General features: G+C 63.9%; 45 protein-coding genes and 1 pseudogene (1 of these 46 running past the window's edge). 27 read left to right on the top strand and 19 right to left on the bottom strand.

All coding sequences use genetic code 11. From position 1 onward, the window contains the following. The first annotated feature begins 206 nt into the window (after positions 1 to 206). Together Q7T45_RS18910 and Q7T45_RS18915 are read left to right on the top strand one after the other, a co-directional pair. Positions 207 to 1463, top strand: a complete 1257-nt coding sequence (locus Q7T45_RS18910; RefSeq protein ID WP_304872632.1) for an aminopeptidase — start codon at positions 207 to 209, stop codon at positions 1461 to 1463. Positions 1464 to 1740: 277 nt separating this feature from the next. Further along, positions 1741 to 3720, top strand: coding sequence for a DEAD/DEAH box helicase (locus Q7T45_RS18915; RefSeq protein ID WP_304872633.1), 1980 nt, complete (start codon positions 1741 to 1743; stop codon positions 3718 to 3720). Between the two features lie 13 nt (positions 3721 to 3733). Here Q7T45_RS18915 and Q7T45_RS18920 read toward each other — a convergent pair whose 3' ends face one another. Then, a complete protein-coding gene (locus Q7T45_RS18920; protein WP_304872634.1) occupies positions 3734 to 4003 on the bottom strand; it encodes a hypothetical protein in 270 nt (89 codons plus the stop codon). On the opposite strand from Q7T45_RS18920, the gene Q7T45_RS18925 reads away from it, so the two are divergent. Both Q7T45_RS18925 and Q7T45_RS18930 read left to right on the top strand, forming a co-directional pair. Next, on the top strand, positions 3993 to 4166 hold the full coding sequence (locus tag Q7T45_RS18925; RefSeq protein WP_370691317.1) for a hypothetical protein: 174 nt from the start codon (positions 3993 to 3995) through the stop codon (positions 4164 to 4166). The genes Q7T45_RS18920 and Q7T45_RS18925 overlap by 11 nt on opposite strands. Before the next feature lie 76 nt (positions 4167 to 4242). Further along, complete coding sequence (locus Q7T45_RS18930; RefSeq protein ID WP_304872635.1) at positions 4243 to 5412, top strand: acyl-CoA dehydrogenase family protein; 1170 nt, start codon at positions 4243 to 4245, stop codon at positions 5410 to 5412. 12 nt (positions 5413 to 5424) lie between these two features. Here the strand turns inward: Q7T45_RS18930 and Q7T45_RS18935 are convergent, their stop codons facing one another. Continuing rightward, positions 5425 to 6477, bottom strand: coding sequence for an amidohydrolase (locus Q7T45_RS18935; RefSeq protein WP_304872636.1), 1053 nt, complete (start codon positions 6475 to 6477; stop codon positions 5425 to 5427). A gap of 52 nt (positions 6478 to 6529) precedes the next feature. Then, positions 6530 to 7351: an MBL fold metallo-hydrolase gene (locus Q7T45_RS18940; protein WP_304872637.1), complete on the bottom strand. Its 822-nt coding sequence runs from the start codon at positions 7349 to 7351 to the stop codon at positions 6530 to 6532. Positions 7352 to 7642: 291 nt separating this feature from the next. Here Q7T45_RS18940 and Q7T45_RS18945 point away from each other — a divergent pair, with 291 nt between their 5' ends. Both Q7T45_RS18945 and Q7T45_RS18950 read left to right on the top strand, forming a co-directional pair. Further along, positions 7643 to 8560, top strand: coding sequence for an alpha/beta fold hydrolase (locus Q7T45_RS18945; protein ID WP_304872638.1), 918 nt, complete (start codon positions 7643 to 7645; stop codon positions 8558 to 8560). Between the two features lie 113 nt (positions 8561 to 8673). Further along, positions 8674 to 9645 (top strand): tripartite tricarboxylate transporter substrate binding protein, encoded by a 972-nt coding sequence (locus Q7T45_RS18950; protein WP_304872639.1) that lies wholly within the window; start codon positions 8674 to 8676, stop codon positions 9643 to 9645. A 12-nt stretch (positions 9646 to 9657) separates the two neighbouring features. Here Q7T45_RS18950 and Q7T45_RS18955 read toward each other — a convergent pair whose 3' ends face one another. Both Q7T45_RS18955 and Q7T45_RS18960 read right to left on the bottom strand, forming a co-directional pair. After that, positions 9658 to 11184 (bottom strand): permease, encoded by a 1527-nt coding sequence (locus Q7T45_RS18955; protein WP_304872640.1) that lies wholly within the window; start codon positions 11182 to 11184, stop codon positions 9658 to 9660. Further along, on the bottom strand, positions 11181 to 11933 hold the full coding sequence (locus tag Q7T45_RS18960; protein WP_304872641.1) for an ABC transporter ATP-binding protein: 753 nt from the start codon (positions 11931 to 11933) through the stop codon (positions 11181 to 11183). The genes Q7T45_RS18955 and Q7T45_RS18960 overlap by 4 nt, the downstream gene beginning before the upstream one ends. A gap of 322 nt (positions 11934 to 12255) precedes the next feature. Here Q7T45_RS18960 and Q7T45_RS18965 point away from each other — a divergent pair, with 322 nt between their 5' ends. From Q7T45_RS18965 to Q7T45_RS18990, 6 genes are all read left to right on the top strand, one after another. Then, a complete protein-coding gene (locus Q7T45_RS18965) occupies positions 12256 to 13131 on the top strand; it encodes a branched-chain amino acid ABC transporter permease (RefSeq protein WP_304872642.1) in 876 nt (291 codons plus the stop codon). Between the two features lie 10 nt (positions 13132 to 13141). Then, a complete protein-coding gene (locus Q7T45_RS18970) occupies positions 13142 to 14293 on the top strand; it encodes a branched-chain amino acid ABC transporter permease (protein WP_304872643.1) in 1152 nt (383 codons plus the stop codon). Beyond that, positions 14290 to 15048, top strand: a complete 759-nt coding sequence (locus Q7T45_RS18975; protein WP_304872644.1) for an ABC transporter ATP-binding protein — start codon at positions 14290 to 14292, stop codon at positions 15046 to 15048. Before Q7T45_RS18970 ends, Q7T45_RS18975 begins: the two co-directional genes overlap by 4 nt. A gap of 13 nt (positions 15049 to 15061) precedes the next feature. Continuing rightward, a complete protein-coding gene (locus Q7T45_RS18980) occupies positions 15062 to 15841 on the top strand; it encodes an ABC transporter ATP-binding protein (protein ID WP_304872645.1) in 780 nt (259 codons plus the stop codon). 115 nt (positions 15842 to 15956) lie between these two features. Continuing rightward, positions 15957 to 17795, top strand: coding sequence for a long-chain fatty acid--CoA ligase (locus tag Q7T45_RS18985; RefSeq protein ID WP_304872647.1), 1839 nt, complete (start codon positions 15957 to 15959; stop codon positions 17793 to 17795). An 88-nt stretch (positions 17796 to 17883) separates the two neighbouring features. After that, entirely contained in the window at positions 17884 to 19083 is a 1200-nt protein-coding gene (locus Q7T45_RS18990) for an ABC transporter substrate-binding protein (protein WP_304872649.1), read from the top strand. 266 nt (positions 19084 to 19349) lie between these two features. Here the strand turns inward: Q7T45_RS18990 and Q7T45_RS18995 are convergent, their stop codons facing one another. The 4 genes from Q7T45_RS18995 to Q7T45_RS19010 all read right to left on the bottom strand — a co-directional run bounded on the left by Q7T45_RS18995 (position 19350) and on the right by Q7T45_RS19010 (position 23400). Continuing rightward, positions 19350 to 20279, bottom strand: coding sequence for an ABC transporter substrate-binding protein (locus Q7T45_RS18995; RefSeq protein WP_304872651.1), 930 nt, complete (start codon positions 20277 to 20279; stop codon positions 19350 to 19352). Further along, the gene (locus tag Q7T45_RS19000; protein WP_304872653.1) at positions 20276 to 20632 is read right to left on the bottom strand and encodes a cytochrome c; all 357 of its coding nucleotides are present in this window, start codon (positions 20630 to 20632) and stop codon (positions 20276 to 20278) included. Before Q7T45_RS19000 ends, Q7T45_RS18995 begins: the two co-directional genes overlap by 4 nt. A gap of 8 nt (positions 20633 to 20640) precedes the next feature. Then, positions 20641 to 22311 carry a methanol/ethanol family PQQ-dependent dehydrogenase gene (locus Q7T45_RS19005; RefSeq protein ID WP_304872719.1) on the bottom strand — a complete coding sequence of 557 codons (1671 nt, stop codon included), beginning with the start codon at positions 22309 to 22311 and terminating at the stop codon, positions 20641 to 20643. Positions 22312 to 22608: 297 nt separating this feature from the next. Beyond that, positions 22609 to 23400, bottom strand: coding sequence for a transglutaminase-like cysteine peptidase (locus tag Q7T45_RS19010; RefSeq protein ID WP_304872721.1), 792 nt, complete (start codon positions 23398 to 23400; stop codon positions 22609 to 22611). A 545-nt stretch (positions 23401 to 23945) separates the two neighbouring features. Here Q7T45_RS19010 and Q7T45_RS19015 point away from each other — a divergent pair. The 4 genes and pseudogenes from Q7T45_RS19015 (at position 23946) to Q7T45_RS19030 (ending at position 34856) form a co-directional block, all read left to right on the top strand. Further along, a complete protein-coding gene (locus Q7T45_RS19015; RefSeq protein ID WP_304872655.1) occupies positions 23946 to 28220 on the top strand; it encodes a FecR domain-containing protein in 4275 nt (1424 codons plus the stop codon). A gap of 164 nt (positions 28221 to 28384) precedes the next feature. Beyond that, positions 28385 to 30580 (top strand): annotated as a pseudogene (locus Q7T45_RS19020) (LamG-like jellyroll fold domain-containing protein); the annotation flags it as partial. Between the two features lie 605 nt (positions 30581 to 31185). Continuing rightward, positions 31186 to 32409, top strand: a complete 1224-nt coding sequence (locus Q7T45_RS19025) for a hypothetical protein (RefSeq protein WP_304872656.1) — start codon at positions 31186 to 31188, stop codon at positions 32407 to 32409. A gap of 218 nt (positions 32410 to 32627) precedes the next feature. Beyond that, the gene (locus tag Q7T45_RS19030) at positions 32628 to 34856 is read left to right on the top strand and encodes a CHASE2 domain-containing protein (protein ID WP_304872658.1); all 2229 of its coding nucleotides are present in this window, start codon (positions 32628 to 32630) and stop codon (positions 34854 to 34856) included. A 148-nt stretch (positions 34857 to 35004) separates the two neighbouring features. On the opposite strand, the gene Q7T45_RS19035 is transcribed toward Q7T45_RS19030, so the two are convergent. Continuing rightward, positions 35005 to 36612, bottom strand: coding sequence for an ABC transporter substrate-binding protein (locus Q7T45_RS19035; RefSeq protein ID WP_304872659.1), 1608 nt, complete (start codon positions 36610 to 36612; stop codon positions 35005 to 35007). 199 nt (positions 36613 to 36811) lie between these two features. Here Q7T45_RS19035 and Q7T45_RS19040 point away from each other — a divergent pair, with 199 nt between their 5' ends. The 7 genes from Q7T45_RS19040 to Q7T45_RS19070 all read left to right on the top strand — a co-directional run bounded on the left by Q7T45_RS19040 (position 36812) and on the right by Q7T45_RS19070 (position 44603). Further along, positions 36812 to 38476: an ABC transporter substrate-binding protein gene (locus Q7T45_RS19040; protein ID WP_304872661.1), complete on the top strand. Its 1665-nt coding sequence runs from the start codon at positions 36812 to 36814 to the stop codon at positions 38474 to 38476. 178 nt (positions 38477 to 38654) lie between these two features. Continuing rightward, positions 38655 to 39608 (top strand): ABC transporter permease, encoded by a 954-nt coding sequence (locus Q7T45_RS19045; RefSeq protein ID WP_304872663.1) that lies wholly within the window; start codon positions 38655 to 38657, stop codon positions 39606 to 39608. A 198-nt stretch (positions 39609 to 39806) separates the two neighbouring features. After that, on the top strand, positions 39807 to 40694 hold the full coding sequence (locus tag Q7T45_RS19050) for an ABC transporter permease (protein WP_304872665.1): 888 nt from the start codon (positions 39807 to 39809) through the stop codon (positions 40692 to 40694). 237 nt (positions 40695 to 40931) lie between these two features. Then, entirely contained in the window at positions 40932 to 41987 is a 1056-nt protein-coding gene (locus Q7T45_RS19055; protein ID WP_304872666.1) for an ABC transporter ATP-binding protein, read from the top strand. Between the two features lie 34 nt (positions 41988 to 42021). After that, positions 42022 to 42219 (top strand): hypothetical protein, encoded by a 198-nt coding sequence (locus Q7T45_RS19060; RefSeq protein ID WP_304872668.1) that lies wholly within the window; start codon positions 42022 to 42024, stop codon positions 42217 to 42219. Further along, positions 42216 to 43622, top strand: coding sequence for an amidase (locus tag Q7T45_RS19065; RefSeq protein ID WP_304872669.1), 1407 nt, complete (start codon positions 42216 to 42218; stop codon positions 43620 to 43622). The genes Q7T45_RS19060 and Q7T45_RS19065 overlap by 4 nt, the downstream gene beginning before the upstream one ends. Before the next feature lie 3 nt (positions 43623 to 43625). After that, positions 43626 to 44603: an ABC transporter ATP-binding protein gene (locus Q7T45_RS19070; RefSeq protein WP_304872671.1), complete on the top strand. Its 978-nt coding sequence runs from the start codon at positions 43626 to 43628 to the stop codon at positions 44601 to 44603. Between the two features lie 323 nt (positions 44604 to 44926). On the opposite strand, the gene Q7T45_RS19075 is transcribed toward Q7T45_RS19070, so the two are convergent. Continuing rightward, entirely contained in the window at positions 44927 to 45175 is a 249-nt protein-coding gene (locus Q7T45_RS19075; protein WP_304872672.1) for a hypothetical protein, read from the bottom strand. 120 nt (positions 45176 to 45295) lie between these two features. Continuing rightward, the gene (locus tag Q7T45_RS19080; protein WP_304872674.1) at positions 45296 to 45712 is read right to left on the bottom strand and encodes a DUF1236 domain-containing protein; all 417 of its coding nucleotides are present in this window, start codon (positions 45710 to 45712) and stop codon (positions 45296 to 45298) included. Positions 45713 to 45988: 276 nt separating this feature from the next. Here Q7T45_RS19080 and Q7T45_RS19085 point away from each other — a divergent pair, with 276 nt between their 5' ends. Together Q7T45_RS19085 and Q7T45_RS19090 are read left to right on the top strand one after the other, a co-directional pair. Then, complete coding sequence (locus tag Q7T45_RS19085; RefSeq protein ID WP_304872675.1) at positions 45989 to 47737, top strand: type I secretion system permease/ATPase; 1749 nt, start codon at positions 45989 to 45991, stop codon at positions 47735 to 47737. Next, entirely contained in the window at positions 47734 to 49044 is a 1311-nt protein-coding gene (locus Q7T45_RS19090; RefSeq protein WP_304872677.1) for an HlyD family type I secretion periplasmic adaptor subunit, read from the top strand. Before Q7T45_RS19085 ends, Q7T45_RS19090 begins: the two co-directional genes overlap by 4 nt. Positions 49045 to 49168: 124 nt before the next feature. Here the strand turns inward: Q7T45_RS19090 and aat are convergent, their stop codons facing one another. The 4 genes from aat to Q7T45_RS19110 all read right to left on the bottom strand — a co-directional run bounded on the left by aat (position 49169) and on the right by Q7T45_RS19110 (position 52309). After that, positions 49169 to 49849 carry a leucyl/phenylalanyl-tRNA--protein transferase gene (aat, locus tag Q7T45_RS19095; protein ID WP_304872679.1) on the bottom strand — a complete coding sequence of 227 codons (681 nt, stop codon included), beginning with the start codon at positions 49847 to 49849 and terminating at the stop codon, positions 49169 to 49171. A 34-nt stretch (positions 49850 to 49883) separates the two neighbouring features. Next, positions 49884 to 51146 carry a histidine kinase dimerization/phosphoacceptor domain -containing protein gene (locus Q7T45_RS19100; RefSeq protein WP_304872680.1) on the bottom strand — a complete coding sequence of 421 codons (1263 nt, stop codon included), beginning with the start codon at positions 51144 to 51146 and terminating at the stop codon, positions 49884 to 49886. Continuing rightward, positions 51143 to 51580, bottom strand: a complete 438-nt coding sequence (locus Q7T45_RS19105; protein ID WP_304872682.1) for a response regulator — start codon at positions 51578 to 51580, stop codon at positions 51143 to 51145. Before Q7T45_RS19105 ends, Q7T45_RS19100 begins: the two co-directional genes overlap by 4 nt. A gap of 537 nt (positions 51581 to 52117) precedes the next feature. Next, positions 52118 to 52309, bottom strand: coding sequence for a hypothetical protein (locus Q7T45_RS19110; RefSeq protein WP_304872683.1), 192 nt, complete (start codon positions 52307 to 52309; stop codon positions 52118 to 52120). A gap of 642 nt (positions 52310 to 52951) precedes the next feature. On the opposite strand from Q7T45_RS19110, the gene Q7T45_RS19115 reads away from it, so the two are divergent. Together Q7T45_RS19115 and Q7T45_RS19120 are read left to right on the top strand one after the other, a co-directional pair. Next, positions 52952 to 53200 (top strand): DUF3606 domain-containing protein, encoded by a 249-nt coding sequence (locus Q7T45_RS19115; protein WP_304872685.1) that lies wholly within the window; start codon positions 52952 to 52954, stop codon positions 53198 to 53200. A 1346-nt stretch (positions 53201 to 54546) separates the two neighbouring features. Then, on the top strand, positions 54547 to 54768 hold the full coding sequence (locus Q7T45_RS19120; RefSeq protein ID WP_304872687.1) for a hypothetical protein: 222 nt from the start codon (positions 54547 to 54549) through the stop codon (positions 54766 to 54768). 120 nt (positions 54769 to 54888) lie between these two features. On the opposite strand, the gene Q7T45_RS19125 is transcribed toward Q7T45_RS19120, so the two are convergent. The 3 genes in view from Q7T45_RS19125 to Q7T45_RS19135 are tightly spaced (each overlapping or abutting the next) and all read right to left on the bottom strand, a layout consistent with a single transcriptional unit that may run on beyond the window. Next, on the bottom strand, positions 54889 to 55980 hold the full coding sequence (locus tag Q7T45_RS19125) for a sensor histidine kinase (protein WP_304872689.1): 1092 nt from the start codon (positions 55978 to 55980) through the stop codon (positions 54889 to 54891). Then, positions 55977 to 56417, bottom strand: a complete 441-nt coding sequence (locus tag Q7T45_RS19130) for a response regulator (RefSeq protein ID WP_304872691.1) — start codon at positions 56415 to 56417, stop codon at positions 55977 to 55979. Before Q7T45_RS19130 ends, Q7T45_RS19125 begins: the two co-directional genes overlap by 4 nt. Next, positions 56414 to 57671, bottom strand: the 3' portion of a protein-coding gene (locus tag Q7T45_RS19135; protein ID WP_304872692.1) for a CHASE3 domain-containing protein. The gene runs 275 nt beyond the window's last position; 1258 of the gene's 1533 nt are visible here — the last part of the coding sequence; its start codon lies beyond the right edge, outside the window; its stop codon occupies positions 56414 to 56416. Before Q7T45_RS19135 ends, Q7T45_RS19130 begins: the two co-directional genes overlap by 4 nt.

The raw sequence follows: 57671 nt of genomic DNA on the forward strand, positions 1-57671 counted from the left end.
CGAGACGGGGTGGGGTGATCTCTCAACTCGGGCATCGTTCGAGATGAGAGACTGTCACCCCACCCCGCCGCACTCCGGACGATGCTTCGCATCGCCGGGTTCGCGTCGACCCTCCCCCTCCAGGGGAGGGTGAAGGCCGTCCGTCAGCTATTGCACCCCACCAAGACAGAGTTAGATAGAGTCTCTCACCCGCACGAGGCCCAGCCATGACCGTCCACGAACGCAACATCTCGGCATCGATCGATCCGATAAAACTCGACCGGCTCGCCGAGGTCGCCATCCGGATCGGGCTGAACCTGCAGCCGGGGCAGGACCTGCTGCTGACGGCGCCGAGCGTGGCGCTGCCTTTGGTGCGCAAGGTTGCCGAGCATGCCTACAAGGCCGGCGCCGGCCTGGTGACGCCGATCCTGTCGGACGAAGAGATCACGCTGGCGCGCTACCGGTTCGCTCAGGACGACAGTTTCGATCGCGCCGCCGGCTGGCTTTACGACGGGATGTCGAAGGCATTCTCCGCCAACACCGCGCGGCTCGCCATTGTCGGCGACAATCCGATGCTGCTGGCGGGCGAGGATCCCGCCAAGGTCTCGCGCGCCAGCAAGGCCAATTCGATGGCCTATCAGCCCGCGCTGGAGAAAATCGTCGGCTTCGACGTCAACTGGAACATCATCGCTTATCCGAGCCCGGCCTGGGCGAAGCAGATGTTTCCGGGCGACGAGGAAGATGTCGCGGTGGCGAAACTGGCCGACGCCATCTTCGCGGCCTCGCGCGTCGACAATGACGACGCGGTCGCGTCATGGAAGAAGCACAACGCGGTGCTGCGCGAGCGCACTGAATGGCTGAACGGCCAGCGCTTCAGCGCGCTGAAATATTCCGGACCGGGCACCGATCTCACGATTGGTCTCGCCGACGGCCATGAATGGCAGGGCGGCGCTTCCACCGCGAAGAACGGCATCATCTGCAACCCCAATATTCCGACCGAGGAAGTGTTCACCACCCCGCATGCGCGGCGGGTCAGCGGCCATGTTGTCAGCTCCAAGCCGCTGTCCTATCAGGGCTCGCTGATCGACAACATCTCGGTGCGGTTCGAGGACGGCCGCATCGTCGATGCCAAGGCCTCGCGCGGCGCCGAAGTGCTGAACAAGGTGCTCGACACCGACGAGGGCGCGCGCCAGCTCGGCGAAGTGGCGCTGGTGCCGCATTCCTCGCCGATCTCGAAAAGCGGGCTGTTGTTCTTCAACACCCTGTTCGACGAGAACGCCGCCTGCCACATCGCGCTCGGCCAGTGCTACTCGAAATGCTTCGTCGACGGCGGCAACCTGACGCCGGAGCAGATCGCGGCCCAGGGCGGCAACAAGAGCCTGATCCACATCGACTGGATGATCGGCTCCGACAAGACCGACATCGACGGCGTTCATGCCGACGGCCGGCTTGTGCCGGTGTTCCGCAAGGGCGAGTGGGCCTGAGATAGTTAACGGGCGGCGCGAGCCGCCGCCCGATGCCAAAGCGGGCGTATTTGGCCTCTAATGCCTTCGATTGCGGCAGGCGGCCCGCAATGCGGCCGGTCTTGCATGCAACCTTGGCCATGGCGTTTTGGCCGCTATTGGCCTAAAGCACGCCCAACTCAATCAAATCAATCATCCACGCGGCTGTGCATCTGCCAGGCACGCGAGCTTCAACCGATCCGGTTCGAAGCCGTATTCGGCTTTTCAGCGCTAGCGCCAACCAAGGTTTTCCCCTCCCGTGACATTCTCAACCACCAGCCCGCCGCTCGCCCGGGCCCTCGCCGAGCGCAACTACGATTCCGCGACCGCGGTGCAGACCGCCGTGCTCGCTGACGCCGCTGTCGGCCGCGACCTGCTGGTCTCGGCGCAAACCGGCTCCGGCAAGACCGTCGCCTATGGGCTCGCCATCGCCAAGGACCTGCTCGGCGACGCCGAGCGGTTCGAGCGGGCCACCGCGCCCCTGGCGCTGATCGTGGCCCCCACCCGCGAACTGGCCTTGCAGGTGCAGCGCGAACTCGCCTGGCTCTATCAATACGCCGATGCGCGCGTGGTCTCCTGCGTCGGCGGCATGGATCCGCGCGCCGAGCAGCGCCAGCTGGCGGCGGGCGCCCACATCGTGGTCGGCACGCCCGGCCGTCTCTGCGACCATTTGCGGCGCGGCCGCCTCGACGTCTCGCAGTTGAAGGCCGTGGTGCTCGACGAGGCTGACGAGATGCTCGATCTCGGCTTTCGCGAGGACATGGAGTTCATCCTCAAGACCACCCCGGCCACCCGCCGCACGCTGCTGTTCTCGGCGACGCTGCCGCGCGGCATCGTGGCCATTGCCAAGACCTATCAGCAGCAGGCGTTTCGCGTCGAAGTCGAGGGCGACGAAGGCGGTCATGCCGATATCGAGTATCGCGCCATCCGGATCGCGGCGGCCGATGTCGAACACGCGGTCGTCAACGTGCTGCGCTTCTTCGAATCGCCGGGCGCGCTGGTGTTCTGCAACACGCGTAACGCGGTGCGGCACCTGCAGACGACGCTGTCGGAACGCGGCTTCTCCGTGGTCGCGCTGTCGGGCGAACTGACCCAGAACGAGCGGACCACGGCGCTGCAGTCGCTGCGCGATGGCCGCGCCCGGGTCTGCGTCGCTACCGACGTCGCGGCGCGCGGCATCGACCTGCCGAACCTCGACCTCGTCATTCACTCCGATCTGCCGAACGATGCGGAGGTGATGCAGCATCGCTCCGGCCGCACCGGCCGTGCCGGCCGCAAGGGTGTCAGCGTTCTGCTGGTGCCGCCGGCGCGCAAGCGGCGCGCGGAATTGCTGCTGAATCTCGGCGGCATCGACGCCGTCTGGGGCACCGCGCCCACCTCGGAAGAAATTCGCAAGCTCGATCAGGAGCGGATGCTGAAGGACACGCTGTTCGCGGAAGAGCCGACGCCGGAGGATCTGGTACTGGCGCAGGCCATGCTGGCCGAGCGCTCGCCCGAGGAAATCGCGGCAGCCCTGGCGCGGCTCTACCGCGCGCGGCTGCCGTCGCCGGAAGACATTCTCGATCCCGGCCAGGGCGCCGGCCGGTCTCGTGACACCAATAGCCGGGACACCAATAGCCGGGACAAAGGCGCGCGTCCGCCGCGTGGTGAGGATCGCGATTACGCGCCGCGTTCAAAACCCGGCAAATCATCGCCGCGTCACGGCGGCATGGCGGAGGGGAGCGTGTGGTTTCGCGCCGCCATCGGCCGCAAGAAGAACGCCGAAGCGCGCTGGCTGTTGCCGATGATCTGCCGCCGCGGCGGCATCGACAAGCATGACATCGGCGCCATCCGCATCATGGACACCACCACCGAGTTCGAGATTTCCAAGGGGGCCGCGGAATCCTTTGCCGCCATGATCCGGCGTCCCGACAAGGAAGACAACATCCGCATCGAGGCGATGACTGAGGCGCCGCAGAGCCAGCCGCCGCAGGAGAAGCGTTCCTATCCGCCGCGGCGCGAAGCCGGCGCCGCGGAGCGCGGCGATCGCCCGAACGATCGTTTTCGCGACGAGCGCGGGCCGAAGCCGCACGGCAAGCCTGCTGGCGGAAGCGGGCCGGGCTTTGCCCGGGAGCCGGGCTTCGACAAGAAAAAGAAATATGCGCACAAACCCGCTTACGCGGGAAAGCCGGCGCATGCCGGCGCGGGCGATGCGAAGCCCGCGTTCGGAAAGAAGAAAAAGAAGAATCGCGCCGGCTGAGGCGGCGCGCGGTCTAGCGTGTTCCGTCCGCCGGCAGACCGCCGAGCGTTCGCGCCGACGGCGGACAGGTGATGGTCGCCTCCAGCGTATTCAGAATGTTTTCCGTGGTGAAACGCTGGTCCCACAGCCGGTTGCTCCGGGTCCTCGGCGTTTCCTGCGCGGCCTCGCGCGCGGACAGGATGGCGTTGGCATAGGAACATCGACAGTCGCTGCTCGAGCAATGCCGCCGGCAGCGGCAAAGCCGGGAAAGTGGCGCGCTGCTCGCCGACGTGATGCGGCGCATTCATTGCGGCGCCGATCCGGAAAAAGTCGCGGCATCCGCGTTTCTGGTGTGGCAGCTCGGCGAAGCCACCATGCGGCTGGCGATCTCGCTGCCCCGCAGGGAAGGCGACGCGATCGTGGAGGCTTACAAGCGGATGACCCTGCGCGAGATTGCGGAAGTCTGACGCGGCCGTTGTTGGCGAGGCGAAATATGGTATGGCCTGCCTTCGACTGCCAATCGATGTCCGACCGGATTTTGCAATGACCGATACGCTTGACGGCTTCGCGCCGCTCGTCGCCATCCAGCCGCTGCTCGCCGAACTCGCCGCGCGCGCGGCCGAGATGGAAGAGGCGCGGCGGCTTCCGGCGGATCTGGCGCGCAAGATGGCGGAGACCGGTGTGTTTCGCATGGTGACGCCAAAACGCTATGGTGGCTTTGAGGCCAGTCCGCGCCAGATCGTCGGGACCATCGAGGCCATTTCGGCAGTCAATGCCAGCGCCGGCTGGTGCACGATGATCGCGGCCACGACCGCGCTCAACGCCGCCTATATGGCGCCGGACGCGGCGGCCGAAATCTATGCCGATCCCCTGACGATTACCGGCGGCGTGTTCGCCCCGATGGGCAAGGCGATCGTCGAGGGTGACGGCTACCGGGTTTCCGGACGCTGGCAGTGGGGCTCGGGCTCGGCGAATTGCAGCTGGCTCTGCGGCGGATGCACGGTCTGGGAAAATGGCGAGATGAAGCGCCTCGCCAGCGGCGCGCCAGAGATGCGGATGATGGTGTTTCCCGCCAGCGACGCTAGTTTGCACGATACCTGGCACGTGATGGGCCTCAAGGGTACCGGCTCCGGCGACTTCGAGGTCAGGGATATGTTCGTGCCGCGGGGAAGGTCGGTGTCGCTGATCAGCGATGCGCCGCGCGAGCAGGGGCGGCTGTTCAAGTTTCCGTCGTTCGGATTGCTGGCGCTGGGCGTCAGCGCGGTCGCACTCGGCAATTGCCGCGGTGCGCTCGATGCCTTTGTGGCGCTGGCGACCGTCAAGAAGAGCCAGGGCTCGGCCAAAACGCTGGCCGAGCGCCAGACGGTGCAGGCGGCCTATGCGGATGGCGAGGCGAAATGGCGCGCCGCGCGTGCCTACCTGATGGCCGAGATCGACCGGGTCTGGGAGATCGCCGGCCGGCCGAAGCCAATTCCGGTTGAAGCGCGCACCGATCTGCGCCTCGCCTGCACCCACATGACGCGCACCGGCGCCGACATCTGCCGCACGCTGTACGACCTCGGCGGCGGCAGCGCGCTGTTCGAGAGCAGCGACCTGCAGCGCCGCTTCCGCGACGCCCACGCCATCACCCAGCACATCGTCACCGCGCCCGCGACCTACGAGTTGATCGGCCGTATCCGGTTCGGCCTGCCGACCGATGCGGGCATGCTCTAGGACGCCGTTTGATCAGCCGAGCTTCAGCCGGTAGAAATCGGTCGCTGTGTTAGAGAACAGCGCCGTCCTCTCGGCTTCGCTGTATTGCGCGGCGATGCGCTTGAAGGCGTTGAAGATAACCTGATAGCTGCACTGGCCCTTGTCGGGTGGAAAATTGCTTTCGAACATCGCGCGGTTGGGGCCGAAGGCCTCGATGCAGGTTTCGATATACGGACGCCACGCCGCCGCGGCCTGTTCCGACGATGGCGGCATCGCCCGCTCGTGAAAATCATAACCGAGCAGCCGCATCGCGAGTCCGCCGAGTTTCACCGAGACATTGGGGTACTTGGCGATTTCCTCGATCGAGGCCTTCCACGTCACAAACGTCTCCTCGCGCTTGCCGGCGAAACGGCCGATGCCGACCGGGCCGCCGCAATGGTCGAGCACGATCCTGGTGTCCGGAAAGGCGCGGGCGAGATCGACCAATTCCCCGATCTGCGGATGAAACAGCCAGGCATCGAAACTCAGGTTCAATGGTGCGAGACAGGCAAAACCCTCGCGGAAGGCAGCATCGAGCAGCAGGCCTTTCGGTCGCTTGGCATACATGCCGGCGACCTCGAACTCGGCATCCCATGCCGAGGAGTGCCGGATGCCGCGGAAGCGGCCGCCTCCGGCAGCGATTTCCGCTTCCAGCACCGGTTTTGCGCCATCGCCGAGCAACAGATTGACGTGGCTGACGATGCCGGCATTGATCTGCGCCGGACCATAGCCGCCGCTGGCGCTCATCGCCGCGACGCCGTTGGCGAACTCGACTTCGCCGACCGGGCGGAGCGCTTCGGGTCCTGACGCACGGTACATCGATCGGCAATCGACATAGACGGTCGCGACAATATTGTGGCCGGAGGCGATATCGGCAGCCATCTCCTCGAGCATGTAGCGCTGGCCGCCGCGATCCCAGAGATGATGATGCGGATCGACGATCGGACGGGCGGGATCGATCACTTCCTCGGTGTACTGCGCCAGCCAGTCTTCGCGTGGATCGGCATACAATCCGCTGCTCGATGCCGCGGCAGTGCTGGTGGTCATCATTTCACTCCCTGTCTTTCTTGTTATTGTTGAAGCCTCGCGGCCCAGTGACTCAAACCCCGTCCAGAATAATCACCGTCGGCGTTGTCGGCAGCGTCTCCCGCGATATTTTGAGGCTCCGCTCGCCGCGGCGGTCGATCTCGAACTGCTGGCCGATCTTCTGCATGAAATCGTCGAGCGGGGTCATGAAGCGATGCATCGGCAGCACCACCGAGGAACGCAGCCGCCGCGTGATCTCGGAAATGCCGTCGAGCGACATCGTATAGGTGCCGTCGATCGGCACCATCAGGATGTCGATGCGGCCGATCTGGGCGAAATGGCTGTCGTCGAGCTTGTGGTGCAAATGGCCGAGATGGCCGATGCAGAGGCCGGCGACCTCGAAGATGAAGATCGAGTTGCCGTCCCGGACCAGCGCGTTGTGTGAATCGTCCATGGTGTAGGGGCGGATGTCGGTGGTGACGTTGCGGATATAGACGTCGCCGATGCGCTTGTTGATATAGGCGGGCTTACCGTCATCGCCCCAGCCATGCAGCACATGCGCGATGCCGCGGTCCGGGGACAGCGAGTAATGCGTGGAATGGGCGCGGTTCATGGTGACGACATCGGGCAATCGGCCGGTCTGGTAGGCGCCGCTGTAGTCGGTCGCGATCCGCACGCCGTCGCGCGACTCGATGTAATAGGTCGAATGGCCGGCATAGGTGATCGTGACTTCCTCGCCCTTCGCGGCTGCAAGCCGCAGGCTGACCGGCGTGGCGCGCGGCGGCGCATTCGCCATCGCCAGGCACTCGCTGCGCAGCGGTTGTTGTTGCTGGGCGGCGGCCGGCGCCATCAGCGGACACAGCATGGCAATGACGACAGGCAAGGATCGCAGCATGGCAGGCCCCGTGTTCCGATGACCGGAGCGGCACTGTATCGCCGAATCCGGCAGCCGTCATGGCGACATCGATGCTGGCCAGTCATCTGGAGGCGGCAGACTGGAACAAGATGTCGCGGTTTGAATTGCCGTCCGCCGGAATTCCGGCGGGTGTTTCGGCATTTTCCGCTTGGCTGCGACGCCCGTTAAGCGATTAAGCTGGGCGCTGTGGCCAAGCCTGGACAGGTCGAGCGCAAGCATCGTCTCGATCCGGGCACGCCACGCGGGAGTTGCATCCGGGGGTCCAGTTTGATGCGTGCATCCTCATCCCATCGGCTGGAGCCGTTGCGCCATGTCGATGCCGGCGCTCTCAATGTCGCCTATCACGAGGCGGGTCCCGTCCACGGTCCGGTCGTGATGCTGCTGCACGGCTTCCCCTACGACGTCCATTCCTATGTCGACGTTGCCCCCATGCTGGCGGCGCAAGGCTGCCGCGTCATCGTTCCCTATTTGCGCGGTTATGGCGCAACCCGATTCCGCGACAAGGCGACGCCGCGCTCGGGAGAGCAGGCCGCGTTGGGCGCCGACCTGATCGCGCTGATCGATGCGCTTCGCATCCAGCGTGCGGTGTTCGCCGGCTATGACTGGGGTGGCCGCGCCGCCTGCGTCGGCGCCGCGCTATGGCCGGCGCGTTGCGCTGGCCTGGTGTCGCTCAACAGCTATAATATTCAGGATATCGCGCGAGCCATGGTGCCGGCCAGCGCCGAGCGCGAGGTCGCGCTCTGGTACCAGTATTATTTTCAGCTCGAGCGCGGCCGCGCCGGTCTCGCCGCCAACCGGCGCGAGATCGCGAAAATTCTTTGGCAACAATGGTCGCCGAACTGGGCCTTCGACGACGCCACCTTCGATCGAACGGCCGCAGCCTTCGACAATCCTGACTACGTCGACGTCGTGATCCACAGTTACCGTCATCGTTACGGGCTGGCCGAAGGCGATCCGCAATATGCCGGTCTGCAGCAACGGTTGGCGGCGCAGCCTGCGATTTCGGTGCCCGCCATCACGCTGGACGGCGCCGGCGACGGCGTGTTCCCCGCCAATGACGGCAGCGCGACCGCGGCGAAATTTACCGGCCCGCGCAGCCATCGGGTGATCCCGCGTGCGGGGCATAACCTGCCGCAGGAAGAACCCGAAGCGTTCGCGGCGGCGGTGATGGAGTTAGTGAAGGCATAAGTCCCGAATCCCGTCATTGCGAGCGCAGCGAAGCAATCCATCTACCACCCCGCGCAGTTCATGGATTGCTTCGCTGCGCTCGCAATGACGATTTTTCAGTAAAGGCAATTCAGATGTTGAAGCGCTACGCCGTTTTGTTGACCTTCCTCGCCGCGTTCGGCGTTGCCTCGCCCGCTGCGGCCGAAGAGTTTCCCAACCGCCCGATCACCTGGATCGTGCCGTTCGCGCCAGGCGGCATCACCGACACCACCTCGCGGCTGGTGGCTGATGAAATGTCGAAGTCGCTGGGCCAGACCGTGCTGATCGACAACAGGGGCGGGGCGGGCGGAACCGTCGGCACCGAGCAGGCGGCCCGTTCCAGGCCCGACGGCTATACGATCCTCTACGGAACGCAGGGCACCATGGCGGCCAATGTCACGCTGCGCAAGAACCTGTCCTACGACCCGCTGACCAGTTTTCTCCCCGTCCATATGATGGCGGAGTCGCCGAACATTTTTGTGGCCTTCGAGGGCGCGCCATTCAATTCGGTGCCCGAGTTGATTGCCTATGCCAAAGAGCATCCGGGCAAGGTGACCTTCAGCTCGGCCGGTGTCGGCACCGGAACACATCTGGTCGCCGAACTGTTCAAGACCGTCGCCGGCATCGACATGCTGCACGTGCCCTACAAGGGCAGTGCGCCCGCGCTCAACGACCTGATCGCGGGGCGAATCGACGTGATGTTCGATTATCCTGTTTCGGTCGGCCCGCATATCGAGGCGCGCAAACTGAAGGTGCTGGCGACCACCGCTCCGACGCGGCTGAAGAACATGCCGAACGCGCCGACCATGGCCGAACTCGGATTGCCTGATATGACCACCGAGAGCTGGTCCAGCATCATGGTGCCGGCGGGCACGCCGACCGGGATCGTCGACCGGCTGGCGGCCGCCGCGCATACCGCGCTGACCTCGGAGCGCGTCCGCACCCATTTCGAAAAATTCGGCACCAGGGCGATGATGCAGCAGAAAAGCGAGGCCACGCCGTTCATCCAGAAGGAGATCAAGCGCTGGGCGGACGTGATCGAAAAGGCAGGGCTGGAGAAGCAGTAGGCGTCGCCGAACTCAATCCCGCCGCGGGCTGATCTTCCATGTCACCGCGATAATCGCCGCAGTCATCAGGCCGCTGATCAATCCTGCGACCGGAAGCGCCAGCGCCAGCACGGCGGTGGCGGCCCAGCCGATCGAGGAGAAGGCTTCGGCGAAGGTGGCAAAGCGCGACGAGGTCTGGCGGCGGCGGAACTGGCTGCGCCGGGCCTGCACCCGGAACCAGTGCTGGATCGCGGTGGCCGATGCCGCCGCGATGATGATGCCTGATGCGGTGACTGCCGCCTGCAGCGGCGCGGCCCAGGCCAGCGCCATCAGCAGCGGCGCGAAGATGACGGCGATCGCGATCAGTACTACCTCGATCTTGGCGCGGGTCACGCGTGACGCCGGCAACGGCGCGGTCGCCACCAGATCGGGGGCGTCTTCGCCCGAAATCGTCAGCCAGGCGAGGCCGCCCGCGAGCTGGCCGGCGGCCATCACGATCACAGGTGTGATCAGCACGAGCGCGGCGTCGCTATCCGCAAAACTCTTCCATAGCAACAGCGCCGGCGGCACCAGGTAGAGCAGCTGCATCAGGCTCTGCGACAGCAGCCAGGGATCGCGCTTCAGCAGCACGAATTCCTTCCAGCGCAATGCCTGCTGCCGCGAGCCGGCGCGAAACGCTTTCGTGCGAAGACCTTGCTGCGCCGTCGCGGGGTTGGCCGAAGCGCTGACGACGGTGTCGGCGAAACGCGGCGAGAAGATCGCCATGACCGCGCCGAGCAGGACGAGGCCGCCGGCCAGCAGGCCCAGCAGCGCCTCGCCGTCGCCAAGGGCCGCGCGCGCCGGCCACCAGACGATGCTGTCGAGCGCGGGCGCGAAGGCCGCCGCGGCATCCGACGTCAGCACCGCGAACCGGGACAACGTGCCGTAGGACAGGATCGCGGCAATTTGCAACGCAATGACAAAACCGGCGCCGATCACGGCGGCAAGGATTTGCGCCACCAGCCGGGTGCGGCTCGGGCCGATCAGACGAAACAGCACGACCGTGATCGCGATTGCGACCGCCGCGGCCGAAAGGCCGATGGCGACGACCACGCCGAACGCGGCAAGCCAGCGCCAGCCGCCGCCGATGACGAGAACATCGACGAACGGCGTCGACAGCAGCAGCGCCATCGCGATCACTTGCAGCGCGATCGCCGCGATGCGCACCGAAAACACGTTGGCCAGGGCGACCGGCGACGACATGATCAGATCGAGGTCGGCGCGGGCGTAAAACACCCGCGTCACCGATTCGATGGCCTGCGACAGCATCAGCGCCCATGCCAGAAGAATGGTCGCGGTGATGACGATCAGGGTGGATTTATCCAGCGGTTCCTGCAGGTCGGCGAACCGGCCGATCACGGCGTAGGCCGGCAGATGCATGATCGCGGCAAAGACAATCAGCCCGATGATGGCGGTGCGCTTGCGTCCCTTGCGGCCGGCGGTGAGCATCGCCAGCCCCTCGCGCCATGCCAGCCGGATTTCGTGCCGGGCAAACCAGGTCAGATCCGCGGACGAACTCATGCCGCGGCGGCCTCGGTATCGACCAGCGCGATGAACATGTCCTCCAGACTGGTGTCGTTGCGCCCGTTCTGCTGGCGCAACTCGCTCAGCGTGCCCTCGGCGATCAGCCGTCCCGATGCGATGACCCCGATCCGGTCGGCCATCCGTTCCGCGACTTCCAGAATATGCGTGGTCATGATCACGGTGCAGCCTGATCGCACCCGGTCGCCGAGCAGGCCCTTGACGTGGCGCGCCGACACGGCGTCGAGGCCGGTGAGCGGTTCGTCGAGAATGATCAGGCGCGGGTCGTGCACCAGGGCGCCTGCCAGCGCCACTTTCTGGCGCATGCCCTTGGAAAATCCCTCGCAGCGTTCGTGCAGATGCGGCTCGAGGCCGAGCGAGACCAGCAAATCATGGGCCGATGGTTCGGAAATCTCGGGGTCGATGCCCCACAGCCCGGCGACGAAGGCGAGATATTCCAGCGGCGTCAGCTTGTCGTAGATCATCGGCTCGTCCGACACCCACGCCGTGATCTGCTTGGCGGCGACCGGATCGGCCAGGGCGTCGATACCCAGCACCGAGACCGAGCCGGCATCGGGCCGCAGCAGGCCGGCCACCATGCGCAGCGTCGTGGTCTTGCCGGCGCCGTTGGGCCCGAGCAGCGCATAGAACTCGCCGGTTCGGACGGTCAGGTCGAGCGCGTCGACCGCGAGGCGGTCAAAACGCTTCGTTAACCCTCGTAGCGCCAGCGCGGATTTATTGGGCTTCATGTCGGGGCGATCCAGCATTTGCATGGGATACGCAGCATGGACCGAAGAACTTTCGGCGCGGTGAATCGAGGGCGGCAAATCCCGCCGATGCGCTGTCCTGCCCGGGACCGCCCAAGACATTGCACAAGACTGCGGCATTTGTCCGCAACCGGCCGCCGGGACGGCAACCAGCGTTAAGTTGACAGGGATCAGTGCTTTGGGCTGTATACCGGCCAGCTGTTCGCGAGTGCTTCGACACCGGCGATGCGGGCAGCGACTAGACACAAGATGCGGCAAAGGCGGTCAATAGAATCGCCGCGCATCCGGGGGAGGGAAATCTGCAATGCTGGACTTTGTTCAGCAGTTGGTGAGCGGTATTGCGCTCGGCTGCGTCTACGGCCTAATCGCGCTCGGCTTCGTCCTGGTATACAAGGCGACCGAAGTCGTGAACTTTGCGCAGGGCGACCTGATGATGCTGGGCGGGTTCTTCGCCTTCACCTTCATCGGTGTTCTCGGCCTCAATTACTGGATCGGATTCGCCGGCGCCGTGGTGGCGATGGCGCTGTTCGGCATGCTGGCAGAGCGGGTCGTGGTGCGCCCGATCCTCGGTTATCCGCAATTCTCCATCATCATGGCGACGATCGGGCTCGGATACTTCCTGCGCTCCATCGCCGGCATCATCTGGGGCACCGACGACCTCAAGATCGAGACGCCGTTCAGCCAGGGCGTGCTGCGGATCGGCAGCCTGGTGCTGGCCTATGACAAGCTCTCCGTGATCGCGGCGACCATCATCCTCTGCGCGATGCTCTATCTGTTCTTCAACCGGACCACGCTCGGCACCGCGATGCGGGCGAGTTCGGAGAATATGCTGGCGGCCTATTATATGGGCATTCCGGTCAAGCGCGTGGTGTCGATCGTGTGGGCGATCTCCGCGGCGGTGGCGACCGCGGCCGGCGTGCTGCTGGCGCCGATCACCTTCATTCATTCCACTGTCGGCCTGGTGCTGGGGCTGAAGGCGTTTCCGGCGGCGGTGCTCGGCGGCTTCGGCTCGATCCCCGGCGCGGTGGTGGGGGGCGTGCTGATCGGGGTGATCGAGAGCATGGCCGGCTTCTATCTGCCGCAGGGATGGAAGGACGTCGCGCCCTACGTCGTTCTCCTGATGGTGCTGCTGCTCAAGCCCGAAGGCCTGTTCGGCCATCACGCGCGCAAGAAGGTTTGAGGGCCCAGCCATGCGTTTCATGTTCAAGACCGATTATGAAGACGACATCAAGCTGTTTCCGCACGGCGGCTACATCGTCACCTACGGTGTTCTGCTGGCGTTCCTGGTGGTCGCACCCTTCATTCTCTCCAGTTATCTCGTCAGCCAGCTGGTCTTCGTCTTCATCTACGCCACCGTCGGCGTCGGGCTGATGATCCTGACCGGTTTTACGGGGCAGGCGTCGCTCGGCCATGCCGCCTTTCTCGCCATCGGCGCCTATACCGCGGCGTACCTGCAGCAATACAACGTCCCGTTCCCGGTGTATTTTCTCGTCGCCGGCGTGCTGACCGGCGCGGTCGGTGCCATGGTCGGGTTCCCGGCGCTGCGGCTGCAGGGCATCTATCTGGTGATCGCGACGATTTCCTTCGCCTTCATCATCGAGGAAATCCTGGCACGCTGGGAAAGCGTGACCCATGGCAACGAGGGCATGCGGGTCAAGGCCCTGCAATTCCTCGGCACCACGGTGTCGCGCGACAGCCCCTCGTTCTATTTCCTCTGCCTTGCGGTGCTGACGCTGACCATCGTCGGCACGCTCAATCTGTTGCGCTCGCCGACCGGCCGCGCCTTCGTCGCGATCCGCGACAGCGAGACCGCGGCGCGCAGCATGGGCGTCAACGTATCGCTCTACAAGGTCAAGTCGTTTGCGATCTCGGCGGCGATCACCGGATTCGCCGGTGTCTTGTTCGCCCACAAGCTCAGCTTCATCAGCCCGGAAATGTTCACGCTGCAGCTCTCGATCGAGTTCATCATCGTGATCCTGATCGGCGGCGCCTTCAGCCCGCACGGCGCGGTGCTGGGCGCGATCTTCATCGTCATGATCGATCCGTTCCTGACCTACCTCAAGGACGACGTGCCCGGAATGATCGCGGCCGTCGCCGCGACCTTCGGCGCCGGCGCCGCGACGGCCGCGAAGATCCAGAGCAACGTCGCGGCGTTCGCTTCCGCCAACGGGCTGAAAGGCGCGATCTACGGCGTGATCATCGTGCTGTTCGTGCTGTTCGAGCCGCTCGGCCTCTACGGACGCTGGCTCAAGATCAAGCTCTTCTTCCAGCTGTTCCCGCTCTACAAGCGCGCCACCTTCAAGCGGCAGAAGATTTACGTCAAATCGGAGCGTAACCGATGAGCTACTTCCGCGCCGAGAACCTGTCGCTGCATTTCGGCGGCCTGAAAGCGGTCGACGCGGTCTCCTTCGCCGTGGAGAAGGGCGAGATCCTGTCGATCATCGGTCCCAACGGGGCCGGCAAGAGCTCGATCTTCAACCTGGTGTCGCGGATCTACAACCCGACCTCGGGCCGGATTTTCTTCGAGGACCAGGACATCACCGAGGAGCCCGCCTTCGGCATCGCCAAGCTCGGCATCGCCCGCACCTTCCAGAACATCGAACTGTTCGAGAATGCCACCTTGCTGAGCAACCTGCTGGTCGGCCGGCACCGGCATTCCACCACCCAGCTGTGGCAGGAATTGCTGTTCCTGCCGAGCGTGAAGGCGAACGAAAAGATTCACCGCCGCCGCGTCGAGCAGGTGATCGAATTCCTCGATCTCGAGCCCTACCGCGACAAGCTGATCTCGGGCCTGCCCTATGGCGTGCGCAAGGTGATCGAACTGGCGCGGGCGCTTTGCACCGAACCGAAGCTGATCCTGCTCGACGAGCCGTCGTCCGGGCTCAATGTCGAGGAGACCGACGACATGTCGTTCTGGATCCGGGACATGAAGACCGAGCTCGGCATCACCGTGCTGATGGTCGAGCACGACATGACGCTGGTAAACCGGGTATCCGACCGCGTGATCGCGCTGAACTACGGCAAGGTGCTGGCGATGGGATCGCCGGCCGAGGTGCAGCGTCATCCCGACGTCGTCGCCGCTTACCTGGGCGCTTGAGGGGGATGACGACATGAGTACCCCCGACATCATCCTCAAGCTCAGCAATATCGAGAGCTATTACGGGCCGATCATGGCCATCCGCGGTATCAGCATCGAGGTGCCGCGCGGAAAAATCGTGACCCTGCTCGGCGCCAACGGCGCCGGCAAGACCACGGTGCTGAAGACCATTTCCGGCATTCTCGATCCGCAGAAGGGTTCGATCGAATTCCTGGGCAAGCCGATCCAGCGCATGGAGGCCGACAAGATCGTGCGGCTCGGCCTCAGCCATGTGCCGGAGGGGCGCGAGGTGTTTCCGTTCCTGAGCGTGCGCGAGAACCTGATGATGGGCGCCTATCCGCGCAAGGATCGCGACAACGTCGCCGGCGACCTGGAACTGGTCTACGGCTATTTTCCGCGGTTGCGGGAACGGCTCGACCAGCCGGCCGGGCAGCTGTCGGGCGGCGAACAGCAGATGCTGGCGATCGGGCGGGCGCTGATGAACCGGCCGACGCTGCTGCTGCTCGACGAGCCGTCGCTCGGCCTGTCGCCGATCCTGGTCAAGGAGATCTTCACGATCATCAAGCGGGTCAACGAGGAGCAGGGCATGTCGATCCTGCTGGTCGAGCAAAACGCCAAGATCGCGCTGGAAACCGCCCATTACGGCTATGTCCTGGAAATCGGCCGGGTGGTCATGAACGACACCTGCGAACGGCTGATGCATTCCAAGGACATCCAGGAATTCTATCTCGGCGCCAAGGAAGAGGGTGCGCGGGGCGAACGGCGCTGGAAAAAGAAGAAAACGTGGCGCTGACGCAGAGTTGGCTTTTAGGGAAGATTCGGCGTTAAATACGGGTCCTGCTTTCGGAAAAGACTGGCTGTCAAGGCTGGCATTCGCGGGCGGGGCCGAGAGGCGGAGGGAACGAAATATGGCCAGACCCGCAGTGTTGACTGTGGCGGACACGATCGCGAAGAGCTTTTTGCTGGCGGTGGAAACGCGCGGCGACAAGCCCGCGATCCGCGAGAAGAAGTTCGGCATCTGGCAGCCCACCAGCTGGCGGCAGTGGCAGCAGATATCGAAGGAAATCGCCTACGCGCTGCACGCCATCGGCTTCCGGCCGGGCGACGTCGCCTCGATCATCGCCAACGCCGTGCCGGAATGGGTGTATGCCGATATGGGCATCCTGTGCGCCGGCGGCGTTTCCTCTGGCATCTACCCGACCGATTCGGCGGTCCAGGTCGAATATCTGGTGAACGATTCCTCGACCAAGGTGATCTTCGCCGAGGACGAGGAGCAGCTCGACAAGATCCTGTCGTGCCGGGCGCGCTGCCCGACCTTGCAGAAGATCGTCGTGTTCGACATGGAAGGCCTCAACGGCTTCATCGATCCGATGGTGATGTCGCTGGCCGAGTTCATGGCGCTGGGCAGCAATCACATCAACGACCACGCGGCGCTGTGGGACGAGATGATCGCAAGCCGAAGCGCTGCCGACCTCGCCATCCTGGTCTACACCTCCGGCACCACGGGCCCGCCGAAGGGCGCGATGCATTCCAATCGCAGCGTCACCCACCAGATGCGCCACGCCAACGACCTGTTTCCGTCGAGCGATGCCGAGGAGCGCCTGATCTTCCTGCCGCTCTGCCATGTCGCCGAACGGATCGGCGGCTATTACATCTCGCTGGCGCTGGGGTCGGTGATGAATTTCGCCGAAAGCCCGGAAACGGTGCCGGACAATCTGCGCGAAGTGCAGCCCACCGCGTTTCTGGCGGTGCCGCGGGTCTGGGAGAAATTCTATTCCGGCGTGACCATCGCGCTGAAGGATGCGACCCCGTTGCAGAACTGGATGTATCGCCAGGCATTGGGGCTGGGCTATCAGCTGACCGAATACAAATTGCAGGGCGACACGGCACCGCTGCCGTTGCGTCTCGCAAATCAGGCAGCCTACTGGCTGGTGTTCCGCAACATCAGGCGCATGCTGGGGCTGGATCGCTGCCGGCTGGCCTTTACCGGCGCCGCGCCGATCGCGCCCGATTTGATCCGCTGGTATCTCGCGCTCGGCATCGACATGCGCGAAGTCTACGGCCAGACCGAAAACTGCGGCGTCGCCACCGTGATGCCGCCGGATCGCATCAAGCTCGGCTCGGTCGGCAAGGCCGCGCCGTGGGGCGAGGTGAAGGTTTCCCCCGAAGGCGAGATCCTGATCAAGGGCGACTTCCTGTTCATGGGCTACCTCAACCAGCCGGAAAAGACCGCCGAGACCATCGACGCCAAGGGCTGGCTGCATACCGGCGACGTCGGCTCGATCGACAATGAGGGTTTTGTCAAGATCACCGACCGGATGAAGGACATCATCATCACCTCGGGCGGCAAGAACATCACGCCGTCGGAGATCGAGAACCAGCTGAAATTCTCGCCCTACATCTCCGACACCGTGGTGATCGGCGACAAGCGGCCGTTCCTGACCTGCCTCGTCATGATCGACCAGGAGAACGTCGAGAAATACGCCCAGGACCACGACATTCCCTTCACCAACTATGCCAGCCTGTGCCGGGCGCCGGAAATCCAGGATCTGATCCAGCGCGAGATCGAGGCGGTGAACGTCAATTTCGCGCGGGTCGAAACCATCAAGAAGTTCTTCCTGATCGAGCGTCAGCTGACGCCCGAGGATGAGGAACTGACGCCGACCATGAAGCTGAAGCGCAGTTTCGTGAACAAGCGCTACGCGGTCGAGATCAACGCCATGTATGGCGAGCGCGCGGTGGCGTGAGCGACGAGCAGACGAGCAATCGGAAACGGCGAAGGATCTAAAGGCCCCGGCCTTCGCTCAACACGGGCCACACGAAGAGGAGACTGCAATGTCGAAATCGTTCAAGGTGCTGGGCCTTGCGGTGGGCGCCCTTGCGCTGACCCATCTGCCGGCCGCAGCGCAAACCAAGGTCACCAATGAAGGCATCTCGGCGACCGAGATCGTCATCGGGACCCACCAGGACCTGTCCGGCCCGATCAAGGGCTGGGGCGTGCCGGTTTCCAACGGCATGAAGATGGCAGTGGAGGAGGTCAACGCCGCCGGCGGCGTTCATGGCCGCAAGATCAAGATGGTGCTGGAGGATTCGGGCTACGACCCGAAGCGCGCGGTGCTGGCGTCGCAGAAGATGGTCGAGCGCGACAAGATCTTCGCGATGGTCGGCCCGATGGGCTCGCCCACCGTGCTCGCCTCGCAGGACGTTTTGTTTGACGCCGGAGTGTTGCAGCTGTTTCCGCTGACCGCGGCCGAATTCACCTTCAAGTTCGACCCGGCCAAGCCGCAGGAACGGCTGAAGTTCAACAACCTGCTGCCCTATGTCGAGAGCACCCGCGCCGCCGTCAAGTACATGATCGAGACCAAGAACTTCAAGAAGCCCTGCATCATGCATCAGGACGACGAGTACGGAAAGAACGTGCTCGATGGCTTCACCCAGCAGCTTACCGCGATGAAGCTGACGCCGGCCTCGGTGACCAGCTACAAGCGCGGCGTCTCCGACTTCAGCGCGCAGGTCGCCAAGATGAAGGCCGACGGCTGCGATATGGTGTTGCTCGGCACGGTGCTGCGCGAGACCATCGGAACGATGGGCGAAGCCAAGAAGCTCGGATGGGACGTGACCTTCCTCGGCGCCACGCCCACCAACGTGCTCGAAGTGCCGGCGCTCGGCAAGGAAGTGGTTGAGGGGCTCTATGCCGCTTCAGGCTTCGAAATTCCCTACGAAGACACCGCGAAGGGAAAAGTGAAGGACTGGCTCGCCAACTACAAGAAGATGTTCGGCGCCGACGCCAACACCCAGGCGATCATCGGCTACAATGCGGTGATGACGTTCGCCCATTATGCCAACAAGGCCGGCAAGGATCTGACCGGCCAGAAGATGCTCGACGCGCTGGAATCCGGCGACAAGTTCCAGGATATCTTCTCTTCGCCGCCGACCGTGTTCTCGAAGACCAACCATCTCGCCACCACCATCACGCAGGTCCAGCAGATCAAGAAAGGCCGCTGGGTGCTGGTGAAGGAAGGCCTGATGTTCTGAGGCCGGTTTCGCTCTGACAAAAGAAGGGCTGCGCGAGACGATCGCGCAGCCCTTTTTGTTTGGCTTATCTGCGGAAGCCGGTACGTGCCAGATGGTTCGAGACGCGCTCCTCACCATGAGGGAGCGGAGTGCGCTGCGAGAGACCCGAGGGAGGCCCTCATCCTGAGGAGCCGCGCCGCTTCGCGCGGCGTCTCGAAGGATGGCCGCGAGTCAGCCATTGCATCCGTATTCGTGAGGCTTCCTTCGCAAGCTTCGAATCTGACTCGTCACTTCCTGAATATCTTCAGCCAGACATCGCCGAGGATCGCCGGCTCGCGCGGCGGCAAATAGGTGAGGCCGGCGGCCTTTGCGAGGTCCGCCATGGTGCCGGCGGCCTGCAGCTCGGTCAGCGCCTTGTTGACCGCTGTGATCAGCGCCATGTCGCTGTCGAGGCCGACATAGCCCCGGTTGGCGCCGACCGGATAGTAATATCCGGAAGCGGCAAGTTTGGTGTCGGGATTGGCGGCGCGATGGGCGTCGAACCGGCGCAGGTCGAGCAGCGTGGCGTCGAAGTCGCCGCCCTCGAGCGCGCCCAGGAGGTCGTGGCGGCCGGGCACCAGATGCGTGATGCTGTCGATCAGCCGGCCGTTGTCGAACGTCATCAGGATGGCGTCGCCAAGCGTCCCGCTCTCGATCGCGAGGCGCAGACCGGTGAGATCGGCGATGCCGTCAATGCGGCGGTCGCGCGCCTTCGGTCCGAGGATGACCGTGAGCGGCGCATGGATGTAAGGCTGGCTCGGGGCCAGCACGCCCAGTGCGACGCGGCGCCGGCGGTCGGCGCTGCTGCGGCCTTCGTAATCCGGCGGTTTGGCGGTCTTGACGCCGGGCGCGACCAGCGAATCCTGCGTCAGAGCATAGCTGCCGACCAGCGCGCAGCGGCCGTCGGAGAGCAGCGCGTTGGCTTCCAGCGCCGGGCTGGAATCCTCGTCGAGCTTGCTGCCGAACCACTGGACTTGGAGCGGCCGGCCGAGTTTTGCGGCGACCGCCTCGGCCAGCGCGACATCGAAGCCGGAGTCGGGGGCGCCCTTGCGGTGCGCCGACAGCGGCGGCAGATTTTCGTCGAGGCAGACCCTCAGCGGCTCGCCCGCGGCATGCGCCGGCACAATGGCGGCCGCCGTCAACACCGCGAGCGCGGATGCCGTCAGCCAGGTTCTCATGGTGTCCTCCGGCTCGAGGCGAAGGCCCAGAGCGTCGCGATCTGCTCGTCGCTCAGAAGGTCGCCCCAGGGCGGCATTCTGTTGTTCTTGCCGAGCTTCACGGTGGTGATGAAACGATCCCTGTCGTCCGGAAACCGGCGCAGGTCGGGCGCGACGGCGCCGCCGCTCACCATGTTGGGGCCATGGCAGTGCGAGCATTTCTGCGCATAGGTGACCTTGCCCTGATCGATCTGAGCCTGATCGGCGCCAGCATTTTGTTGCGGCAGGGCGGCGGGCGTCGGCGTCTGCGCGCTTGCCGTCACGGTGACGGCGGCGAAACACGCCGCCGTCCAGAACCAGGATCGTCTGATCACGCGCGGCCCTACTGCTTCACGGCGAACACCCAGAGCGATCCGCCGGTGGGCACGCTGGCCAGCCGCTCGTCGCCTGCGAACAGGGAGTAGACGCCGCCATAGCCGCTGGTGATGGCGACATATTGCACGCCGTCCTGCTGCCATGTCACCGGCTGCCCCTCGATGCCCGATCCGGTCTGGAACTGCCACAGCTTCTTGCCGTCATTGGCATCGAAGGCTTCGAACTCGCCGGTCAGCTGGCCGGAGAACACGACGCCGCCGGCGGTCGACAACACGCCCGAGAAACGCGGGATGGCGCTGCCCACTTCCCACTTGGACTTTCCGGTCAGGGGATCGATGGCCCTGAGATGGCCGCGCGGCTCGCCGGCGGGGGGCCATTCCCACAGATCGGTCAGGTCCATGCCGAGATACCACTCGCCGGCCTTGTAGGTCGCAGGCTCGGACTTGTAGCGGCCGCCGAACGACAGCGTGTTGGCGTAGGCGAGGCCGGTCTGCGGATTGAACGACATCGGCTCCCAGTTCTTGCCGCCGAGGATCGAGGGATACACCACCACCTTCTTGCCTTCGCGGGCCTCCTTGCTGACGTCGGTCTCGACCGGACGGCCGCTCTTCATGTCGATGCCGCTGGCCCAGTTGACCTTCACATAGGGATTGGCCGCGAGCAGTTTGCCGTTGGTGCGGTCCAGCACATAGAAGAAGCCGTTGCGGTTGGCGTCCATCAGGACCTTGGTCGGCTTGCCCTCGACAGTGATGTCGGCGAGCACCATCTCCGCGACCGCGTCATAGTCGAACGGGTTGTTCGGCGAGAACTGGTAATGCCATTTGATCTTGCCGGTCTTCGGCTCGAGTGCCAGCACCGCGCAGGTAAAGAGATTATCGCCGGGGCGCACCGCCGCGTTGAACGGCCCGGGATTGCCGACGCCCCAATAGACCGTGTTCAGCTCGGGGTCGTAGGAGCCCGTGATCCAGGTCGATCCGCCGCCGAGCTTCCAGGTGTCGCCCTTCCAGGTGTCGCCGCCGGGTTCATCGGGGCTGGGTACGGTGTAGGTACGCCACAGACGCTTGCCGGTCGCCGGATCCCATCCGTCGATGAAGCCGCGGGTGCCGAATTCGGCCCCCGAAATGCCGGTGATGACGACGCCGTCGGCGACCAGCGGCGCCACCGTCATCGAGTAGCCTTCCTTGATGTCGGCCGCTTTCTGGCGCCAGAGCTCCTTGCCGGTCTTGGCGTCGAGCGAAATGACATGGGCGTCGAGCGTGGTGCGGAACAGCTTGCCGTCGTGGATCGCGACGCCGCGATTGATGATGCCGCAGCATACGATCCGCGGCGTCTCCGGCGGATACTCGACCTTGGTCTTCCAGATCTGCTTGCCGGTCTTGGCGTCGACCGCCATCGTGGCGTTGTGGGTGGTGACGTAGAGGACGCCCTGGTAGACGATCGGCTGGGATTCCTCGGCCCGGTCGTCGGCCAGGCTGTAATTCCACACCGGCACCAGGTTCTTGGCGTTGTCCTTGTTGATCTGGGTGAGCGGACTGAACCGCTGCAGATTGTAGCCCATGCCGTAATTGAGCACGTTGCCGGTGTCGGTCGCGCCCTTGACCAGTTGTTCTGATGTCTGGGCGCCGGCGCCGGGCGGGGCGAGAAAAGCGAGGCCAGCGGCCAGCGCGATGTGCTCGATCTGGATCTTGCGGAAAAACCGGCGAGTAAGAACGACGCGCGGTAAAGCTGTCATATTCACCTCCCAACGATCTCTAGCGGATCTGTTGCGATGGTAAGTCCGCACCGAGCACGCCGTCAATCGAAGGTAGAGCGGAAGCCGCAAAAAGAGAAAATTAGTCTCGCCACAATTTCCGCCAAACGAAATGCCACGCGCATTTCGGACGCACTGCAATATCGGGCGATGATTCAAATGCACCAACGTGCGATTGCCGTGATGTGCAAATTGCCTGGATGAAACGGAGCGGCTTGCGGCCGGTTACATCGGCGACGTTTCAAACCCGGCATCGCGGACCGCTTGCGACACCAGGTTGCGATCCCCGAGCACCGGCATTGGCGCCTCCTCGTAGCGTCTGACGCCGTCGCGATCGAGCACAAAGGTCGGCCGGTAGTTTCTGACCCGGGCGTCCTCGACCATCGCCATGCGGCGATTGTCCAGCGTCAGCCATTGTCCGTCCAGCCTTGCCGCGGCCACCGCGTGATCCTCGCCGCGGATGGTGTCGCGCATGATCACGATGCGCAAATCGTCGGATGAAACGCCGGCCCGCTGCAACGCAATGAATTTGGCGATGGCATAGTCTTCGCAATCTCCGGCGCCACGGGTCAGCGTCGCCAGCGGCGAGCTCCACACGTCGATCTGCCCATATTGTTCGAGGTCGCCCATCGGCCGGATCGCGAGGTTGATGGCGCGGTTGATCTCGCCGAGCCGGGCGCGGCCGCCGCGAGTCTTGCCGATGTCGACGATGGCGAGAAATTGCAGTGCTGCCGGCGAGGCGCAGCGATCGGGATCGCCTTCGCACAGCGCCAGCTGCACCATCTCATCGTCGAGGCGGCGCTGGACGCCCTGCCACTTCGCCAGCAGTCCGCCGCCGGTGAGATGCAATGCAAACAACCCGAATGGCTCGGCGGACCGTTCGACCGGATCCGGTGTCGCCGACGCTTTCAGCGTTTCCGCCGACAGCTCCGTCGCTGGCCCGAACCAGGCCAGGGCCAAGGCAAGCATGGCAAGTATGGCGGCGCGCAACGCGCGCGAATGACCCGATATCCCCATCTGACGCCCCATGTCCGGGCATCGGCGAGGGCTCGTTAGCCCGCTCGTGACCGGATCGTTTCGCGGGTGAGGATGGGCGGGGGAGCTTTTAGTTGACTTAAAACCGGTCCCGGGCGGCCGAAAAGCGCGAAACAGGCTGAAACCGGTCTCGTCAGTTTACGTAAAATTTTATGGATCGGCCGTGGCGGGTCGGGCTAATTCGCGGGAAATCTCACGCTACTGTTAGCTGGATCACAATGTTTGCCGGGAAACTGGCGCAGTGTTCTGCAGGGAAATGCAGGGTAAGGTCGAGCCAAGTATCGGGTTTTATTCTATACGGTGATCTACGCAAAAGGTGCTGTTGATAGGCGCTTTGGACCCGATGAACTTGCGAAACTTTCGACCAATACTTCGAATCTTCGATGTCCCGGACGAAAGGACTCGGAATGGCGGCCCTCCGGAATGTGATTTGTGCAAGCTGGAGATGGTTTCGCATCGTTCCGCGCAGTGGTAAGCACGGTTCCATAGGCAGTATTCGTTAAATATTAACCATTTACGGTGGCGCATTGAATTACGCCGGTAAATTTGGGTCGGGCACGCCAGATAATTTTTCCAGTGCCGGCTTCAAGATCGACGCGCTGGAACACCAGGGCGGCGGCGATAGCGTCACCATTCCCGATGCACATCTGTTGTTCTCCGGCGATTATTCGCGGTCGGGCGCCGACCTGATCGTTTCGGATCAGCTGCATCGCGTGGTGGTGCCGAACTATTTTCACGGCGACAAGCGTCCCACGCTGGTTTCGCCCGAGGGCGCGCCGCTCGATGCCAGCGTGATCGAGGCCATGACCGGGCACGTTCAGTATGCCCAGGCCGCGGGCACTGCTGCTGCGGCCGCCGCCAAGGTGGTCGGCCATGTCGTCAAGATGACCGGCAGCGCCAGCGTCGTGCGCAACGGCGTCACCGTCACGCTCAACAATGGCGACACCGTCCTGCAGAACGACGTCGTGCAGACCGGCAGCGGCTCCAGCGTCGGCCTCGTCATGATCGACGGCACCACCTTCAACCTCAGCGCCAACGCGCGCCTGATGCTGAACGACCTGACCTACGACGCCAGCAGCACCTCGAACTCGTCGCTGTTCACCCTGGTGCAGGGCGCGGCCAGCTTCGTCGCCGGGCAGGTCGCCAAGACCGGTGACATGAAGGTCGGCACACCTGTCGCCACCATGGGCATTCGCGGCACCGCGGTGATTCTCGATATCTCCGCGGTCGACGGCAAGGTCTCGATCTCGGTGATCGACCAGCGCGACGGTCTGACCCATGCCGTTCAGGTCTACAACAGCCGGGGAGTCCTGATCGGAACGGTCACCAGCAACGGCTCGACGCTGACGCTGACGCCGATCGCCAACTTCGAGGTGATCGCCCAGGAGAGCAACAAGACGGTCGCGCAGATCCAGCAGGAATTCAGTATTTTCCGGGAAGCGCTGACCCTCTACGAGATCCAGAAAGCGATCGATCCGAACCTTCCGCAGCACACCGAAAACAATACCGCCAATCCGCGGCAGTATGCCGCCGCCGGCAGCACCCCGGCTAACCCGCTTGCGCCCGTCTACATTCCTGCCGGCAGCACGCCTGGCCATACAGGCGATGGACTGCCGCCTGCTACGGTCGTGCTCAACCCACCGCCTGTTCCGGGGACGCCGGGAACCACCCCGGTTCAGCCGAGCCCCATTGTCGTCACGCTCAATATTATTCCCAATATTATTCCCAATGCGCCGCTGCCCTTCGTGGTGACGCCGCCGACCGTCAACCAGATCTCGGGGCCGGGCGGCGACCATTTCGGCCCGGTCATGAGCGCCGACGGGCAGTACATCGTCTACGACCCCGATGGCTCGATCTTCCTCTACAATCACCAGACCCACACCACGATCACGGTCGCCGAGGCGGGCAACGGCTTCAGCTACAGCGGCCAGACCATCAGCGCCGACGGCCGCTACGTCGTGTTCCAGGGCACTAACGGCACCCAATCTTACGTCTACATCTACAACAACGATCCCACCGACTCCGCGCACTATCAGCAAACGACCCAGCTCGCCGCCGGCGGCGCGCCCACGGTGTCAGGCGACGGCAGCAGGATCGCCATCGAGCACGGCGGCAACGGCATCGGAATCTACGATCCCCAGGGCCACGTGACCGCCACCATCACGGCGGCCGCGATCGGCGAGACCGGGTCGGTGTGGCTGCCGGCGATCAGCGCCGACGGCCATCTGATCGCGTTCTGGCAGACCGATGCGGCAACGCCGGGCGGCTCTGGCCATCTGTTCGTCTATGATCTCACGACCGGCACCGCCACCGAGATCGCCAGCACCGCCACCGACGCCGGCAACGCCGCGGCTTCGTTCAGCGCCGACGGCCGCTATGTCGTCTATCAAAGCGACGCGCCGGGTGGCCATTCGGAAATCTATCTCTATGATCTCTCCCTCGGGCAGGTCGTGTTCCACACCGCCAATGCGTCGGGCGCCAGCTACCATCCGGTGATCAGCCCGGACGGCAATTTCATCATCTTCGCCAGCGACGCCGAGCTGGCGGGCGACGGCAATGCCGTCACCGATACCTATGTCGTTGACGTCAGCGATCCCAATAACCCCATCTACCGCCGGGTTTCGAACCTCGCCAACGGCAACCAGCCCGACGGCAACGCCAATCTCGGCGCGACCATCAGCGCCGGCGGCCTGTACATTGCGTTCGCCAGCAGCGCCGCGCCCGGCACCGGCGATATTTTTCTCGCCGATCCGACCTCGGGCCGCAGTGCGATCATCCAGGAACGCGCGAACTCGCCGGCCATCCTCACCGCAAGCGGCGTCATCGACCTGACCGGCGATCACAACGGCGCCACGCTCAGCGTGGCGAATCCGAACGGCAGGTTCACCGCATCGTTCAATGCCCAGGGCGACATCGTCTGGAGCTTCAGCGAGCCGAAGTCCGATTTCGCCGCACTGCTGCCCGGCCAGAAAGTGACGCAGGATTTCGTCATCCTGCTGACCAACGACAGCGGCACGACGCAGATTCCGGTCCGGGTGGTGGTCTACGATGCGGATCTGCCGGTGACCTTTGCGGTGGCCAACCCCGGCACCATCGCCGGCGACAACAACGACAACACGCTGACCGGCACCGCCGACAACGACATCCTGCAGGGTTTTGGTGGCGACGACACCCTCAACGGTCTCGCCGGGTTCGACCGCGCCGTCTACACCGATGCGACCGGCGGCATCACCGTCGATCTCGCCGCGGGAACCGTGACCGGCCAGGGTATCGGCGCCGACACGCTGATCGGGATCGAGGCGATCCAGGGCAGCAATTTCGCCGATCATTATTCGGCCGCGGGCTTCACCGGCTCTTCCGGCCTGCCCGGCGTGCCCACAGGCTTCAACTCCTTCGAAGGCATGGCCGGCGACGACATCATCACCGGCAACGTCAATGTGCAGGGCCAGGCGCTGACGCGGATTTCCTATGCCAGCGCCAGTGCCGCCGTGGTCGTCGACCTTGCCGCGGGCACGGCGACCGGCAATGCCTCGGTCGGAACGGATCATTTTACCAACGTCAGTAGCGTCATCGGATCCGGCTACGGCGATACGCTGCGCGGCAGCGACAATGAGAACGGCAGCTTCGAGCAATTCGATGGCCGCGGGGGCAACGATACGATCGAGGGCCGCGGCGGCTATGATTTCGCCGCTTACAACAGCGACCCCGCCACCCATTCGGGCATCACGGTCAACCTCGCCTCCGGCACCGTGACCGGCGACGCCTCGGTCGGCACCGACACGCTGCGCGGCGTCGAAGGCGTGCGCGGCACCCACTTCGCCGATATCTACAATGCCGTGGGCTTCAACGCCGGCAGCACCAATGCCGGCTCATTGGGCGCCTTCAACAATTTCGATGGCCAGGGCGGCAACGACAGCATCACCGGCAACGGCAACACGCGGATTCAGTTCTCGCAATCGACGGCCGCCGTGCTCGTGGACCTCGCCTATACCGCCGCCGGCGGCACCGGCGTGGCGCTCGACCGGGCCGACGCGCTCAATCTGACAAACCTCGACCTCGCGTCGGTCGGGATCGACGTCATCTATGGCGGCGTCAACGCCGTGATGGGTTCGATGTTCGGCGACAGCCTGTTGGGAAGCGCCAACGACGAGCAATTCATGGGTCTCGCTGGCGACGATTTCATCGATGGCCGCGGTGGATACGACATCGCGCAATACAATAACATGACCCACACCACGGGTGGAATCAGCGTCAACCTCGCCGCCGGCACCGTGACCGGCGATGCCTCGACCGGCACCGATACGCTGCGTGGTATCGAAGGCGTTCAGGGCACCAATTTCGCCGACAGCTTTGATGCGACCAATTTCGGCGCCGCCGGCTACCTCAATGCTGCGGAGTTCAACGTCGGCAATTCAGGCACCTTCAATCAGTTCGAAGGAATGGGCGGCGACGACACCATCACCGGTAACGGCAACACCCGCGTCATTTATTTCAATGCGACGGCGGGCGTCACGGTTGACATCGACGACGGCACGGCCGACGGCAACGCTTCGGTGGGGCATGATGATTTCAGCGGCGTCAACGGCGTCGTCGGCAGCGATTTTGCTGACACCCTGCGCGGCAGAGATAACTGCTGGGACCGCTCGAGCAATTCGAAGGACGCGGCGGCGACGACACCATCGACGGCCGCGGCGGGGCCGATCTGGCGATCTACAACGATCCGAACGCAACGACGGGCATTACCGTCAACATGTTCGCCGGCACCGTCGACGGCGACGCCGCCGTCGGTCACGACACGTTGATCTCGGTCGAGTTCGTGATCGGTACCGGGTTTGACGACGTCTACAACGCGCTGAATTTCGTCGGCTACAACGGCTTCCAGGGCCTCGGCGGCGACGATCAGATCGTCGGTAACGGCCATACCGATCTCGGCTATTACAGCGCCACGTCGAGCGTGACCATCGACATGGCGCTGGGAACTGCTGATGGCGATGCCTCGGTCGGCCATGACACTTTCAGCGGCGTCGATGAAATCGGCGGATCGAATTTCGGCGATAGCATTCGCGGCGATGGCAATGACAACATTCTATTTGGTGGCGGCGGCAACGATCTTCTCGATGGCCGCTCCGGAACCGACTCCCTGATCGGCGACACAGGCGCGGACACCTTCGTCTATGCGACCGGATACGGCAACGACACCGTCATCGACTTCAACCGCGGCGAGGGCGATCGGATTGATCTCACCGGTGTGCCGGGCGTCTATTCGCTGGCCGATCTGCATCCGATCCAGGATGGTCCGCACACCGTCATCACCTTCAGCTCCGGCAACTCGCTGACGCTTCAGGGCGTCTCGGCGGCGAGCCTGGTCGAGAGCGATTTCATCTTTGCCCCGCCGAACGATGCGCCCGCGATCAGCTTCGCGCCGACCTATCTGCACTTCGGTGGCGACTCGGCCGCCATCGGCCCGGCCACCACCACCCATGTCGGCAATGGCGCGGAGGATGGCGTCACGCTCGCGGGCTGGGTGAACTGGGACGGCCAGGGCAACGCCGAGGACGCCCAGCTGCTGTTCTACAACGGCAGCACGTCGGACGCCGGTTTCGGTGTCAATGGCATGATGACCGAGGGCGGTCTTGCGCTGCATATTTATGCCGGCGGCATCGGCGGCTTCGATACCGATGTCACGCTGGCCGCCGGAGAATGGCACAACGTTGCGCTGTCGCACGTCAACGGCACCTTCACGCTCTACGTCGATGGCGTGGCTGAATTCACCCTCGAGCAGGGCGTGAACGGCATTCCGGGTTCATACGACTACCCGGATTTCACCATGATCGGGGGCGTCACGGTTGACGGCGTCGAATTCCAGACCGAGGGTTTCCACGGCTCCATCGCCGATGTCAGCGTGTGGAACACCGCGCTTACCCAGCAGCAGGTTCAGGCGGCGCAGTTCACGTCGTTGACGGGCAACGAAAGCGGCCTCGTCGCCTATTTCCCGCTCAATGACGGTAGCGGTACGACCGCGGCCGACCTGACGAACGGCGAGGGAGGCCTGACGCTGCTCGGAGATCCGGGCTGGACCGCCAACAGCGGCGACAACTGGCTCGCCGACGGGGTGACGATCAACGAGGACACCCCGCTGAGGTTGACCTCGCTGTCGGTATCCGACCCCGATGCCGCCAGCGCCCCGATATCGGTGACGCTGAGCGTGCAGCACGGCACGCTCGCCTTCGACGACGCTGATATGCCCGGATTGACCGGCGATCTCGACGGCAGCGACGGCACGGTTTCGCTGACCGGCTCGCAATCGGCCATCAATGCCGCGCTGGCCAATGGCGTGGTCTACATTCCGGAGTCGAATTACAGCGGGCCCAGCCAACTCACGGTCACCGTCAACGACCAGGGCCATAACGGACCGGGCGGCGCGCAGTCGGCGACGGAGCATTTCGATTTCAACGTCGCGCCGGTCAACGACGCGCCGGATTTCACGGGCGGCAGTGTCGGTACGGCGTCTGTGGCCGGTGCCGCGGTCGCGATCGCAACCGGGGTCTCGGCGAGCGATATCGACAGCGCCGACTACGTCGGCGGGTCGCTGACCGCGACAGTGACGGCCGGAGGTCACCAGGGCGATACGCTGTCGATCGCGGAGAGCGGATACATCCACTACGATGCTTCCGGCCATATCGTGAGTTTCGATTCCGACGGTGCGGCCAATGGGGCCAACTTTGTCGAAATCGGCACGCTCACCGACAATATCAACAGCCTGACGATCGCGCTGAACGGCAACGCTACCGATGATGCCGTTGCCCGGCTGGCGCAGGCGATCCAGTTCGCGAACGGCAAGCAGGACGCGGTTCCCGGTACCCGGACGGTGACGTTCACGCTCAACGACGGCGACGGCACCGCCAATGGCGGCCACAACACCGACTATTTCAATGCGACGGTGGATCTCGCCGCGGCGTCCTCCAACAACGCGCCCGTCGCGGGCAACGACAATGTCATTGTCCGCCCCGATTACATCGCCATCGCCAGCACGCTGATCACCAACGACAGCGACCCCGACGAGGACTCCTTCGCGATCTCCGGTGCTGCGTACGGCGAGAACCAGGCGACGCCGGGCGACGGCACCTACACCATTCAGGGGCAGTACGGAACGATGCGGTTCTACGCCACCGAACAGGTATCGGTGACGTTCGGGGGATTCGTCGACTTCCACGTCTATGCCGGCAACTACATCTACGCGATCGGCCAGGACGCCAACGGCGAGTCGATTCCCGGCATTCCGATCTACGACCTGCAGCCAGGTCAACTGCCGGCGCTGACGGATGTATTCACCTACACCATCACCGACAGCCACGGCGCGGTCTCCGCTCCCGCTACAGTGACGGTGACGTTCGAGCCGTCGTACGTCGATCTCAGGGTGCGCACGGCGGACGGTTACGACACCACGACGCTGTGGAGCGATCTGCACGACGGCGACCTCACATCCATCGACGCAAACCATCTCACGGTCGAGATCGGCGGCAGGACGATCGTGATCGATGCCAAGGGCCTGCAATGGACCGGTTCGATCGAGGAAGAGGTCACGCTGACCGGCGGCCTCATCAGTGGCGTTCACGTCTCTGATGCATTTGGACCGCTTTTCGAGGCGACGCGTTTCAATATTCCGGCCACGGATATCGACGCCGCCGTGCAGAGTAACACCCCGGAGGCGTTCGACGCCATCCTCGCCGAATATGGTTATGACAGCCACGCAGCGCCGGTGCCGATGTGCTGCGGGGCGGCGATCTGGCCGACTACATCGATGCCGGGGGCGGCGCCGATACCATCGACGCCGGCAAGGGCAACGACGTCATTACCATCAGTGACAACGCCGCGTGGAATATCGACGGCGGTGACGGGGTCGACACCATCAGACTGTCCGGCGCCTTCAATCTGGCTGCCGGGCCCGAGGGTCAGAATCTGACCAACATCGAAATCATCGATCTCAACAAGACCGATGCCAACACCATCGTCGTCCAGCCCGAGGACCTGTATCAGGTCAATGCGGGCCATGTGGGACGAATTCTCGGCAACGGCAGCGACACCGTGGTGCTGGCCGGCGAGTATTACGGGCATCGCGACGGTCATTGGACTCTGGCGCAAACGGGCGCCTTCTATTCTCCTCCCGGCGATTCCGCGACGGCGGGGGTCTCGTTCGACATGTACGAATACAGGGACCAGGGGCTTCTCTTGGGGACGCTGTATGTGGAACAGGGTGTGACCGTCGACCGCGCGCCGGTCATCCTGACCAGCGATCTTCAGACCGGCGGAGACGACTTCGGCGGCACGATCGTAAGCCAGCTTTCGATCGCGGACGACCAGGCCAATGGGTTTACCGTCACTGTCGTGGCCGCTCACGGCACGTTGGCTCCCGTTGGCCCGCCATCAGAGATCAATAATTTCGACGATGGCACCGACGGCACGTTGTGGGGGGCGGGGCCTCTCGGATCCATCAACCAGATGCTGACGGAAGGATGGATTTATACGCCCGACGAGAATGTCCCGCCGACCGACATGGTCACGATGACCATCGCCGACAACCTCGGCGGCAGCGATACCGTGAATTTCGTCTTCAACCAGACCGGCGAGGGCCCAATCACGCTGCAGGGCACTGCCCTCAAGGACGTGATCTTCGCGACCGGCTACAGCGACACGCTCACGGGAGGCGCCGGCGCCGACCAGTTCGTGTTCACGGCCGATAGCGGCGTAGACACCGTCACCGATTTCAGGCCGGGCCAGGACAGGATCGATCTGGTGAATGACCTTCCGTTCGATGCAGGCAATCAGGTTTCGTTCGACGCCTGGCTCACTTCCTCAGGCCAGGTCGTGCAGCAAGGTGCGGACACGCTCATCACACTGGGTGACGACTCGATCCTGCTTTCGAATGTCAGCCGCAGCAGCCTGCACATGAACGATTTTATTCTGCATCCCAGCGGCGGCGGTTTCGACTAGCACCGGCTACGCCAGCCGCGGAATGTCCATCCGCCCGACCTCGGCCAGCACCGCGGCGAGATCCTGATGCTCCGAGCCGCTCACACGGTTGAACATCGGCAATTCCCGCAGAACCCCTGGATCGGACCACCCAGCATACAACCGATTTATGCGCGGGTTATAGTATTGTCCCCACCGGCATCTGGTGCCGCAATCCCCTGATGTGATACCCAATCGGAATGAAGCGGCTGAGGGTAGTGCGGCGCTGGTTCAAGCGCAGGTTCGGGATTGCCAGGCTGGTCTGCCTCGCGATCCTGCTCGGGCTGGCGGCGCTGCGCGTCGCCGACCCCTTTGCGATCGAGGAGCTCAGGGTCAGGACCTTCGACGGCTTCCAGGTCATCGAGCCCCGGGTCAAGACGGCCAAGCCGGTCACCATCATCGACATCGACGAAAAGAGCCTGGCAAAGCTCGGCCAGTGGCCGTGGCCGCGGACCCAGGTCGCGGATCTGATCGACAAGCTCACCGCGCTCGGCGCCGTCGTGATCGCCTTCGATATCGTGTTCGCGGAGCCCGACCGGCTCAATCCGGCGGTCGCGGCCGACACCATCCCCAATCTCGACGAGGATGTCAGGGCCAAGCTGCGCGCGCTGCCGAGCAACGATCGGATCCTTGCCGATTCGCTCAAGCGCTCGCGCGTGGTGCTGGGCCAGTCCGGCTTTCCCTATGTGCTCGGCGAGCTCGACAAATCGTTGCCGGTGACGGGGCTGGCGATGCGCGGCGAGGAGCCGCAGCCGTTCCTGTACGATTTTCCAGGCCTGCTGCGCAACGTCCCGGTGCTGGAGCAGGCGGCTGCGGGGCGTGGCCTGTTCACGATCAAGAACGAGCGGGACGGCATCGTGCGGCGGGTGCCGATGATCATGCTGGCGCAGGGCGCGACCATGCCGTCGCTGAGTTTTGAAATGCTGCGGGTCGCATCCGGCTCCGGCACGATCCTGACCAAGGCCGACAAGGCCGGCATGCAAAGCGTCGCCGTCTCGGGCTTCGAGGTCCCGACCGATCGCAACGGCCAGGTCTGGGTGCATTTCGCTCGCCGCGATCCATCGATCTACGTCTCGGCGATCGACGTACTTGAAGGCCGTGTCCCGCCCGAGAAGATTGCGCAGAAGCTGATACTGATCGGCACCTCGGCGGTCGGTCTTCTCGACACCAAGACGACGCCGGTCGATCCTGTCATGCCCGGTGTCGAAATTCACGCCCAGGTGCTCGAAAGCGTGCTGACCCGAACCGTGTTGTCGCAGCCCAATTGGGCTATATCAGCGGAATTCTTCTTTGCACTCATCCTCGGGCTTCTGGTGATCGCATTTGCGCCGATGTTCGGACCGGTCACCCTGGTTGCGGTCGGCGTCCTGTTTGCCTCGGCGCTGATCGGCACCTCCTGGTATTTCTACACCCAGCACCGGCTGCTGATCGATTTCACCTACCCGCTGGCGTCGACCATGTCGATTTACCTGACCCTGGTGTTCTCGAGCTTCGTGCGGGAGCAGAAGCAGCGGCGGCAGATTCGCTCGGCCTTCGGCCAGTATCTGTCGCCGGCGCTGATCGAGCAGCTGGCGCAGTCGCCGGAAAAGCTCCAGCTCGGCGGCGAGGAGCGCGAGATGACGATCATGTTTTCCGACGTCCGCGGCTTCACCACCATCTCGGAATCCTACAAGCACGATCCGCAGGGCCTGACGGCGCTGATGAACCGGTTCCTGACGCCGCTGACCAACGCCATTCTCGATCGCAAGGGCACCATCGACAAATACATGGGCGACGCCATCATGGCGTTCTGGAACGCGCCGCTCGACGACAATCAGCACGAGATCAATGCCTGCGAAGCCGCGCTCGACATGCTGGAGCGGATCGACCAACTCAATCAGGAGCGCGAGATCGAGGCGCAGGACGGCGGCCACGTCTATATCCCGATCAATGTCGGCGTCGGCCTCAATACCGGTGTCTGTGTCGTCGGCAATATGGGGTCCAATTTGCGCTTCGACTATTCGGTGCTGGGCGACAGCGTCAATCTGGCCTCAAGGCTGGAGGGGCAGTCCAAGGAGTACGGATTCCCGATCATCATCGGCTCGAAGACCGCGATGGCGGTCAAGGACAAGTTCGCGATTCTCGAACTCGACTTCATCATGGTCAAGGGCAAGAAGGAGCCCGAGGTGATCTACGCCATCGCCGGCCGCGAGGACACCGCGCAGTCCGAAAGCTTTCAGCGTTTGCGCAACCTGACCATCGAGATGCTGGCATGCTATCGCAACCGCGACTGGGACGGCGCGCTGGCGGCGATCGCGCGCGGCCGCAAGTCCGACGACGGACACGCGCTGGAATATCTGTACAATTTGTACGAGGCCCGAATCCGCCTCTATCAGGAAAACCCGCCGCCGGAAAACTGGAACGGCGCATTCGCGTTGCTGACGAAGTAGGGCCGCGGCGCAAGCGATCGTAGGGTGGGCAAAGCGTCCGCCAGAGCTCAAAGAGCGAAGGCGGATGCGTGCCCACCATCTTGACGAAGCATCGCGAATGGTGGGCACGGCGCGAAGAGTGCGCCTTTGCCCACCCTACGGCTTTCCTCTACTCCAGCCCGATCGTGGTCAGATCCTGAAACCAGTGCTGCGCCTGCACGAATTTCTTCACCTTGGGCGACAGCGCATGCGGGTTGGTGTCATGCACCACCCACACCAGGGTGGCGTCGTCGACGATCATCGCATGGGCCTGCGCCAGCAATTCATCCTGTTTGGCGACATCGAAGTTCTGCTTGGCCTCGTCGATCAGCGCGTCGACCTTCGGATTCTTGTAGCCGCCCCAGTTGACGCCGACCGGCGCGATCTGGCCGGAATGGAAGAACCGCACGATGGCGTAGAGCGGGTCCGAGGTCACATAGGCGATGTTGTTGGAGGTGATGCCGGCGTTCATTTCGTCCGCCGCGCCCTTGCGCCAGGCCGTATATAGATTCTCGAGCTCGACCACCTTGAAGTCGACCTCGATGCCGATCTCCTTGAAGCTCTGCTGCAGGAATTCGTTCATCGGCAGCGACAGCATCTGCCCGGTGCCGCCTTGCGCGATGACGAAGGTGGTCTTCAGCGGCTTCTCTTTGGAGTAGCCGGCTTCCTGCACCAGCTTCTTCGCCGCCGCCAGATCGTATTTGAGATCAAAGGAAGGCTTGCCGAACCACGGGCTCGACGGATCGACCTGGCCCTTGGCGGGTTTGGCGAGGCCGTTCATCAGGCCGACCACCGCCTCGCGGTCGATCGCGAGGTTGAGCGCCTTGCGCAGGCGGATGTCGGTCCAGGGCGAGCCCGGCAGCACGCTGAGATGGTAATTCCATACATGCGGGGTGATGTTGTCGACGATGCGCATTCCTGCCGATTTCAGCTGCGGCACCGCGTCCGGCGCCGGCGTCTCGATCAGGTCCACCTGTCCGGCCAGCAGCGCGTTGGTGCGCGTCAGCGCTTCCGGCATCGGGATCAGGATGATCTTGTCGGCCTTGGGAAGACGCTTCTTGTTCCAGTAGTCCGCATTCTTCGAAAGTTCCGCGAGTTCGCGCGGCACCAATTTAGTCAGTTTGAACGGTCCGGTGCCTGAAGGTGAGGCAGCGAACTTGTCCCAGTCCTTGCCGAGCTTCTCGTATTGCGCCGGACTGGAGACCAGGAACCAGAGCATCTGATAGGGGAAGAAGGAGTCGACGGCCTTGGTGGTGATTTCGATGGTGGAACCGTCGACCTTGGCGTAGCTCGCCACCGAGGGCAGCCGGGTCTTGACCTGCGCGCTCTGCCGCTTGTCGAATTGCGGCGCCTTGTCGTTGAGCACCTTGTCCAGATTCCAGATCACCGCATCGGCGTTGAAATCGCTGCCGTCATGGAACTTGACGCCCTGCCGCAGCGTGAACCGCCACTTCTTCTTGTCGGCTTCATCGACCTTCCATTCGGTGGCCAGCCCAGGCACCAGCTTGCCGGGCCGCTCCGACACGTCCATTTCCCAGGCGACCAGCGGGTCGTAGATCGTATAGGCGCTGAATTGATAGGCACCTGCTCCGCGATCGGGCTGTCCGGTGGTCAGCGGAATGTCCGCCATCGAGATTCCGTACCGCACCACTGTCTCGGCTTGCGCCGGTACGGCGAACAGGCCGGCGCTGACGGCAAGTGCCGCGGCAGCAAGAAGCATCGAGTTTCGGGTGCGCATGTACCAGGCTCCGTGAGGGGGAAACGGATTGTGCATTGCAAACTTGATGCCAGAATAGGCATTCATTCCCTGCGCCGGCCCGCGGTCACAACGAATTGTGCGTCAAATAGCCTTTCGGAGAATAATTGCTTCCCTTGGCATGCGCGTTGCATGAGATTGCATAAGAAATAGTCATCAAAAACGAGAAGGAGTTGCTGGGATGCGTGCTGCAAAATCTTGGAAATATCGGGCCGCCACATTCGCCGTGCTTGGGGTTGGCCTGGTCGCCGCACTGCCGCAGGCAGCCGTCGCCCAAACCACCCTGCGCATCGGCATGACCGCCGCCGATATTCCGCGCACGCTGGGCCAACCCGACCAGGGTTTCGAGGGCAACCGCTTCACCGGCCTCACCATGTATGACGCCCTGACGCTGTGGGACCTCTCCTCTGCCGACAAGCCGAGCGTCGTGATTCCCGGGCTCGCGACCGAATGGAAGGTCGACGAGGCCGACAAGAAGAAGTGGACGTTCAAGCTTCGCCCCGGCGTCAAATTTCACGACGGCTCGCCGTTCAATGCCGACGCCGTGGTCTGGAACGTGGAAAAGGTGCTGAAGCAGGATGCGCCGCATTTCGATCCGAGCCAGGTCGGCGTCACCGCGTCGCGGATGCCGACGCTGGCTTCCGCGCGCAAGATCGACGATCTCACGGTGGAATTGACCACCAAGGAGCCGGACAGCTTCCTGCCGATCAACCTGACCAACCTGTTCATGGCGAGCCCGGCAAAATGGCAGAAGCTGTTCGAGACGGCGGAAGGCGCTGACGCCAAGGCCAAGTCGCAGGCCGCCTGGGCCGGCTTCGCCCGCGACGCTTCCGGCACCGGGCCATGGAAGATGTCGAAGTTCACGCCGCGCGAGCGGCTCGAACTGGTGAAGAACGAGGCCTATTGGGACAAGGCGCGCGTCCCCAAGGTCGACAAGATGCTGCTGTTGCCGATGCCCGAGGCCAATGCCCGCACCGCGGCGCTGCTCTCCGGCCAGGTCGACTGGATCGAAGCCCCGGCGCCGGATGCGGTGAAGGAAATCAAGGCGCGCGGATTCCAGCTGCAGTCAAATGAGTCGCCGCATGTCTGGCCGTGGCAGTTCTCGCGCGTCGAGGGTTCGCCCTGGAACGACATCCGCGTTCGCAAGGCGGCCAATCTGTGCATCGATCGCGAAGGGCTGAGGGACGGCCTGCTGGCCGGCCTGATGGTGCCGGCGACCGGCACTTTCGAGCCCGGTCATCCCTGGCGCGGCAAGCCGACTTTCCAGATCAAGTATGACAAGGCCGCGGCGCAGAAGCTGATGCAGGAAGCCGGCTTCGGCCCGACCAAGAAGCTGACGGTGAAGACCCAGACCTCGGCGTCGGGTTCGGGCCAGATGCAGCCATTGCCGATGAACGAGTATCTGCAGCAGGCTCTGGGCGAATGCTATTTCGACGTGCAGCTCGACGTGATCGAGTGGAATACGCTGTTCACCAACTGGCGCCGCGGCGCCAAGGACCCCACCGCCAATGGTGCCAATGCCACCAACGTCACCTATGCGGCGATGGACCCGTTCTTTGCCCTGGTGCGCTTCCTGCAATCGTCGATGGCGCCGCCGGTCTCGAACAATTGGGGTTTCATCAATAATCCCAAGTTCGACGAACTGGTGACCAGGGCGCGCCAGACCTTCGAACCGGCGGCGCGCGATGCGGCGCTGGCCGAACTGCATGCGGCCTCGGTCGACGACGCGGCGTTCCTCTATGTCGCCCACGACGTCTCTCCGCGCGCCATGAGCCCCAAGGTCAAGGGCTTCGTGCAGCCGAAGAGCTGGTTCGTGGACTTCTCGCCGATCTCCATGACGCCGTGATCGGCGGACTTTGCGCTTTCTACCCTCTCCCCCTGCGGGAGAGGGTGGATCGAATGCGCTTCAGCGCATTCGAGACGGGTGAGGGGTCTGTCTCCGCGGATGCAGACCCCTCATCCGGCGCGGACTGCGTCCGCGCCACCTTCTCCCACAAGGGGAGAAGGGAAGAAAAAGGTGACCAGTGCTCGTCTATATCGCCCGCCGCATCGTCTATGTGATCCCGATCGTCATCAGCGTGGCGCTGGTGTGCTTCCTGCTGGTGCACATCACGCCCGGCGATCCCCTGGTGGCGGTTCTGCCGGCCGATGCCTCGCAGGAACTGGCGGCGCAACTGCGCATCGCCTACGGCTTCGACCGGCCGCTGCCGGTGCAGTTCGGAATCTGGCTGTGGAAGGCGGTCCATGGCGATCTCGGCAATTCCATCGCCACCGGCCGCCCGGTGCTGTCGGAAGTGCTGCGCGCCGTCAGCAACACCGTGACGCTGGCGATCGCGGCCGCGCTGATCGGCTTCACGCTCGGATTGTTCTTCGGGCTGCTCGCCGGCTATTTCCGCGACACCTGGATTGACAAGGTCGCGACCTCGATCGCGATCGCCGGCGTCTCGGTGCCGCATTACTGGCTCGGCATGGTGTTGGTCATCATCTTCTCGGTGCAGCTCAACTGGCTGCCCGCGGTCGGCGCCGGCCCCGGCGGCTCCGGCGCCTGGGGCTGGGACTGGGAGCACATCCGCTATCTGATCCTGCCCGCGATCACCACGTCGGTGATTCCGATGGGCATCGTCACCCGCACCGTGCGCGCGCTGACCGGCGACATCCTTTCGCAGGACTTCGTCGAGGCGTTGCGCGCGAAAGGGCTGCGCGAGATTCATGTGTTTCGCCACGTCATCAAGAACGCAGCACCGACCGCGATGGCGGTGATGGGCCTGCAACTCGGCTACATGCTCGGCGGCTCGATCCTGATCGAAACCGTGTTCTCCTGGCCGGGCTCGGGGCTGCTGCTGAATTCCGCGATTTTCCAGCGCGACCTGCCGCTGCTGCAGGGCACTATTCTGGTGCTGGCGCTATTCTTCGTGTTCCTCAATTTGATGGTCGATATCACGCAGGCGGCGATCGACCCGCGCATCAAGCGGAGTTGACGCCATGGCGTTGAGTCGAATCGGCAGCGACATGATTTCACCTCTCCCCGCTTGCGGGGAGAGGTCGGATCGCATCGTCAGATGCGATCCGGGTGAGGGGGACTATCCGCGAGTCCGAGTGCACGGAGAGTCCCCCTCACCCCGACCCTCCAAGAGCGAGCTTCGCTCGTCTCGACCCCGCAAGCGGGGAGAGGGGGAATGAGCGCGATGACAGATACCGCCCTGCAGGCCGCACCCGCCACCAAGGCGCGGGGCTACTGGGCGACGGTCGGCCGCCGCATCGCGCGCGACAAGGTCAGCATGGTCTGCGCCTTCATTCTCGCGCTGATTTTCCTCTCCGCCATATTCGCGCCGTGGCTGGGGCTCGCCGATCCCTATCAGGGCTCGATGATTCGCCGGCTCCGCCATATCGGCACGCCGAACTATCCGCTCGGCACCGACGAACTCGGCCGCGACATGCTGGCGCGGCTGATCTATGGCGGCAGGCTGTCGCTGCTGGTCGGCATTCTGCCGGTCATCCTCGCCTTCATCATCGGAACCTCGCTCGGCCTCGTCGCCGGCTATGTCGGCGGCAAGCTCAATACCGCGATCATGCGCACCATCGACGTGTTCTACGCCTTTCCCTCGGTGCTGCTGGCGATCGCGATCTCGGGCGCGCTGGGCGCCGGCATCATCAACTCGATCGTCTCGCTGACCATCGTGTTCGTCCCACAGATCACGCGCGTGGCCGAGAGCGTCACCACCGGCGTGCGCAACATGGATTTCGTCGAGGCGGCCCGCGCCTCCGGCGCCGGCGCCTTCACCATCATGCGGGTGCACATGCTGGGTAACGTGCTCGGACCGATCTTCGTCTATGCCACCGGCCTGATCTCGGTATCGATGATCCTGGCCGCCGGCCTGTCGTTCCTCGGCCTCGGCACCAAACCGCCGGAGCCGGAATGGGGCCTGATGCTGAACACGCTGCGCACCGCGATCTACATCAATCCCTGGGTGGCGGCCCTGCCGGGCGCCATGATCTTCGCGGTATCGATCTGCTTCAACCTGCTCAGCGACGGCATGCGCAGTGCCATGGACATCCGGAACTGACGTCATGATGACCCCAGAAATGCTTGATCGTGAGACGCCGCGGCAGGGGATGCTCTTCACTCCCCTCCCTCCACGCGCTCTTGCGCGTGGCGGGGAGGGGTCGGGGGTGGGGGGTAGTGCGGCATTTACGGAAGCATCGGTCCTAGCCGATAGACCCCCCACCCCCGACCCCTCCCCGCCGCTTCGCGGGGGGAGGGGAGAAGAAACGCGCCGACCTCTCCCAAAGGGAGAGGTAAGATGAGCACCATCGAGGCACCCGTCGAAACGCTGGAGAAGGTCGAGGATATCGGCGGCGCGGCGCAGCCGCTGCTGCAGGTCAACGGATTGACAAAGCATTTTCCGGTGCGCGGCGATTTGTTCGCCAAGCGCAAGACTGTGCGCGCGGTCGATGACGTCTCGTTCTCGATCGCCAAGGGCGAAACCGTCGGGATCGTCGGCGAATCCGGCTGCGGCAAGTCGACCACCGCGCGGCTGTTGATGCACCTGATGAAGCGCGATGCCGGCGATATCATCTATGACGGCATGCAGGTCGGCCGCGCGCTGTCCTTGCGCGCGCTGCGCCGCGGCATGCAGATGGTGTTTCAGGACAGCTACGCCTCGCTGAATCCGCGCCTCACCATCGAGGAATCGATCGCGTTCGGCCCAAAAGTCCACGGTATGACCGACGACGCCTCGCGCGCGCTGGCGCGCGAACTGCTCGGCAAGGTCGGTTTGCGGCCGGAAAATTTCGCCAATCGCTATCCGCACGAGATTTCCGGCGGCCAGCGCCAGCGGGTCAATATCGCGCGTGCGCTGGCGCTGTCGCCGCGGCTGGTGATCCTCGATGAAGCCGTCTCGGCGCTGGACAAGTCGGTCGAGGCGCAGGTGCTCAACCTGCTGGTCGATCTCAAGCGCGAATTCGGACTGACTTACCTCTTCATCAGTCACGACCTCAACGTGGTGCGTTATATTTCCGACCGCGTGCTGGTGATGTATCTCGGCGAAGTGGTCGAGCTCGGCCCGGTCGACCGGGTCTGGGACGCGCCGGCGCATCCCTACACGCGGGCGCTGCTGGCGGCGATGCCGTCGTCCGATCCCGACAACCGTACCGAGACGCCGCCGATCTCGGGCGATCCGCCCAATCCGATCGATCCGCCCCCCGGCTGCCGGTTTCACACCCGTTGTCCGTTCGCGGAGCCGCTCTGCGGAAATGCCACACCAAAACTCACGGCACTCGATACAATGGGCCATGAAGCGGCGTGCTACATGGCCATTCCGGGCTCCGGGCACAGCCGCGCACCGGCACACGCATGATCATTATGCGTAGTAGAGAGGGAGCGGACGCCAGATGACGAAACCGACAGCGAAAGAGATCAAGGCGATGACGGAGATCACGGGTTTGCCCGTCGATGCCGAGGTCGCCGCACGCATCGCCCATTCTATCGGCCCGGCCTATGAAGGTTTTGCGTCGGTCGCCGGCACGCTGCCGTTCGATCTGGAGCCGGCAAATTTCCGGCTGGTGCAGGCGGCCAAGGTGTCCAAATGAGTACCGAACCCGCTCTGATGTCGCTGACCGCGGTCGCGCAGGCGATTGCGCAGAAGAAGTTCTCGTCGCGCGAGGTGACGCAATCCTGCCTCGACCGGGTCGCGCAATGGCAACCGCGTCTCAATGCTTTCATGGCGATCGAGACCGATGCCGCGCTGAAGGCGGCCGATGCCGCGGATGCGGCGCTGGCGAAAGGCAAGTTGGCCGGCGTGCTGCACGGCGTGCCGCTGGCGCACAAGGACATGTATTACGACGAAGGCCACGTGGTCACCTGCGGTTCGAAGATCCGTAAGGATTTCGTCGCCACCACGACCGCGACGGCGCTGCAGCGGCTGAAGGACGCCGGCACGGTGCGCCTCGGCTCGCTGCAGATGGTGGAGTTCGCCTACGGGCCGACCGGCCATAACCCGCATTACGGTCCGGTGCATAACCCCTGGGCCATCGATCATATTACGGGCGGCTCGTCGTCGGGCTCGGGCTCGGCGGTCGCGGCACGATTGACGTTTGCGGCCCTGGGCTCCGACACCGGCGGCTCGATCCGGCTGCCGGCGCATTTTTGCGGCGTCACCGGCTTGAAGACCACCGTCGGGCGCGTCAGCCGCGCCGGTGCCATGCCGCTGTCGCAGTCGCTCGATACCGTCGGGCCGCTGGCGCGGACCGCGGAGGATTGCGCCTTGCTGCTCGGCCTGATGGCGGGCGCGGATCCGGAAGACCCCACTGCAATCACCGGACCCTTGCCGGATTACATGGCCGCGACGCGGGAGCCGATAAAAGGCCTGACCATCGGCGTACCCACCGCGTTCTATGTCGACGACCTCGATCCCGATGTCGCGCGGATTCTCGATGAGACCCTGGCGGTGCTGAAGCGCGAAGGCGCCACGATTGTCCAGGTCGAATTGCCCGAGCAGCGCCAGCTGACGGCGGCGTGCCAGTTCGTGCTCGCTACCGAGGCCGCCGCTTTCCACAAGCGCTGGATGGTCGAACGATCAGGCGATTACGGGCCGCAGGTCTTCATGCGGCTGCAGAACGGTCTGGCGTTTTCCGGCGTGTCCTATCTCGAGGCGATGCGCTGGCGCGGCCCGGCGCTGGCGGCGCACAATACCGCGGTCGCCGGCGTCGATGCCATGATCATGCCGGTGGCGCCCGTGGCTGCGCCCACTATCGCCGAGAGCGATGTCGGCAACAGCCCCGACGCGGAGGCGGTCATTCAACGGCTGACGCGCTTCACCCGCCCGATCAATTATCTTGGGTTGCCTTCGCTTTCGATTCCCACTGGCTTCACCAAGGGCGGTCTGCCGGTCGGCATGCAGCTGGTCGGCCGTTCGTTCGATGAAGCCATGATCCTGCGCATCGGTGCCGCGTTCCAGCGCGCCACCGACTTCCACGACAAGGTGCCAGATTAAGCCATGAGCAATCTCGTCGAAATCAAGAACCTCAACATTCGTTTCAGCGGCGAGCGCACCGTGCATGCCGTCAACGACCTCAGCCTCACGCTGGGCGAGGGCGAGGTGCTTGGCCTGCTCGGCGAGTCCGGCTCGGGCAAGAGCGTTACGCTGCGCGCGCTGATGCGGCTGTTGCCGAAGAAGCGGACGCAGATCTCCGGCAGCGTGCAGGTGCTGGGGCGCGACGTGCTGGCGCTGAATGATGAGGAACTGTCGGCGTTTCGCGGCCAGACCGTCTCGATGATTTTTCAGGAGCCGGCGCTGGCGCTCGACCCGGTCTACACCATCGGCCAGCAGATTTCCGAAAGCGTGATGCGCCACGAGGGCAAGAGCCAGGCGGAGGCCACCGCGCGGGCGCTGGAGATGCTGGAAGTGGTGCGGATTCCCTCCGCCAAACGACGGCTCGATGCCTATCCACACGAGATGTCGGGCGGCATGCGGCAACGCGCCATGATCGCGCTGGCGCTGGCCTGCAAGCCGAAGATCCTGCTCGCGGACGAACCGACCACGGCACTGGACGCCACCGTGCAGATCCAGATCCTGCTGCTGCTGCGCGAACTGCAGCGCGAATTCGGCATGTCCGTCATTTTCGTCACCCACGATATCGGCGTCGCCATCGAGATCTGCGACCGGGTGGCGGTGATGTATGCGGGCCAGATCGTCGAGCAGGGCAAGCTCAGCCAGATCGTGCGCACGCCGATCCATCCCTACGCGCGCGGCTTGCTGGCTTCCACCGTCCACGGCGCCAAGCGCGGCCAGCGGCTGGAAACCATCCCGGGCACGCCGCCCTCGCTCGACAAGGCGCCGGTCAACTGCTCGTTCGCACCGCGCTGCACCTTCGCGCAGCCGCGCTGCATCGAACGCCTGCCGCCCAATGTGCAGGTACCGCCGGACCGGATCGCGAGATGCATTCTGGCCGAGCCGATGGCGGCGGTGACCTAGCGACGAGCAAGAACTCGTAGCCCGGATGGAGCTAGCGGACGGCGCGAAGCGCCGCCCGATGGCGTAATCCGGGTGCGGATGTGAGGCCGGCCCCGGATTTCGCAAGGGCTCCATCCGGGCTACGGGCTAACGATCACTGAGAGCCGGCCTTACTTACCTCGCCCCGCTTGCGGGGAGAGGTCGGCGCGAAGCGCCGGGTGAGGGGAGTCTCGACAGACTCGGACTCGCGGATAGTCCCCCTCACCCGGAGACTTCGCTGTCGCTCCGTCTCCGACCTCTCCCCGCGAGCGGGGAGAGGTGAGGCCGCTACCGCTCGAAAAGTCTCACGCGCTGACGCGCGGGTCGGCCCATTTCTCGATCTGGGAAGCCCCGATCACCTGCTTGGGCTGATGCGGGTTGAGCGTGCCGGCGCTGGCCGACCAGCCCTTGGCGAGAATCTGCAGGGCAAACAGCTTGGCGTCGACTTCCGACCGGAACGTACGGGTCGATCGCACCGCGCCCTCGGCGCTGTCGTCCGTCTTCACGGTCTTGTCCGGCCCGAAGGCCACGTACCAGGTGTCAGGTTGTGTCATGGTTGCATAACAACGGTCGCGGCCGAAAGTTCCGATGCGAGGATTCGGCGGCTGGCTCATGGCCAAAAAAGGGCCGCCCCGAAGGACGGCCCCATTCGATGTGATCGTTGCGTTGGTCTGTTACTCGACGATCTCGACGATGCGGCGGGTGCGCGGCTCGACCAGAACGGTGCGGCCGTTCACCACGGTGTAGCGATGCTCGCGAACGCCATATTCCGGCGGCACGTCGTAATAGGTGACGCCGTCTTCCGGCAGCACGACGCCGACCCGGACGTCTTCGCGATACTGATAGGACGGGCGGCGCTGCTCGACCACATAGCTGCGGAAGCGCGGACGCTGATCGACGCCGAGAACGCCGGCGACGCCACCGACCACACCGCCCACGACGCCGCCGACCACGGCGCCGACCGGACCTGCGGCCCGTTCACCGTCGCGCGCGCCGCGTTCGATGCCGCCGGGGACGCCCTGGGCAAGGGCCAGCGAAGGAATGGCGAGAACGGCGACAAGCGCAGCGGTTCCGAGAAAACGGCGGATCATGATAGCTCCAAGGTGATTGGGAAGGTGCATGACAACCGGCCGGGAGCCATTATGTTCCGTCCGCCCGCCGTCCGCAGCGGCGGTAACCCGGCTCCCGCGGGGCGAATCGCGCCCCGATCAGCCCGGTCCTCCTCCGATCGGAGGATAGGCCGGCGCGGCCCGCCGGCCCCGCGCGCGCGGGCCAATAACGTTTAGGTTAACGCGAGTTACATGGACGCTGGCCGCAAACATCGGTAGAACTGCGCCATCGCACCCCTCGTGATGAGATCAGGATAGATGGCAGCCGCTCCCGGTGTCCGGCGTTCCGAACTCGGCGATGCGTTGCGCGCCTGCCGCAACGCCTTCGTCGGCGTCGGCCTCATGAGTTGCATGATCAATCTGCTGTATCTGACCGGCTCGATCTTCATGCTGGAGGTCTACGACCGGGTGCTGCCGAGCCGCAGCATTCCGACGCTGGTCGGCCTCGTGATCCTGGCCGGCGGATTATACGTCGCCCAGGGCATCCTCGATCTGATTCGCGGCCGCGTGCTGGTCCGGATCGGCACCTCGCTCGACGAAGCGCTCAATGCCCGGGTGTTCGATACCGTGGTGCGGCTGCCGCTGATGGTGGGCGGCCGCAACGAGGGCCTGCAGCCGCTGCGCGATCTCGACAATGTCCGCTCGTTCCTCTCCAGCTTGGGGCCGGGCGCGTTCTTCGACCTGCCGTGGCTGCCGTTCTACCTGGCGATCTGTTTCGCGTTCCACACCATGATCGGCCTGACCGCGCTGGTCGGCGCCATCATCCTGGTCACGCTCACCATCATCACCGAATTCATGTCGCGGGCGCCGGCGCGCGAGGCCATGGGCCTCGCGGCGCGCCGCAACGACCTGGCCGCCACCAGCCGGCGCAACGCCGAAGTGCTGGTCGCGATGGGCATGTCCGGCCGGCTGACGAAGCGCTGGAGCGAAGCCAACGAAAAATATCTCGCCGGCAACCAGCGCGCCAGCGACGTCGCCGGCGGTCTCGGCGCCATCGCCAAGGTGATGCGCATGGTGCTGCAGTCAGCGGTGCTCGCGGTCGGCGCCTATCTCGTGATCAACCAGGAAGCCACCGCCGGCGTCATCATCGCGGGCTCGATCCTGAGCGCGCGGGCGCTGGCGCCGGTCGATCTCGCGATCGCGCACTGGAAGGGTTTTGTCGCCGCGCGGCAGAGCTGGCATCGCCTCAACAAGCTGCTGGAAACGCTGCCGGCGCCGACGGAGCAGACCCTGCTGCAGAGCCCGTCGAAGCGGCTGTCGGTCGAGGGCGTCAGCATCGTGCCGCCGGGCGATCAGAAGATCATCGTGCAGGACGTGACCTTCGCGCTGGAAGCCGGCAACGGCCTCGGCGTGATCGGGCCGAGCGGATCGGGCAAGTCGTCGTTGATCCGCGCGCTGGTCGGGGTCTGGCAGCCGGTGCGCGGCAAGGTGCGGCTCGACGGCGCCGCGCTCGACCAGTGGTCGAGCGACGTGCTCGGCCGCCACATCGGCTATCTGCCACAGGATGTCGAGCTGTTCGCAGGCTCCGTTGCGCAGAACATCTGCCGCTACGATCCCGAAGCCACCTCCGACGGCATCATCAAGGCCGCCAAGGAAGCCGGCGTCCACGACATGATCATCAAGATGCGCGAGGGCTATGACACCCAGATCGGCGAACAGGGCACCGCGCTTTCGGCCGGCCAGGCGCAGCGCGTGGCGCTGGCGCGGGCGCTGTATGGCGATCCGTTCCTGATCGTGCTCGACGAGCCGAACTCCAATCTCGACACCGAGGGCGACGAGGCCCTGACCCGGGCGGTCCGCGCCTCGCGCGAACGCGGCGCTATCGTCGTGGTGGTCGCGCACCGGCCGATCGGTATCGAGGCGGTCGATTTGCTGCTGGTGCTGAAGGACGGCCGCATGCAGGCCTTCGGGCCGAAGGAAACCGTGCTGGGCCAGGTGCTGCAGCAGCGCGTCGCGCCGCCGTCGCCGATCAAGATCGTCTCCGAAGGGGGAGTTGCCAAATCATGACGGACAAGCCGAAGCGTGGTTCGAGGGCGTCGATCCGGGTGCACATGATCGTCGGCCTGTCCGTCATCCTGCTGCTGGTGGGCGGATTGGGCACCTGGGCATCGACCGCGCAGATCTCGGGCGCGCTGATCGCGCCGGGACAGATCGTGGTCGAATCCAACGTCAAGAAGGTGCAGCATCCGACCGGCGGCGTGGTCGGCGAGGTGCGCGCCCGCGACGGCATGGCGGTGAAGGCCGGCGACATCGTGGTGCGGCTCGACGACACCGTCACCAAGGCCGGCCTCGCCATCGTCAACAAGGCGCTCAACGGGCTGTGGGCGCGGGCGGCGCGGCTGGAGGCCGAACAGCGCGGCCTCGACCGGATCACCTTCCCGCCGATGCTGCTCGACCGCCCCAACGATCCCGACGTCCAGAACGTCATGGCCAGCGAGAGCAAGCTGTTCGAGGTGCGCACCACCGGGCGCGCCGGACAAAAATCGCAGCTGCGCGAGCGCGTCGCCCAGCTCAAGGAAGAGATCGCCGGCCTCTCCGCCCAGGAGCAGGCCAAGGACAAGGAAATCGCGCTGGTCGAAAAGGAACTGGTCGGGGTTCGCTCGCTCTACGAGCAGCGGCTGGTTCAGCTCTCGCGCCTGACCGTGCTGGAGCGCGACGCCGCAAGGCTGTCCGGCGAACGCGCGCAATACATTGCCGCGAGGGCGCAGGCCCGCGGCAAGATCACCGAAACCGAGCTGCAGATCATCCAGGTCGACAAGGACCTGGTCAGCGAAGTTTCAAAAGATCTGCGCGAGACCAACGACAAGATCGGCGAATTCGTCGAGCGCAAGGTGACGGCCGAAGACCAGTTGCGCCGGGTCGACATCCGCGCCCCGCAGGACGGCATGGTGCTGCAGTCCACCGTCCACACCGTGGGCGGCGTCATCACCGCCGGCGACGCCATCATGATGATCGTGCCGCAGGCCGACGATCTCTCGGTCGAGGCCAAGGTCAATCCGCAGGACATCGACAAGCTGCAGATCGGCCAGAAGACGGTGCTGCGGCTGTCGGCGCTGAACCAGCGCACCACCCCGGAACTGAACGGCGTGGTGTCGCGCGTCTCGCCCGACGTCACCACCGACCAGCGCACCGGCCAGAGCTACTACACCATCCGCGTCTCGATGTCGCCGCAGGAAGTAGCACGGCTCGGTGAAGTCAAGCTGATCCCGGGCATGCCGGTCGAAGCCTTCGTGCAGACCGGCGACCGCACCATGCTGTCCTATCTGATGAAGCCGCTGAGCGACCAGCTGATGCGTTCGTTCCGGGAGCGGTGATCTCGCGCCCGTAGGGTGGGCAAAGGCGCACTTGCGCCGTGGCCACCATTTTTCCTTATGCGAATTGGTGGGCACGCTGCGCTTTGCCCACCCTACAAGGCGCACCGCGTCCGGGACCCGAGGGCTAGCCGCGCGCGGCAATGATCTCCAGCGCCCGCGCGCCGCTGACGGGTGCGTCGACCGGCAGCCTGGCAAAATCGGCCGCCGCGCCCTTGATCGCCTTGTCGAGCAGTACGGTGTAGCGCCGCCGCGGAATCTCGACCGCGCCGAACGAGCGCAGATGCTCGGTGACATACTGGGTGTCGAGCAGCTCGAAACCGCCCGTGATCAGCCGCGCCACCAGATGCACCAGCGCCACCTTGGAGGCGTCGCGGGCGCGGTGAAACATGCTCTCGCCGAAAAAAGCGCGGCCGAGGCTGACGCCGTACAGGCCGCCGACCAGGTCGCCATTCTGCCAGACCTCGACGCTGTGGCAGTGCCCGAGCCCGTGCAGGCCCAGATAGAGATCGCGAATCCGCTTGTTGATCCAGGTGTCGTCGCGGCCGGGCTGCGGCGCGGCGCAGCCCGCGATCACCGCCTTGAAAGCGGTGTTGACCGTGACGGTGAAGACGTCGGAGCGGACGGTGCGATTCAGCCGCGAGGCGATGCGAAAGCCGTCGAGCGGAATCACGCCGCGCATTTCCGGCTCGACCCAGAACAGGGTCGGATCGTCGGCGCTCTCGGCCATCGGAAAGATGCCGCAGGCATAGGCGCGCAGCAGCACTTCAGGCGTGATGTCGGAGGAGGCGGAATCGCGCGATGCCATGGCTGGCAGGATAGCAGTTTCGGGGCCGCCGCGGCTAGCTCGCCGCCGGCAATGTCTCAGGCCGACCCGCGCCAACCATGGTCACGATCGCATCTGGCAATGCCGAAGGGGAAACAGGGATCTTGATGGTCCACACCGTGCCGCTTTCCGAGGCAAGGTTCGCGGTTCCTCCGACCTGTTCAACGAGACGGCGCACCAGGCCAAGCCCGTGCCGCTTGCTTTCGGCCTGGGCCTTGAAGCCCTCACCGTCGTCGCGGAGGGTCATGGTCATCAAGCCAACGTCTGCAACGAGGCTCTGGACGGACACGATGATCGATCCTTTTCCGCCGGGGAAGGCGTGGTCGTAGCTGTTGGTCACCACCTCCGCCACAACAATCCCCAGTGCTGTCGCCGCATCGAGATCGAGCATAAACGGCTCGCTGTGACAGGTCAGCGTGACGGTGTCCTCAGGTGCTCCCTGTATCTCTGCAAGATGGAGACACAGCGATTTGATGTAGCTGCCAAAATCGATGGTTCGGGTCATCTCGGCGCCGAGTAGATGGTCATATACCTGGGCCAGGGTGGAAACCCGGCGCGCGATCGCCTTGATGCCCCGCTGCCCGGCCTTGTCTGTGGTGTCGCCGAGCTGCTTGTTCAGCATTCCGTAGACAAGCTGCAGATTGTTGCGGACCCGGTGTTGCAGCTCTTCCGCCAGAACGCTCTTCTGGTCCAGCAGCCGGTCCTTGTCCCGGACCAGGACTTTCATCTGCTCGATGGTGTTCTGCAGCGTTGCCGTCCGCGCCGAGGTTGCGACCGCTTCAGCTAGGACATTGGCGAAGCCGGTGAGGAAGTCGATATCGTGCCGATCGTAATCGTGCTGTTGGTCATTGTCGATCTCCAGCACGCCGTAGGGCCTGGCGTCATCCTTGACGTGGATGACGACGTCGACGGTCGAAACGATGCCGTGAGCGGCATAGAACCGAGGTAGCTCGAAATCGTGTTCCTTGCGCACGTCATTGCAGATCGATGGCTCGCCGGTAACGAACGCCCGGCCTTGTGGCGAAGTCGGATCGGCGCATACGACCGTGCCGATGACTCCAGCCTTCCAGCCGTGTCCGGCTTCGATGCGAAGGTCGTTCTCCGCGGCGCGATATCGGCACACCTTGGCGTAGGGGACGCCAAGGCTTTCGGCGCAGACTCGCGCCGCCTCGGTCAGCACCTTCTGCAGATCCCCCTCGCGCAGAGCAAAACTGCCGAAGCGGGCAATCGCCGTTTGCTGGCGTAGAAGTTTCCTTACTTTTGCGCTGTCGTCGCTCATGCGGTGGCCATCGGCGGAGCTGTGGCTGCCGGACGCAGCATTTGGAAGCCCTTTGGAAATGGCGGCAGCGCATTGCCGCTGGCGAACTCGCTGACAATTTTCAGAGCACGCACCAGATCGGTGGAGCTATAAGGTTTGGAAAGGCAGGCGTCGCCGTCGGCGGTTGTCAGCACGACCTGCGACATGTTGCCAGTGGCATAAAGCACGCCGAGCTTGCCAAGCGGAAGCAACTGCGCGGCGATTTCGGTCCCCAGCCCGCCATCGGCAAGGCGGAAATCGAGCACGGCAAGATCAGGCTTGTGCTTGTGAGCCAGGGCGACCGCCTCGGCCACCGTGCGGGCGATGCCGCAAACTTCATATCCGGCGTCAATGAGAATCTCTTCCGCGAGATCGGCGATCATCAGGTCATCTTCGGCGATCAATACCCTTAGCACGCACAACCCTCCGGCTTGCGACCAGGTCGCCTGCGATGTCCATCTGAAAGTTCAGAGTCTGGGGTCTTAACTCCCAAAGGACATCGCAGTTCCGAACGCAGCCTTCGACTCAGCCGCGGCAGGTTGCCCGGCATGTGAAAGAAAATCTGAGCAATTTTGACCATGACTACTCGTCACTTGTGATCCGTAGCCGTTTGCTGAAGCTGATCATGAAAAACTGACGCGGGGGGATCGGGGTGCTTCGGGGAACTTACTTGCGGACAGAAACGTTCCTGATGAAGCGTCGCGCTTTCATGCCGAAACCGCGCATGCTTCAACTGGAGTACACCATGAACATTTTTTACATCATCGGCGTCATCGTCGTGATTCTCTTTGTCGCGGGCTTTTTGGGGCTCCGTTAAGCGGCATCCTCTGCGGAGTCTGCGCGATCACGAATTCAAATTGCGGATTTTGAGCCAAGCAGGACCAGCGAGACGGTTACACCGACGATGCCTCGTCGCGATGTTGCCGTTAGGAAGGCTCAAAAAGAATGCGGCCTTACTTGGCTGGCCTACCGCGCTTGGCAAAGAAGAGGCCCTGAATTTCAGTCGCGTTTCGGAGAATTCCGGCTTTTTTCATGGCCTCTGTCCGATCAGGCCCCGGCGCCATGTCGCGGGCTTCCTCCAGCGCCGCGACCGCTATGGCATCCAGGTCGTGAATATCCGGCGATGGTCGTGCTCGTTGCGGCATTTCACTGGCTTCCCCTGAGGCCTTACTTTGGCGGGTTTAATTCGCTGCTTGTCCACCCGGACTTGCCCGACTTCATGGGATCCCCAACCAAAGGCTTTTGAACGTGTTCGCACTTCGGACATTCGAAGGTCCGCAGATCGGAATGTGCGGGCCCCGCTTCGATGCGGGTCAGCATCATCCGCCCCTGACACTTTGGACAGCGCGGTCGCTCGGTTGGAAGCAGCGACGGTTCGGAACGATAAGGTTGCATATGATGCGCCCCTCCAGGATCAGGCGGGAGCTCGCTACTCTCAGTCACCGATAGCAGCCGGGTACGGTGCGGTGATCCGGATAAAGTGGCATGTCGCCTGCTCGATATAGTGGTCAATATTGCTCATGCCTGCAGTTTTACAGAGATCCATTCAAGCATAGGGCGATGTTGGATAGATAATTGGCGACCAGGTCCCACCGGGACCGGAACCATCGCCCCCTGGTTAACTTGTCGATGCATTACCGGATGCCCCTTTTGCCCAGGGTGTCCGATGAACGGCCTCAGCATGTCCCCCCCGTGCTGGGGCCGGTTTCTTTCGGAGCCCTCCCTGGAGCAATGGCGGAACAATCATCTGCGGGTGCAATTAGCCTACACCAAGGGAGAAGTCTGAGATGCACCGATCCAAGCCGCATACCGTTCGAAACAAGATTGACCTGACTGATCCCAGCCAGGTGCGATGCCTGAAGAAACGGCTCGGCATATCCGCTGACGATTTGCAGCACGCTGTCGGGAAAGTGGGTAACTCGATTGCCGCGGTGAGCAAGGAACTTCAGAAAGTGACTCCTGCAACAGATGTGGCGCCGGTCCAAACCGGAGTGCCGTTGCGACTGAAAGCTGCCGGTACCGCAGCGGAGGCTTAATGCACTTTGGCGCGCCCGAGACCTATTTCAAAGAGTGAGCAATAGTGACCACTAACTACTGAAGCCAGAGCGCATGGTGGCTCCATCACCGCTCCTTGTCGGCAGTTATCGGTGACTGAGAGTATCGAGCTCTCGCCTGATCGAGGCCAGCATCATGCCATCCACACACCCAAATCCAGTATACAGCTGTGCCGAAATCAGAATCCTGGCGTGCTCCAGGTGCGCAATCCGATGAGGGTATCCCGAATCGAACCGTGCGCACCGGGCTACGATGTGCGCACCTATGAGTGCGCGAAATGCGATTCCAGCGAGCGCTTTTCGGTCGCGATCTAAACGCGATTGTTGCGCGGTGGCCGTCCCGACATCAGAGAACCACGAAGCAATTCCGACTTCACCTTGATGTGCAAGCGCCGGGAACAGGTCAGATGTAAGCGCGTACCGATGCGTTGATGTCGCAGGCAGAAACCGGCAAAATTGCTCTGCGTCCATCGTCCCTGTTATGGCCGGTTGTCACCCGGCGCGTGCGACCGACAAAGTTGAGCGATCCAAAAGGTTCAGGAACTTTGTGAGGGGCGGGCAGTTGGCCTCTCACAGGAGATTTCAGTGCATAAGGATGGAAAACAAATCGTCGAGACGGCGGTGGAGGCGAGAGGCGGTCGTTTGGGCCGGCCGGTCCTCCTGGTGCTGCTCGCTAGCTGCGTTCTGGCAGTGGCCGCGCTTATCTTCGCATACTCAGGCACGTGAAATTCTCAACGCGTTCGTCAAGGAGACTTTCCTATGGACTTGATCCTTATTGTACTTGTCGTGTTGCTGCTGTTTGGCGGCGGCGGATACTGGGGCCGCCGTAGAGGTCATTGGTAAGAACTAGAACATGGAGGCGACCACGGAGAAAACGTGCCTTGAGCAACGTAGCGAGCGGTGTTTGGATTCGTTACTCGCACAACCCCATCGAATATCCACGCTAGGACGCGCCGACGAAGCGGCTGTTAAAGCTGCCGCTGCGCTTATCCGATGATCTATGGTCAGGCGGCCACGCTGTTTTCGCCACACATCTCCCGCGGGCATCCGAAAAGCCATTGGGGCTTTCGACCATTTGAATTCGCCGACGCCTGCCTCCCGCAACGGAGCAGTTAGCGAGCATTGCTTGTTGCGTCGACGTCCGAGGCCCTTGTTGGGCGTTTCCTCCCCGACTGCCCGGCGGCCCCACGGCTGTCGGGCATTTTTGCGATGAGTGGCGTCGGATCCGAGACTTTCCTGCGCCAACACAACTTGTCCGTCATGGAGCGGAACATGCAGGCTATCAGGGACTTTACTGACATGTCCGGCAAAACAGAAAGAGACCGATCATGTCGACGCGTTTTCAGATTGCCTTGTTAATGTTCATGATGACCAATGCGGTTGCCTTCGGCGTCGGTATCGTCCTGGTTCTGATGATTCCCGCACTCGCGGCTTACGCGTTCGAAGCGATTCCAGCTGTCGTTGCAGCGAGCTTGGTGGTCAGCGCGCCGGCGGCTTGGTTCATAGCTCCCACGCTGCGGTCGCGATATCAGAGGATTCATTCCCAGTAGCGTCATCAAGCAGGGTCGGGGTGTCGCGACCCGATCTGACAAACCGGCCGCCAACGACCTCGCCTTGATCAAGTTCGCATCAAATCCGTATTCGGTTGCGGGCTTACGAGTTCGCTGCGGCTAGCTCGCCGGCGCGCAGCCGGGTTTTGCCGCTGATTTGTTGACGCGGCGGAACCGCAGCACGATCCTTGTGCCGGAATGGCCGGGATCGCGCTCGACGCTGGCTTCGAGTTTCTGGGCCATGGCGGAGACGATGCGCTGGCCCATGCCGGTGGAGCGCGGGTCGGTCTTGACGTTGAGGCCGACGCCGTCGTCGACGATCGCCAGTTCGAGATCGTCGCCATCGGCATCGAGGGTGACATGGATCGGCCCGGCGCCGTCGGGGTAGGCGTATTTCACCGCATTCATCACCAGCTCGTTGACGATGATGCCGATCGCCACCGCGCGGTCCGGGTCGATCTCGACCGGCTCGGCCTTCAGGGTCAGCCGCGACATCTTGTTGCCTTCGGCGGACCGCCTCAAATCCTCGAGCAGGGCCTCCAGATACTGGTTCAGGAGCACGCTTTTCAGATCGTGCGAGGTGTAGAGCCGGCGGTGCACCTGCGCCACCGCGGCGACCCGCCCCATCGCATTGGTCAGCGCCGCCTTGACGTCGTCCTGGCTGGCCGAATTGGCCTGCAGATGCAGCAGCGAGGCGATGATCTGCAGCGAGTTGCCGACGCGATGGTTGACCTCGCGCAGCAGCACCTCGCGTTCGGCGGCGAGCGCGGCATAGCGATCGCGCGAGGCGTGGACCTCGGCCTCGGCCTCGTCGCGGGCCTTGCGAACCATCGCCTGCTGGATGGCGCTGTCGACGGCGACATGGAGCAGGGGGATGAAATCGCCCTGGACGTCCTTGACCAGGTAATCGACGGCGCCGGCCTTCAGCGCGGTGACGGCGATGGCGGAATCCTGCGACGCCGTGACGAACACCACCGGCGGCGCGTTCGGGATCTTCAGGATCCGCTCCAGCGTCTCAAGGCCGTCGAGGCCGGGCATGTACTGATCGAGGGCGATGACATCGATGCCGCCCTGGTGCAGCCGCTCCAGCCCTTCGGCGCCGCCAGGCGCATGCACCACCTTGACGCCGAGCCGCGTCAGGCCGCGGTCGACCAGCCGGGCCAGCGCCGGATCGTCGTCGATGTAAAGCAGCGTGGGCATGGTCGCGGTCATGTGGCGGCTGCGGGTACCTGAATGACGGAGAAGAACAGTCCGAGCTGGCGAATGGCGTTGGCGAAGCTTTCGTAGTTCACCGGCTTGGTGATGTAGACGTTGGCGCCGAGTTCGTAGCAGCGCTTGATCTCCTGGGAATCGTCGGTGGTGGTGAGCACCACGACCGGCGCGCATTTGAGATAGGCGTTTTCCTTGACCCGCCGCAAGATGTCGATGCCGGTCATGTCGGGCAGATTGAGATCGAGCAAAATCAGCAGCGCGTTGCCCTTGTGGGCGAGGCCGGTGCCGTCGCTGCCGAACAGGTACTTGACCGCATCTGTACCGTTGGTGAACGCCACGATCTCGTTGTTGACCCCGGAACGGCGAATATTGCGCTCGATCAGGCGGGCGTGCCCCTCGTCGTCCTCGATCATGATGATGGTGACTGGATTGCTCATGACTCTCTGTTCCGGTTCGTGGCTGCCCAGCGAATGGGCAGCGTGGTGGTGAAGGTACTGCCGTGGTTGAGTTCCGATGATACCGACATGGTTCCCCCGAGCCGCCGCACCAGGGCCCGGACGTGGGCGAGCCCGATGCCCTGGCCCGGTTTGTCCTGGCTGCCGGCGCGGCGGAACAGGTCGAAAATCCGCTGGTGGTCCCTGGGATCGATGCCGCGGCCGTTGTCGGAGACCTCGAATATCGCAAAGCCGAGCTTGGTCCGGCCCCGGACATGGATCTCGCCGGGAACTCCCGGCTTGAGATATTTCAGCGCGTTGTCGATCAGGTTGGAGAAAATCTGCTCCATCGCGAGGCGGTCGCTGACGATGTCCGGCAGCGGTTCGATGTGGATGGTGGCCTCGGCCTCCGCGGCCTGATGCGCCATGGTGCTCACGATGGCTTCGATCAGTTCGCGCGTATCGATCTGCACCGGCTGGAACTCGCGCCGCCCCTCGCGGGTGAGGTTGAGGATCGCTGTGATCAGGCGGTCCATCTTGGCGATCGACGATTTGATGAAGCCGAGCGCCTCGGTGAAATCCTGCGACAGCTGCTTGTCGGCGCCTTCGAGCACGGGCTCGGCGCTGTCGGTGGCGTTGTCGGGCGCCGGCGGCGCCGATGATTGCGCGCGGGCAAGGGATGCGATCCGTTGGAAGATGTCGCCGCGCAGTTCCTCGAGCTCGCTGGTGAAGCCCATGATGTTGACCAGCGGCGAGCGCAAATCGTGGCTGACGATATAGGCGAAGCGCTGGATCTCCTCGTTGGCCTCGCGCAGATCGGCGGTGCGCTCGTCGATGGTGGTTTCCAGATTGAGGTTGTTGTCGCGCAACAGCGCCTCGGCGTCGTCGCGCGCGCTGGCGGAGCGCCGCACCAGGAAAATGGAGATGCCGGCCAGCGCGATCACGAGCCCGGATCCTGCGATGGTCACCCAAGCCGACAGCTGCTGGCTGCGATGGGCATTGCCGGTTCGCAACGCAAACAGCCGGTCCTCCTCCGATCGCATCGTGGCCGCGATCTCGCGAATCGCATTGCTGCTGTTGGCCGCGACCGCCTCGCGCACCAGCGCCACGGCGCTGTCAGGCTCGGCTTGCCTGACGAAGTTCATTTCCCTCGCGAACTGGTCGAGTCGCAGCTCCACCGTCGGCCGCAATTTCCTGATGTTCTCGACCTGACGTGGATTGTCCGACGTCAGCTGCGCCAGCTTGTCGACATTGGCG

Origin of the sequence: Bradyrhizobium sp. (genome assembly GCF_030646015.1) — a bacterium.
Classification (GTDB): Bacteria; Pseudomonadota; Alphaproteobacteria; order Rhizobiales; family Xanthobacteraceae; genus Bradyrhizobium.

Coding starts and splice junctions, on each gene's coding strand:
- Q7T45_RS18910 (WP_304872632.1), top strand. CDS start 207: ATGACCGTCCACGAACGCAACATCTCGGCATCGATCGATCCGATAAAA.
- Q7T45_RS18925 (WP_370691317.1), top strand. CDS start 3,993: ATGCGGCGCATTCATTGCGGCGCCGATCCGGAAAAAGTCGCGGCATCC.
- Q7T45_RS18920 (WP_304872634.1), bottom strand. CDS start 4,003: ATGCGCCGCATCACGTCGGCGAGCAGCGCGCCACTTTCCCGGCTTTGC.
- Q7T45_RS18930 (WP_304872635.1), top strand. CDS start 4,243: ATGACCGATACGCTTGACGGCTTCGCGCCGCTCGTCGCCATCCAGCCG.
- Q7T45_RS18935 (WP_304872636.1), bottom strand. CDS start 6,477: ATGACCACCAGCACTGCCGCGGCATCGAGCAGCGGATTGTATGCCGAT.
- Q7T45_RS18940 (WP_304872637.1), bottom strand. CDS start 7,351: ATGCTGCGATCCTTGCCTGTCGTCATTGCCATGCTGTGTCCGCTGATG.
- Q7T45_RS18945 (WP_304872638.1), top strand. CDS start 7,643: ATGCGTGCATCCTCATCCCATCGGCTGGAGCCGTTGCGCCATGTCGAT.
- Q7T45_RS18950 (WP_304872639.1), top strand. CDS start 8,674: ATGTTGAAGCGCTACGCCGTTTTGTTGACCTTCCTCGCCGCGTTCGGC.
- Q7T45_RS18955 (WP_304872640.1), bottom strand. CDS start 11,184: ATGAGTTCGTCCGCGGATCTGACCTGGTTTGCCCGGCACGAAATCCGG.
- Q7T45_RS18960 (WP_304872641.1), bottom strand. CDS start 11,933: ATGAAGCCCAATAAATCCGCGCTGGCGCTACGAGGGTTAACGAAGCGT.
- Q7T45_RS18965 (WP_304872642.1), top strand. CDS start 12,256: ATGCTGGACTTTGTTCAGCAGTTGGTGAGCGGTATTGCGCTCGGCTGC.
- Q7T45_RS18970 (WP_304872643.1), top strand. CDS start 13,142: ATGCGTTTCATGTTCAAGACCGATTATGAAGACGACATCAAGCTGTTT.
- Q7T45_RS18975 (WP_304872644.1), top strand. CDS start 14,290: ATGAGCTACTTCCGCGCCGAGAACCTGTCGCTGCATTTCGGCGGCCTG.
- Q7T45_RS18980 (WP_304872645.1), top strand. CDS start 15,062: ATGAGTACCCCCGACATCATCCTCAAGCTCAGCAATATCGAGAGCTAT.
- Q7T45_RS18985 (WP_304872647.1), top strand. CDS start 15,957: ATGGCCAGACCCGCAGTGTTGACTGTGGCGGACACGATCGCGAAGAGC.
- Q7T45_RS18990 (WP_304872649.1), top strand. CDS start 17,884: ATGTCGAAATCGTTCAAGGTGCTGGGCCTTGCGGTGGGCGCCCTTGCG.
- Q7T45_RS18995 (WP_304872651.1), bottom strand. CDS start 20,279: ATGAGAACCTGGCTGACGGCATCCGCGCTCGCGGTGTTGACGGCGGCC.
- Q7T45_RS19010 (WP_304872721.1), bottom strand. CDS start 23,400: ATGGGGATATCGGGTCATTCGCGCGCGTTGCGCGCCGCCATACTTGCC.
- Q7T45_RS19030 (WP_304872658.1), top strand. CDS start 32,628: ATGAAGCGGCTGAGGGTAGTGCGGCGCTGGTTCAAGCGCAGGTTCGGG.
- Q7T45_RS19035 (WP_304872659.1), bottom strand. CDS start 36,612: ATGCGCACCCGAAACTCGATGCTTCTTGCTGCCGCGGCACTTGCCGTC.
- Q7T45_RS19040 (WP_304872661.1), top strand. CDS start 36,812: ATGCGTGCTGCAAAATCTTGGAAATATCGGGCCGCCACATTCGCCGTG.
- Q7T45_RS19050 (WP_304872665.1), top strand. CDS start 39,807: ATGAGCGCGATGACAGATACCGCCCTGCAGGCCGCACCCGCCACCAAG.
- Q7T45_RS19055 (WP_304872666.1), top strand. CDS start 40,932: ATGAGCACCATCGAGGCACCCGTCGAAACGCTGGAGAAGGTCGAGGAT.
- Q7T45_RS19060 (WP_304872668.1), top strand. CDS start 42,022: ATGACGAAACCGACAGCGAAAGAGATCAAGGCGATGACGGAGATCACG.
- Q7T45_RS19065 (WP_304872669.1), top strand. CDS start 42,216: ATGAGTACCGAACCCGCTCTGATGTCGCTGACCGCGGTCGCGCAGGCG.
- Q7T45_RS19070 (WP_304872671.1), top strand. CDS start 43,626: ATGAGCAATCTCGTCGAAATCAAGAACCTCAACATTCGTTTCAGCGGC.
- Q7T45_RS19075 (WP_304872672.1), bottom strand. CDS start 45,175: ATGACACAACCTGACACCTGGTACGTGGCCTTCGGGCCGGACAAGACC.
- Q7T45_RS19080 (WP_304872674.1), bottom strand. CDS start 45,712: ATGATCCGCCGTTTTCTCGGAACCGCTGCGCTTGTCGCCGTTCTCGCC.
- Q7T45_RS19085 (WP_304872675.1), top strand. CDS start 45,989: ATGGCAGCCGCTCCCGGTGTCCGGCGTTCCGAACTCGGCGATGCGTTG.
- Q7T45_RS19090 (WP_304872677.1), top strand. CDS start 47,734: ATGACGGACAAGCCGAAGCGTGGTTCGAGGGCGTCGATCCGGGTGCAC.
- aat (WP_304872679.1), bottom strand. CDS start 49,849: ATGGCATCGCGCGATTCCGCCTCCTCCGACATCACGCCTGAAGTGCTG.
- Q7T45_RS19100 (WP_304872680.1), bottom strand. CDS start 51,146: ATGAGCGACGACAGCGCAAAAGTAAGGAAACTTCTACGCCAGCAAACG.
- Q7T45_RS19110 (WP_304872683.1), bottom strand. CDS start 52,309: ATGCCGCAACGAGCACGACCATCGCCGGATATTCACGACCTGGATGCC.
- Q7T45_RS19115 (WP_304872685.1), top strand. CDS start 52,952: ATGCACCGATCCAAGCCGCATACCGTTCGAAACAAGATTGACCTGACT.
- Q7T45_RS19120 (WP_304872687.1), top strand. CDS start 54,547: ATGTCGACGCGTTTTCAGATTGCCTTGTTAATGTTCATGATGACCAAT.
- Q7T45_RS19125 (WP_304872689.1), bottom strand. CDS start 55,980: ATGACCGCGACCATGCCCACGCTGCTTTACATCGACGACGATCCGGCG.
- Q7T45_RS19130 (WP_304872691.1), bottom strand. CDS start 56,417: ATGAGCAATCCAGTCACCATCATCATGATCGAGGACGACGAGGGGCAC.